General features: G+C 72.6%; 46 protein-coding genes and 2 pseudogenes (2 of these 48 only partly in view). 26 read left to right on the top strand and 22 right to left on the bottom strand.

Going from position 1 to position 57,671, the window contains the following annotated elements:
- The 4 genes from AC1Z4A_RS31940 to ftsH all read right to left on the bottom strand — a co-directional run.
- Positions 1 to 1,258 carry the 5' portion of a glycoside hydrolase family 65 protein gene (locus AC1Z4A_RS31940; RefSeq protein ID WP_483683373.1) on the bottom strand. The gene continues 1,145 nt to the left of window position 1, outside the view, so 1,258 of the gene's 2,403 nt are visible here — the first part of the coding sequence; it begins with the start codon at positions 1,256 to 1,258; the stop codon falls past the left edge of the window.
- A gap of 19 nt (positions 1,259 to 1,277) precedes the next feature.
- The gene (locus AC1Z4A_RS31935; protein ID WP_483683372.1) at positions 1,278 to 2,156 is read right to left on the bottom strand and encodes a universal stress protein; all 879 of its coding nucleotides are present in this window, start codon (positions 2,154 to 2,156) and stop codon (positions 1,278 to 1,280) included.
- A gap of 116 nt (positions 2,157 to 2,272) precedes the next feature.
- Complete coding sequence (locus AC1Z4A_RS31930) at positions 2,273 to 3,271, bottom strand: Acg family FMN-binding oxidoreductase (RefSeq protein WP_483683371.1); 999 nt, start codon at positions 3,269 to 3,271, stop codon at positions 2,273 to 2,275.
- A 169-nt stretch (positions 3,272 to 3,440) separates the two neighbouring features.
- Positions 3,441 to 5,381, bottom strand: a complete 1,941-nt coding sequence (gene ftsH / locus AC1Z4A_RS31925) for an ATP-dependent zinc metalloprotease FtsH (RefSeq protein WP_483683370.1) — start codon at positions 5,379 to 5,381, stop codon at positions 3,441 to 3,443.
- 258 nt (positions 5,382 to 5,639) lie between these two features.
- On the opposite strand from ftsH, the pseudogene AC1Z4A_RS31920 reads away from it, so the two are divergent.
- Positions 5,640 to 6,197, top strand: a pseudogene (locus AC1Z4A_RS31920) (FAD-binding oxidoreductase); the annotation flags it as partial.
- A gap of 95 nt (positions 6,198 to 6,292) precedes the next feature.
- Here AC1Z4A_RS31920 and AC1Z4A_RS31915 read toward each other — a convergent pair.
- Entirely contained in the window at positions 6,293 to 7,999 is a 1,707-nt protein-coding gene (locus AC1Z4A_RS31915) for a GAF domain-containing sensor histidine kinase (protein ID WP_483683789.1), read from the bottom strand.
- A gap of 387 nt (positions 8,000 to 8,386) precedes the next feature.
- On the opposite strand from AC1Z4A_RS31915, the gene ctaD reads away from it, so the two are divergent.
- From ctaD to AC1Z4A_RS31815, 20 genes are all read left to right on the top strand, one after another.
- Positions 8,387 to 10,081 (top strand): aa3-type cytochrome oxidase subunit I, encoded by a 1,695-nt coding sequence (gene ctaD / locus AC1Z4A_RS31910; RefSeq protein WP_483683788.1) that lies wholly within the window; start codon positions 8,387 to 8,389, stop codon positions 10,079 to 10,081.
- 27 nt (positions 10,082 to 10,108) lie between these two features.
- Entirely contained in the window at positions 10,109 to 10,561 is a 453-nt protein-coding gene (locus AC1Z4A_RS31905) for a hypothetical protein (RefSeq protein WP_483683369.1), read from the top strand.
- A gap of 85 nt (positions 10,562 to 10,646) precedes the next feature.
- Complete coding sequence (locus AC1Z4A_RS31900) at positions 10,647 to 11,456, top strand: SAM-dependent methyltransferase (protein ID WP_483683368.1); 810 nt, start codon at positions 10,647 to 10,649, stop codon at positions 11,454 to 11,456.
- A gap of 113 nt (positions 11,457 to 11,569) precedes the next feature.
- On the top strand, positions 11,570 to 13,045 hold the full coding sequence (locus AC1Z4A_RS31895) for an eCIS core domain-containing protein (RefSeq protein WP_483683367.1): 1,476 nt from the start codon (positions 11,570 to 11,572) through the stop codon (positions 13,043 to 13,045).
- A gap of 449 nt (positions 13,046 to 13,494) precedes the next feature.
- A complete protein-coding gene (locus AC1Z4A_RS31890) occupies positions 13,495 to 14,814 on the top strand; it encodes an NHL repeat-containing protein (protein WP_483683366.1) in 1,320 nt (439 codons plus the stop codon).
- A gap of 49 nt (positions 14,815 to 14,863) precedes the next feature.
- On the top strand, positions 14,864 to 16,420 hold the full coding sequence (locus AC1Z4A_RS31885) for a hypothetical protein (RefSeq protein WP_483683365.1): 1,557 nt from the start codon (positions 14,864 to 14,866) through the stop codon (positions 16,418 to 16,420).
- Between the two features lie 99 nt (positions 16,421 to 16,519).
- Positions 16,520 to 16,915 carry a hypothetical protein gene (locus AC1Z4A_RS31880; RefSeq protein ID WP_483683364.1) on the top strand — a complete coding sequence of 132 codons (396 nt, stop codon included), beginning with the start codon at positions 16,520 to 16,522 and terminating at the stop codon, positions 16,913 to 16,915.
- Positions 16,912 to 17,070 (top strand): DUF6760 family protein, encoded by a 159-nt coding sequence (locus AC1Z4A_RS31875; protein ID WP_483683363.1) that lies wholly within the window; start codon positions 16,912 to 16,914, stop codon positions 17,068 to 17,070. The genes AC1Z4A_RS31880 and AC1Z4A_RS31875 overlap by 4 nt, the downstream gene beginning before the upstream one ends.
- Entirely contained in the window at positions 17,067 to 18,872 is a 1,806-nt protein-coding gene (locus tag AC1Z4A_RS31870; protein ID WP_483683362.1) for a hypothetical protein, read from the top strand. The genes AC1Z4A_RS31875 and AC1Z4A_RS31870 overlap by 4 nt, the downstream gene beginning before the upstream one ends.
- Positions 18,873 to 18,916: 44 nt before the next feature.
- Entirely contained in the window at positions 18,917 to 19,348 is a 432-nt protein-coding gene (locus tag AC1Z4A_RS31865; RefSeq protein WP_483683361.1) for a phage tail protein, read from the top strand.
- A gap of 32 nt (positions 19,349 to 19,380) precedes the next feature.
- Positions 19,381 to 20,103, top strand: coding sequence for a CIS tube protein (locus AC1Z4A_RS31860; RefSeq protein WP_483683360.1), 723 nt, complete (start codon positions 19,381 to 19,383; stop codon positions 20,101 to 20,103).
- The gene (locus tag AC1Z4A_RS31855; protein ID WP_483683359.1) at positions 20,100 to 21,899 is read left to right on the top strand and encodes a VgrG-related protein; all 1,800 of its coding nucleotides are present in this window, start codon (positions 20,100 to 20,102) and stop codon (positions 21,897 to 21,899) included. Before AC1Z4A_RS31860 ends, AC1Z4A_RS31855 begins: the two co-directional genes overlap by 4 nt.
- A 45-nt stretch (positions 21,900 to 21,944) precedes the next feature.
- On the top strand, positions 21,945 to 22,346 hold the full coding sequence (locus tag AC1Z4A_RS31850; RefSeq protein ID WP_483683358.1) for a GPW/gp25 family protein: 402 nt from the start codon (positions 21,945 to 21,947) through the stop codon (positions 22,344 to 22,346).
- 7 nt (positions 22,347 to 22,353) lie between these two features.
- Entirely contained in the window at positions 22,354 to 24,465 is a 2,112-nt protein-coding gene (locus AC1Z4A_RS31845; protein ID WP_483683357.1) for a baseplate J/gp47 family protein, read from the top strand.
- Positions 24,466 to 24,537: 72 nt separating this feature from the next.
- Entirely contained in the window at positions 24,538 to 25,074 is a 537-nt protein-coding gene (locus AC1Z4A_RS31840; protein ID WP_483683356.1) for a phage tail protein, read from the top strand.
- A gap of 18 nt (positions 25,075 to 25,092) precedes the next feature.
- A complete protein-coding gene (locus AC1Z4A_RS31835) occupies positions 25,093 to 28,353 on the top strand; it encodes a putative baseplate assembly protein (protein ID WP_483683355.1) in 3,261 nt (1,086 codons plus the stop codon).
- Positions 28,350 to 31,313 carry a beta-propeller fold lactonase family protein gene (locus AC1Z4A_RS31830; RefSeq protein ID WP_483683354.1) on the top strand — a complete coding sequence of 988 codons (2,964 nt, stop codon included), beginning with the start codon at positions 28,350 to 28,352 and terminating at the stop codon, positions 31,311 to 31,313. The genes AC1Z4A_RS31835 and AC1Z4A_RS31830 overlap by 4 nt, the downstream gene beginning before the upstream one ends.
- Entirely contained in the window at positions 31,310 to 31,987 is a 678-nt protein-coding gene (locus tag AC1Z4A_RS31825; protein WP_483683353.1) for a Pvc16 family protein, read from the top strand. The genes AC1Z4A_RS31830 and AC1Z4A_RS31825 overlap by 4 nt, the downstream gene beginning before the upstream one ends.
- Complete coding sequence (locus AC1Z4A_RS31820; RefSeq protein ID WP_483683352.1) at positions 31,984 to 34,200, top strand: ATP-binding protein; 2,217 nt, start codon at positions 31,984 to 31,986, stop codon at positions 34,198 to 34,200. Before AC1Z4A_RS31825 ends, AC1Z4A_RS31820 begins: the two co-directional genes overlap by 4 nt.
- Complete coding sequence (locus AC1Z4A_RS31815) at positions 34,197 to 36,533, top strand: ADP-ribosyltransferase family protein (protein WP_483683351.1); 2,337 nt, start codon at positions 34,197 to 34,199, stop codon at positions 36,531 to 36,533. The genes AC1Z4A_RS31820 and AC1Z4A_RS31815 overlap by 4 nt, the downstream gene beginning before the upstream one ends.
- 80 nt (positions 36,534 to 36,613) lie before the next feature.
- On the opposite strand, the gene AC1Z4A_RS31810 is transcribed toward AC1Z4A_RS31815, so the two are convergent.
- From AC1Z4A_RS31810 to AC1Z4A_RS31785, 6 genes are all read right to left on the bottom strand, one after another.
- On the bottom strand, positions 36,614 to 37,048 hold the full coding sequence (locus AC1Z4A_RS31810; protein WP_483683350.1) for a hypothetical protein: 435 nt from the start codon (positions 37,046 to 37,048) through the stop codon (positions 36,614 to 36,616).
- Positions 37,049 to 37,055: 7 nt separating this feature from the next.
- Entirely contained in the window at positions 37,056 to 38,393 is a 1,338-nt protein-coding gene (locus AC1Z4A_RS31805; protein ID WP_483683349.1) for a phage tail sheath family protein, read from the bottom strand.
- A gap of 17 nt (positions 38,394 to 38,410) precedes the next feature.
- A complete protein-coding gene (locus tag AC1Z4A_RS31800; protein ID WP_483683348.1) occupies positions 38,411 to 38,851 on the bottom strand; it encodes a phage tail protein in 441 nt (146 codons plus the stop codon).
- A 17-nt stretch (positions 38,852 to 38,868) separates the two neighbouring features.
- Entirely contained in the window at positions 38,869 to 40,392 is a 1,524-nt protein-coding gene (locus AC1Z4A_RS31795) for a phage tail sheath family protein (RefSeq protein WP_483683347.1), read from the bottom strand.
- 135 nt (positions 40,393 to 40,527) lie between these two features.
- Entirely contained in the window at positions 40,528 to 41,919 is a 1,392-nt protein-coding gene (locus AC1Z4A_RS31790) for an MFS transporter (protein ID WP_483683346.1), read from the bottom strand.
- The gene (locus tag AC1Z4A_RS31785) at positions 41,916 to 43,316 is read right to left on the bottom strand and encodes an FAD-dependent monooxygenase (RefSeq protein WP_483683345.1); all 1,401 of its coding nucleotides are present in this window, start codon (positions 43,314 to 43,316) and stop codon (positions 41,916 to 41,918) included. The genes AC1Z4A_RS31790 and AC1Z4A_RS31785 overlap by 4 nt, the downstream gene beginning before the upstream one ends.
- 220 nt (positions 43,317 to 43,536) lie before the next feature.
- On the opposite strand from AC1Z4A_RS31785, the gene AC1Z4A_RS31780 reads away from it, so the two are divergent.
- Positions 43,537 to 44,388: a tunnelling fold family protein gene (locus tag AC1Z4A_RS31780; RefSeq protein ID WP_483683344.1), complete on the top strand. Its 852-nt coding sequence runs from the start codon at positions 43,537 to 43,539 to the stop codon at positions 44,386 to 44,388.
- A gap of 40 nt (positions 44,389 to 44,428) precedes the next feature.
- Positions 44,429 to 45,082, top strand: a complete 654-nt coding sequence (locus AC1Z4A_RS31775; RefSeq protein ID WP_483683343.1) for a hypothetical protein — start codon at positions 44,429 to 44,431, stop codon at positions 45,080 to 45,082.
- A gap of 87 nt (positions 45,083 to 45,169) precedes the next feature.
- Here the strand turns inward: AC1Z4A_RS31775 and AC1Z4A_RS31770 are convergent.
- Together AC1Z4A_RS31770 and AC1Z4A_RS31765 are read right to left on the bottom strand one after the other, a co-directional pair.
- Positions 45,170 to 45,439: pseudogene (locus tag AC1Z4A_RS31770) on the bottom strand (macro domain-containing protein); the annotation flags it as partial.
- 290 nt (positions 45,440 to 45,729) lie between these two features.
- Positions 45,730 to 45,858 (bottom strand): hypothetical protein, encoded by a 129-nt coding sequence (locus AC1Z4A_RS31765; protein WP_483683342.1) that lies wholly within the window; start codon positions 45,856 to 45,858, stop codon positions 45,730 to 45,732.
- 171 nt (positions 45,859 to 46,029) lie between these two features.
- Here AC1Z4A_RS31765 and AC1Z4A_RS31760 point away from each other — a divergent pair, with 171 nt between their 5' ends.
- Complete coding sequence (locus AC1Z4A_RS31760; RefSeq protein ID WP_483683341.1) at positions 46,030 to 46,527, top strand: hypothetical protein; 498 nt, start codon at positions 46,030 to 46,032, stop codon at positions 46,525 to 46,527.
- Between the two features lie 172 nt (positions 46,528 to 46,699).
- Complete coding sequence (locus AC1Z4A_RS31755) at positions 46,700 to 47,956, top strand: protein-glutamine gamma-glutamyltransferase (protein ID WP_483683340.1); 1,257 nt, start codon at positions 46,700 to 46,702, stop codon at positions 47,954 to 47,956.
- 227 nt (positions 47,957 to 48,183) lie between these two features.
- On the opposite strand, the gene AC1Z4A_RS31750 is transcribed toward AC1Z4A_RS31755, so the two are convergent.
- Positions 48,184 to 48,696 carry an O-acetyl-ADP-ribose deacetylase gene (locus tag AC1Z4A_RS31750; RefSeq protein WP_483683339.1) on the bottom strand — a complete coding sequence of 171 codons (513 nt, stop codon included), beginning with the start codon at positions 48,694 to 48,696 and terminating at the stop codon, positions 48,184 to 48,186.
- 213 nt (positions 48,697 to 48,909) lie between these two features.
- Between AC1Z4A_RS31750 and AC1Z4A_RS31745 the strand changes: the two genes are divergently transcribed.
- A complete protein-coding gene (locus AC1Z4A_RS31745) occupies positions 48,910 to 50,310 on the top strand; it encodes an FtsW/RodA/SpoVE family cell cycle protein (protein WP_483683338.1) in 1,401 nt (466 codons plus the stop codon).
- A 56-nt stretch (positions 50,311 to 50,366) separates the two neighbouring features.
- On the opposite strand, the gene AC1Z4A_RS31740 is transcribed toward AC1Z4A_RS31745, so the two are convergent.
- The 8 genes from AC1Z4A_RS31740 to AC1Z4A_RS31705 all read right to left on the bottom strand — a co-directional run.
- Complete coding sequence (locus AC1Z4A_RS31740) at positions 50,367 to 51,092, bottom strand: GntR family transcriptional regulator (RefSeq protein WP_483683337.1); 726 nt, start codon at positions 51,090 to 51,092, stop codon at positions 50,367 to 50,369.
- Between the two features lie 56 nt (positions 51,093 to 51,148).
- On the bottom strand, positions 51,149 to 52,555 hold the full coding sequence (locus AC1Z4A_RS31735; protein WP_483683336.1) for an aldehyde dehydrogenase family protein: 1,407 nt from the start codon (positions 52,553 to 52,555) through the stop codon (positions 51,149 to 51,151).
- Entirely contained in the window at positions 52,552 to 53,556 is a 1,005-nt protein-coding gene (locus AC1Z4A_RS31730) for a proline racemase family protein (protein WP_483683335.1), read from the bottom strand. Before AC1Z4A_RS31730 ends, AC1Z4A_RS31735 begins: the two co-directional genes overlap by 4 nt.
- A 41-nt stretch (positions 53,557 to 53,597) precedes the next feature.
- A complete protein-coding gene (locus AC1Z4A_RS31725; protein ID WP_483683334.1) occupies positions 53,598 to 54,506 on the bottom strand; it encodes a dihydrodipicolinate synthase family protein in 909 nt (302 codons plus the stop codon).
- A gap of 28 nt (positions 54,507 to 54,534) precedes the next feature.
- Positions 54,535 to 55,980 carry an FAD-dependent oxidoreductase gene (locus AC1Z4A_RS31720; RefSeq protein ID WP_483683333.1) on the bottom strand — a complete coding sequence of 482 codons (1,446 nt, stop codon included), beginning with the start codon at positions 55,978 to 55,980 and terminating at the stop codon, positions 54,535 to 54,537.
- On the bottom strand, positions 55,961 to 56,275 hold the full coding sequence (locus AC1Z4A_RS31715; protein ID WP_483683332.1) for a (2Fe-2S)-binding protein: 315 nt from the start codon (positions 56,273 to 56,275) through the stop codon (positions 55,961 to 55,963). The genes AC1Z4A_RS31720 and AC1Z4A_RS31715 overlap by 20 nt, the downstream gene beginning before the upstream one ends.
- A gap of 56 nt (positions 56,276 to 56,331) precedes the next feature.
- Positions 56,332 to 57,480, bottom strand: coding sequence for an NAD(P)/FAD-dependent oxidoreductase (locus tag AC1Z4A_RS31710; protein WP_483683331.1), 1,149 nt, complete (start codon positions 57,478 to 57,480; stop codon positions 56,332 to 56,334).
- Between the two features lie 93 nt (positions 57,481 to 57,573).
- On the bottom strand, positions 57,574 to 57,671 hold the 3' portion of the coding sequence (locus AC1Z4A_RS31705; protein ID WP_483683330.1) for an aminopeptidase P family protein. The gene runs 1,273 nt beyond the window's last position; only the last 98 of its 1,371 coding nucleotides appear in the window; the start codon falls outside the window, past its right edge; it ends in the stop codon at positions 57,574 to 57,576.

Below are 57,671 nucleotides of genomic sequence, written 5' to 3'. Positions count from 1 at the left end.
AGCGCGGGTTCAGGTGGAGCCTCTGGCTCTCCTCCCGGCCGTCGCTGCCGCTCTGCCACGGATACATCGCGCCGGACCGGCCCTCCTGCCGCGCCGCCCACAGGGCCTGCGGAAGCCGCCGGTGACGGTAGTTCAGCAGGGCACGCGACACTTCGGGGAAGTGCAGATCAAGGTACGGCAGCACGAACAGCTCGTCCCAGAAGACGTGCCCCCGGTACGCCTCCCCGTGCAGCCCCCGCGCCGGCACTCCCACGTCGAGGCCCGCGGTGTGCGGGGAGAGCGTCTGCAGGACGTGGAAGAGGTGCAGGCGCAGCACATGGCCCGCCTCGCCCGGCACCTCCAGCTCCGCCCGCCTCCACAGCTGCTTCCAGGCGACGGCATGCGAGCGCAGAAGCCCGGCGAAGTCCGGTGCGCGGGACGCCCGTTCGACAGCCGCTTCGAGAGGGTTGCCGATGGCTCGATCGCGGGACGTGTGCAGTGCCACGGTCTTCACCAGCGTGGCGGGCCGCCCCTCGGACAGGGCGAGTTCGAACCGGTGGACCGCCAGATGCCCCGCCGCGCTCAGCGAGGCCGACACCGGCGGCGGCCCGATGACCTCGGCCCGCTGGGCCATGCCGATGCCGATCTCCGACGTCCTGGTACGGCAGCGGAGCCAGACGGTGTCCGGCTCCGCCACCCCGGCGTGTACCCCGGTGAGGTGACGGCGGTCCAGAGCGCCGTAGCGGTGGACGTTGGCGTTGAGGACGTTCCCGTCCAGCCCGGCCTCCACCTCGATCCGCCCGTCCCATCCTTCGGCCACGAAGGCCGTCCGCAGGGCTCCGATGTGCGGGTCGCCCATGTGGACCAGCCGGCACTGCTCCACCCGCAACGCCCGGCCGTCGGACAGCGGACAGCGGAAGGCCCGGGTCAGCGTGCCCTCTCGCAGATCGAGTACCTGCCGGTAGTCCGTGACCTCGCAGGTGTCCGGCGTCAGCCACGGCCCGGGCGAGCCGTCGGAGGACAGCAGCCGGAAGCGGAGGAGCAGCCAGTTCGGAAGGTTGACCAGGTCCTCGTTCTGGGCCTCACGGCCCGCCACCGACGACACGAGGCGGTCGTAGCAGCCGGCCACGTACGTGCCCGGGCAGTGCACCGGCCCGCCCCGGCACTCGGGGGCTGCTCCCCGTGTGGCGAAGTAGCCGTTCCCGAGCGTGTGGAGCGCCTCGCGCAAGCGCTCGGTGGCGGGGTCGTAGCCCTCGTACTCCCAGGTCCACTCCCCCATGACCGGATTCGGACCCGCCTCAGTCGTGGGGCACCACGGCGACCGGGCACCGGGCGTGGTGTACGCACGCCTGCGCGACATTCCCCAGGCGTGGCGTCACGGGCGGGTGGTGCCTGCGTCTGCCGATCACCAGCAGGTCGGCGCCCTCGGCTGCCGCGAGGGCGGCGCGGGCCGGGCTTCCCAGCCGGACGGTGCTGGTCACCGTGACGCCCGGGCTGCGCTCGCGCCACGGCTTCACGGCCCGGGAGAGTCTCTCCTCGGCCTCCTTGCCGATCTCGCCCGCCACGTCGGGGTCGACGCCCCAGGGCGCGTAGGCATGCACCGGCAACGGACAGCCGTGTACGACACGCAAGGGCACACCGCGGGCCGCAGCCGTGTCGAAGGCGAACTCCAGCACGCTGTCGCACGGTCCGTGCAGACTGACGCCTGCGACCACGCCCCCCTCGCCGGTACCGGCGGGCGGTCGCGCCCCGCCTGCTGCGGTCCGTACGAGTACCACCGGCCGCTCGGCTCTGCCTGCCACCTGGAGGCTGATGTCGCCCAGGAAGAAGCTCTCCACGCGCTCCAGGCCTCGTGAACCCAGCACGACCATCGTGGCGTCCTGGGCCGCCCGCAGCAGCGCAGTCTCGGGATCTTCGGCCACGAGGTCCTCGGTGACGGAGAGATCGGGGTGCCGCTCGTGCACCGCTGCCGCAGCCGCCCGCACGATGCGCTTCGCCCAGTAGTTCTGGTCCTTGTCGGCCGGGACTCCGGCGGCAGGCTCGTCGGCCAGCAGGATCCACGCGTGCAGGAGACGCAGGCCCAGCCCGCGAAGGTCCGCCTCGTCCGCCGCCCACAGAGCGGCCGCAAGACTCTCCGGGGAACCGTCGAGCCCGACGGTGACGGGTGCCGACTCCATGGCGTTCACCTCCGAGCGGTCGTCGTGCCGCCTGTGCGGGCCCGTTGTGCGACGTGCCTCTTCCAGCCTGAGTGCAGCCGGGCGGAACGGCCACCGGAGCGGGCCGGGGCCGGGAGTCAGTCCTCGAAGGCGAGGACGTCCGGCACCGGGCGACGCGGCGTAGCGGGGCCCTGCGGTCCGTAGCCGAGACGCAGGATCATCTGTACCCTGCCGGTGCCGGTGAGGGGGTCGCGCAGGGGCCAGCGCAGGTCGGGCCACTCCAGTGCCTGGGTGGAGAACGAGGTGGCCAGCCCTTTCAGGGTGGCGAGGAGCAGGACGCGCTGCATGGCCTGGCCCGCGCGCAGCCAGTGCAGCGGCTCGTCGCCGTCCGTGCTGAGGACGGCGAGGTGCGGAGTTTCCTCGAAGGGCGTCGTTCCGCGATCGGCCACCGGCTGCCCGCCCGAGAAGTCGCGCATCGGTGCCCTGCCGCCGTGCTTGCGCGGGCCGAAGGCGTACTCCGGGACCCCGTCCGTCGCCGTGTCCGCTTCGCCGGCGCCGATCCGCGTCCATCGGGCGAGATCCTGCTCGCTGCCCCGGTCGGTGAGGTTGCGTGCTTCGGCTTCCTCGGCCAGTTCCTCCACCCAGCGCGACTGCCAGGACTCGGGGAAGGAGAGCGCGGCTCCCTCCCGCTGCGCGGCGTCGGCCAGATCGGTGCGTACGTCTTCCGGAATCGCCCTTTCGGCGAACGGGTACCGGCTTGTGTGCCGCTGCCGGATCGCGGGCTGGAGGAGCCCGAGCCCGGCGTCCTCGGCGTCATCGGACGGTGCCGTGCGGACAAGGGCCAGCAAGGCGGTGTCCTGAGGGGCGGGCAACAGCACGGTGTGCGCGTGGAAACCGGCCTTCGCGAGGGCGACGCGAAGGTTGAACAGGGCGGCTCCGCATCCGAGGTGCAGGGCCCGGCCGTCGGGGTCGGAGTGCGGCATGACCCGCTCCGGGTCCGCGTACAGGCGGAACGTGCCGCTTCCCCGCGCGTACCGGAAACGCCAGGGCTGTGCGTTGTGCATGGAGGGGGCGGTCACCGCCTCACCGACCAGCTCCGACACCCGTGCATCGTCCAGGGTGGGTGATGCTGTCACCGGGATCTCCCTTCCGGCAGGGTCCGGCGGCGACACCGGCTCCCTCCCATCGTCTCTCTTCCCGACCGGATACGTGATGGGCCGGGTTTCCCCCGGGGCGTGGGCCGGGTTTCCCCTTCTACGGGAAGACCGCCTCGATCGCGCCCCGGCTCGGCACGACCACTGCCGCTCACCCGCTCACCCCCTCGTCCGGGGGAGGGCCCTCCTCCCGGAGTACGTCCATCACCACGGATCCGTCGACCGTCTCATGCGTGACGAGCAGCGAGGCCAGCCGGTCCAGGGCGGCCCGGTGGTCGCGCAGCAGGGTCAGTGCCCGGTCCTCGGAGCGCCGGATCATCCGGGCCACCTCCTCGTCGACGATCCGCTGTGTCTGCTCGGAGTAGGGCCGTCGCAGAAGGTCCTCCGGCGGGGCCTCGCCGAGGAACTGCGGCGATTCCGAGGCGTAGCCGACCGGCCCGAGGGCCGGGGAGAGACCGAATTCCCTGACCATGCGGGTGGCGATCTGGGTGGCGCCCGCCAGATCGTTCGCCGCGCCCGTGGAGCCCTCGCCGAAGACGACCAGTTCCGCGGCCCGTCCGCCGAGCCGGACGGCCAGGAGGTCGGTGAGGTAGCTCTCGCTGTAGAGGTGCCGCTCGGCCTCGGGGAGCTGCTCGGTGACGCCGAGTGTCACGCCGGCGGGCAGGATGGTCACCTTGGCGACCGGGTCGGCGTGTTCGCACAGGGCGGCGACGAGGGCGTGCCCGGACTCGTGGACCGCGACCGAGTGCCGCTCCTCGGGGAGCAGGGCGTTGGACGTCTCGCGGCGCCCCAGCAGCACCCGGTCCCGCGCGGTGTCGAGGTCGTGGGCCGTGATGACGGCGCGGTCCGCGCGCACGGCGTTGATGGCCGCCTCGTTGACGAGGTTGGCCAGGTCCGCCCCGGAGAACCCCGGTGTGGCACGGGCGACGGTGTCCAGGTCGACGTCCTGGGAGAGCGTCTTGCCCCGGGCGTGGACCGTGAGGATCGCCGCCCGTTCGCTCTGGTTGGGCAGGGGGACGGTCACCTGCCGGTCGAAGCGGCCGGGCCGCAGCAGGGCGGGGTCGAGGGCGTCGGGGCGGTTGGTCGCGGCCAGGACGACGATGCCGCTGCTCTGGTCGAAGCCGTCCATCTCGGCGAGCAGCTGGTTGAGGGTCTGTTCCCGCTCGTCGTTGCCCCCGAGCCGGGTGCCCCCGCCGCGGCGCCCGCCCACGGCATCGATCTCGTCGATGAAGACGATCGACGGCCCGCGCTTGCGGGCCTCGTCGAAGAGGTCGCGCACGCGTGAGGCGCCGACGCCGACGAACATCTCGACGAAGGCCGAGCCGGTCACCGAGAGGAACGGCACGTCCGCCTCTCCCGCCACGGCACGTGCGAACAGCGTCTTGCCGGTGCCCGGCGGCCCGACCATGATGACGCCGCGCGGCCCCTTGGCCCCGGCGGCCGAGTAGCGGCCGGGATTGCGCAGGAAGTCCACGACCTCGCCGATCTCCTGCTTCACGCCGTCGTACCCGGCGACGTCGTCGAAACCCGTGGTCGGCCGCTCGGCCTCGATGATCTTCGCCCGCGAGCGGCCGATGGCACTGATCCCTCCGGTGAGGGAACCCGCGGTCCTGCGGATGCTCCACAGGAGGAAGCCCATCAGGAGGAGGAAGGGCAGCACCCCCACCAGCACGGACGTCCACACGCTGCCGCCGCTCCGCGTGGCCGAGATCGTCACGTGCTGCGTCTGGAGCCGCTGTTCGAGGCCGCCGGTGCCCAGGGCCGTGGGAAGTTGCGTGGTGAACTTCTTTCCGTCCTTGAGCGTGCCCTCGACGGTTCCCTTGTCCCCGATGTCCACCGTCCGCACCTGACCGGCGTCCACCTTGCCGACGAAGTCGCTGTACGAGAGCTGGGGGGTGGCCGGCCCGGACAGCCCTCGGGCCAGCAGGAGCACCACGAAGAAGTTCAGCAGGATCATGGGCAGCAGCCAGCGCCGCCACGGAGAGGCGGGAGGCGTCGGAGGCTCGGGCCGCTGCTTCGGCGGCTCCCCCGGCGGCCGGGGCCGTGCCGGCGGCGCCCGGTGCCGGTGCGGCATCCGTACTCGAGTGATCACCGTCGGCTCCTCCCCCGCGAGGGGTTTCCTTCCACGGTAGTCAAACTCGCCGCGATGCCTCGGCGACCGGGGCCGGATGGTCCCGGCCGGGGACCTTCGGGCCGCCTGCCGGTGCGGCCCGGCGCCGCAGGATGGGCGAGTCACCCCGTTTCCGTGGTGCCCGACCTGCCGGCTCCCCAGGGACCGGCGCTTCTCAGGAGTCAGACATGCTTTCTGCCGAGTCGGCCTCGGTGATCCGTGCCACCCTGCCCGTCGTGGGTCGAACGCCGCGAGGAGACCGCGGACGTCGCGTCGTTCCTCCTGCGCCCCTCCGACGGCAGCCCCCTGCCCCCGGCACGTCCGGGCCAGTACGTGAGTGTGCGCGTGCGCATGCCCGACGGGGTGCATCAGCTGCGCCAGTACAGCCTTTCCTCCGCCCCGGGGGACGGTCTGCGGCGCATCACCGTCAAGCGGGTGCACGACGGCAGCGCGCCGGACGGAGGAGGTCTCCACCCTGCTGCACCGCACCGTCCGGCCGGGCGACGTCCTCTCCCTGTCCGCGTCCTTCGGTGACGTCGTCCTGGACGAGGGTGAGCGGCCCCTGGTACTGGTCTCGGCCGGCATCGGCTGCACACCCATGACCGGCATGCTCGCGCACCTGGCGGAGCCGGGCGCGCCGGACGGGATGCCGGACGCGGACGTCCACCTGTGCGGCCCCGTGCCATGCCCTTCATGCGTTCCGTGTGCGAGCAGCTGCTGCGCCGCGGAGTGCCTGCCCGGAGCATCCGCTACGAGGTCTTCGGCCCCGACCTGTGGCTGGCCGACGCCACGGACTGAGGTCGCCGGTGCACAGCCCGTACCGGGCGCAGCGCCCGCCGGGTCCCGTCAGGGGCTTCGGCGGGCGCTGTGCTGTGCTGTGCTGTGCGCTCCCCCTATTCCGGGGCGGCGGCCCCGTCCCGTTGGAGGGGAGCCGTCCACTGCAGCCGGGTGCCGCCCCCGGGCGGGGTGGCCAGGTCCAGGGTGCCGCCGAGTTCCTCGGCGCGCTTGGCCAGGTTGCGCAGGCCACTGCGGCGGCCCTCGGCGGGGATGCCCACGCCGTCGTCGGTGACGGTGAGCACGACGTGCGTACCGGTAGCCTTCAGCGTCACCTGGACGCGGGAGGCCTGGGCGTGCCGGGCGGCGTTGCTCAGTGCCTCGCCGAGCACGGCCACCACGTGGCCGGCCGTCTCCGGGGGCACGTCCGTGTCCAGCAGGCCCTCCATGGTCAGTTGCGGGGCGAAGCCCAGCAGCGGCTGGGCTTCGCCCACGGCGCGCACCGCGCGGGCGCGCAGGCCCTGCCCGGCGTCCTGCCCGCGGTCCCGGAGCCCGAAGATGGACGTGCGGATGATCTTGATGGTCTCGTCGAGGTCGCCCACCGCGCGTGTCACGCGTTCCTCCGCGCCCGGGTGCTCGATGAAGCGGGCGGCGCTCTGCAGGGTCATGCCGGTGGCGAACAGCCGCTGGATGGCGAGGTCGTGGAGGTCGCGGGCGATGCGGTCGCGGTCCTCCAGCAGCGCGAGCTGCTCGGCGTCGCGCCGCCGCTCGGCCAGCTCCAGAGCCAGTGCCGCCTGGTCGGCGAAGCCCAGCAGCGCGCCGATCTCGTCGGGGCCGAACTCCGGCTTCCCGCGGCGGCGCGCCAGCAGCAGCACGCCCTCGGCCTTGCCCTTGGGGGTTCCCAGCGGCACGGCGACGGCGGGTCCCAGGCCGTCGAACCAGCGCGGCCCCGCGGCAAAGCGCGGATCGGCGGTCAGGTCGGGCGTGGTCACCGGCGAGCCCTCCGCGAAGGCGGCACCGGACAGGGTTCCCTCGGCAGGCACGGTCAGGCCCCGCCGCGCGGCCGCGTCGCCGCCCAGCGCGAGTTCCACGGTGAGCCGGCGGGTGTCGGCCACGAGCCCGCAGACGTCCGCGAGTGCGGCCCCGGTGATCTCCTGGGCCCGCCGTGCGATCAGCTCCAGCACGTCGCCGCGGGAGCTGCCGGACAGCAGGCTGCGCGTGATCTCCGCGTTCGCCCGCAGCCACGCCTGCTGCCGGCGCGCCTCCTCGAACAGCCGCGCGTTGTCGATGGCCACGCCCGCGGCGACCGCCAGCGTGGAGAGAACCGCCTCGTCCTCGGCGTCGAAGTCCTCGCCGCCGCGCTTGTCGGTCAGGTACAGGTTCCCGAACACCTCGTCCCGCACCCGCAACGGCACCCCGAGGAACGTCCGCATCGGCGGGTGGTTCGCCGGGAAACCGTACGAGGCGTGGTGCATCGACAGGTCCGGCAGGGGCAGAGGCTCCGGGTGCCGGATCAGCTCCCCCAGAATGCCCCTGCCTGTCGGATAGGGGCCGATCGCGGCGATCTCCTCCTCCGACATCCCCACCGTCAGGAACTGCGCCAGCGTCTGCCCGTCCGGCCCGATCACGCCCAGGGCCGCGTACCGCGCGTCGACGAGCGCGGCGGCCGCCTCGACGATGCGCTGCAGTACCTGCGTCAGGTCCAGTTCCCGGCCCACGGAGAGAACGGCCTCCAGCAGGCGGTGCACCCGGTCGCGGGTGCCCCGGGCCGCGTCGATGCGTGCCTGGAGTTCCTCCAGGAGTTCGTCCAGCCGCAAGCGCGGCATCCGCGGCGACGAATCCGCTGCGTCCACGTACCTTCTCCTTCCGGCGCCCGGCGGGTCACGGGCTGCCGGACCCGTCCCTCACCGTAGCGGCCGGGATTTCCGCACGGTGACCGGGCCGCAGGACATGTGCACCAGGGCGGTCGTGGGACGGGCTCGTCCGGGTGCGGCCCTCGAAGCGAGCGAGCGCTGCCCGGCCCGGGGGCTTACGGGCCCGGGACCATCGGCCCCGTCGAGGCCGGGAGCGATGGGGCCCATGGGGCAGGTGATGGGGACCCACGGCCCCTGCCGACCGCCGGGCCGCTCCTCCGATCATGAACCGCTGTTTGTTTTCACTGCTTTTGTTTTCCCTGCTTTTGATGGAGTTGGTGGCCCGTGGACGGCACCGGTATGGCCTCGGACGAGAGAACCGCGAGGCGGCAGCCTCTCCCCGCCGATGCGGGCGGAGCCCGTGGCCCGAGAAGCACGGTCGTGGACTGGCTGACCACCACCGACCACAAGAAGATCGGGACGCTCTATCTGGTGTCGGCCTTCGCGTTCTTCGTGATCGGCGGTCTGATGGCCCTGCTGATGCGTGCCGAACTCGCCCGGCCCGGCCTGCAGATCCTATCGAACGAGCAGTTCAACCAGGCATTCACGATGCACGGCTCGGTGATGCTGCTGTTGTTCGCGATGCCGCTGTTCACGGGATTCGCCAACTGGCTCATGCCGCTGCAGATCGGCGCACCCGATGTCGCCTTCCCGCGGCTGAACATGCTCGCCTTCTGGCTCTTCCTGTTCGGCTCCCTGATAGCCGCGGCCGGATTCCTCACCCCGCAGGGTGCGGCGGACTTCGGCTGGTTCGCGTACGCGCCGCTGTCGGACGCCACCCACTCCCCCGGCGTCGGCGCCGACATGTGGATCATGGGGGTGGCGCTGTCGGGGTTCGGCAGCATCCTGGGAGCGGTCAATTTCATCACCACGATCATCGGCATGCGTGCTCCGGGCATGACGATGTTCCGCATGCCGATCTTCACGTGGAACGTGCTGCTGACGGCCGTGCTCATCCTGCTGGTCTTCCCCGTGCTGGCGGCGGCGCTGTTCGCGCTGGAGATGGACCGCAAGTTCGGGTCGCACGTCTTCGACGCGGCCAACGGCGGTGCGCTGCTGTGGCAGCACCTGTTCTGGTTCTTCGGCCACCCCGAGGTCTACGTCCTGGCGCTGCCGTTCTTCGGCATCATCTCGGAGGTCATCCCGGTCTTCTCCCGCAAGCCGATGTTCGGTTACATCAGCCTCATTGCGGCGACGATCTCGATCGCGGGTCTGTCGGTGACGGTGTGGGCGCACCACATGTACGTCACGGGCGGTGTGCTGCTGCCGTTCTTCTCCTTCATGACGTTCCTCATCGCCGTCCCGACCGGTGTGAAGTTCTTCAACTGGATCGGCACCATGTGGAGAGGCTCGCTGTCCTTCGAAACACCCATGCTCTGGGCCACCGGTTTTCTCGTCACGTTCGTCTTCGGCGGCCTCACGGGAGTGATCCTCGCGGCGCCCCCGCTGGACTTCCACGTCTCGGACTCGTACTTCGTCGTCGCGCACTTCCACTACACGCTCTTCGGCACCGTGGTCTACGCGATGTTCGCCGGATTCCACTTCTGGTGGCCGAAGTTCACCGGCAGGATGCTCGACGAACGGCTGGGGAAGATCACGTTCTGGACGCTGACCATCGGCTTCCACACCACCTTCCTCGTCCAGCACTGGCTCGGTGCCGAGGGCATGCCCCGCCGCTACGCCGACTATCTCGCCTCGGACGGCTTCACCGCGCTCAACACCATCTCGACCCTGGGCTCCTTCCTGCTGGGCCTGTCCCTCCTGCCGTTCTTCTACAACATCTGGAAGACCGCCAAGTACGGCAAGAAGGTCGAGGTCGACGACCCGTGGGGCTACGGCCGCTCGCTGGAATGGGCGACCTCCTGCCCGCCGCCGCGCCACAACTTCAGCAGTCTCCCGCGCATCCGCTCCGAATCCCCTGCCCTGGACCTGCACCGTCCGGACATCGCCGCGGCCGAGGTCGCGGCAGCGGACGCCCCGGCCGCCGTGCTCTGAACCGCACTCGAGAGGAGGAGGATTCGCATGTCCGGTGTGCTCCCGGCCCTGGGAACGGCGTTGTTGGTCGCCGCGGGATCCGCCTGGTACGTACCCGCCCTCACCGACCTGCGGGCCGGTGCCGACCGGCCGCTCTCCCATCGGACGGCGGCTGCCGCATGCGTGACGTGGTGGGCCACGGCGGCCGGCGCGGCCGTCCTGCTCCTCGCGGGGCTGCCATGGCCGGTTGCCGCCGCGGCCGGCTGCACCGGGACGGCTGCCGCGGTGTGGCTGCGCGTCCGCGCCGCGAAGCAGCACGGACGGGAACGGCGGCAGACCGCACGGGACTGGGCGGCGCTCACCCACGGGGCGCCGCCGGATGCGCGGGAGGTGCCCGGGCGAAGGCTGCGCGCAGTCGCTCTGGCCTGGGCCCTGTCCGCCCTGGTCCTCGTGGGCACCACCGCCGCGGTCGCGGTGATGGCTTCGGCCGGCAACGCGTGAGGCAGCGGGGTCCCTCGTCCCTCGGCACGGTCGGGGTCCGCGACGGCTCTGGCGCGCGAAGCCCGTGCGCGCCACGATCTCCGTCATGACGACCTCGCAACCGCTGAGCGCCGTGTCGAAGACGGCGCTCGCCGTGGCCCGGGTCCGCGCCCACGAAAGCGCAGCCGGGAACGCCCTGTTCAAGGACCCTTATGCCGCAGCCTTCCTGACCGCCTCGGAGGAGCCGATACGGCCGGCGCGAAACCCGGGCCCGCTGGCCACCGCCCTGAGGCACCAGACGGTCATCCGGACCCGCTTCTACGACGACCGGCTCCTCGAGTCCGGCTGCGAGCAGGTGGTCCTGCTGGCGGCCGGGCTGGACACCCGCGCCTACCGGCTCCCCTGGCCGGCCGGGACTCACCTCTACGAACTCGACCTGCCGCCGGTCCTCGAGTTCAAGCACCGGGTGCTTGCGGCAGAGTGCGCCGCGCCACGCTGCGACCGCACCGCCGTGCCCGCGGATCTGCTGAGCCCCGACTGGGCAGACCGCCTGGCCGGCGCCGGCTTCGACGCCACGCGGCCGACCGCCTGGCTCGTCGAGGGCCTGCTGGTCTACCTCACCGCGGAGGAGGCGGCCACTGTGCTGTCCACCGTCGGCGAACTGTCCGCCCCGGCCAGCCTGCTGGCCCTGGAGCGGGGACGCAGCGGACGAACCGCTCTCGACGACCCGTCCGTCGCCCACATCACCTCCCTGTGGAAGGGCGGCCTGGGCACCGGCACCGCCGACTGGCTCGCCGACCACGGCTGGCAGACCGAGAACCACCCCCTCGACGCGGTCGCGGCCCACTACGGGCGGCCCACCGCCAACCCGTCCGGCACCGGCTTCGTCACGGCCCTGCGTACCACGCCCCAGTAGCGCTTCGCCGGTTCTGGTTCCGGTGAGGGAGCGGCCGGAGAGCCGCCCTTTCCCGGCCGGAGTACGGCACTGTAGGCATGGGCTGTCCGTTCGCCGCTCCGGAAGGGGACCGTATGCGCGCGCACGTTCCGGGCCACAAGCCCGGCACCGCGAGGAAACCCGCTGTCGTGAAGGGCGCGAAGCCCACCGGGGCCGCCCCGGAGCCGTCACCGGTCCGAACCCGCGCCCTGTCGGCGGCGTCCCTGCTGGACCTGCAGCGCAGGGCGGGAAACGCCGCCGCGACCCGGATGCTGCTGCAGGGCGGCGCCCGGGGCGCCGCCGTCCACGACGTCCTGCGCGCCCCGGGCCGGCCGCTGCCCACGCCGCTCAGGGAGGAGATGGAGGCCCGGCTGGGCGCCGACTTCTCCGACGTACGGCTGCACACGGGCGCGGCGGCACGGCGGTCGGCGGCCGGACTCGGCGCCCGTGCCTACACCGCCGGCCACCACGTCGTCCTCGGCGACGGCGGCTCCGGCCGGCACACCCTCGCCCATGAGCTGATCCATGTGCTGCAGCAGCGGTCCGGGCCCGTGGCCGGCACGGACCGGGGCGACGGCACGAGGGTCAGCGACCCCGGGGACCGCTTCGAGCGTGCGGCGGAGTCCGGCGCGCTCCGTGCGCTGTCCGGGCACGTCCGGCCCGCGCAGGCTTCCGTGCCGGTGGCCGTGCCGTCCCCGGCCGGGGGTGTGCAGGAGGCCGTGACGATCCAGCGGATGAAGTTCCACCGCGGGCTGTCCGACGCCGATGCCGACGCCCTGGTGGCGCGGAGGGGCAGCACGAGGGCCGGGCAGGCCCCGCCGGAGCAGCGGCCGGTGTACACCGGGCGTCTGGAACCCACGGGGAGCGGCGAGTTCGGCAAGGGGGTCTACTTCTGGGAGGAGGATCGTGAGGCCGCGCTGTTGACGGCCCTCAAGTACCAGGCTCCGTTCCGGCAATGGGCGGTCGTCGAGTACGACGTCCCCGACGATCTCGTCCGCCGGACGGCGACGGAGGCTCACGCCGCCGGAAAGGAGTGGGTGAGCTTCCCGGACGACGCGGAGACCCGGGCCACGGAGTACGTCGCGATGCGGACCGACGAGCCACGGCCGTACGAGACGTTCAGCGAGAAGGACCTCGCGGACCGGCGCCATCGGCATCCCTCCGTCCAGCACCCGGTGGCGGGAGACGTGTGGAAGAAGAAGGACGGCACCCCGTTCAAGCCGTCCGTGCCCATGAACGTCAAGAACTTCTACGACGTCAACAAGGACCCGGACGCATACGGGCTGACGGGGATGCCGTCACGCGACATCGAGTGGACGAAGTACCCCTTCGTCGCAGGCATGTCCGCCGCCGACTACTCCTCCGGCGCGCCCCGGCAGGCACGTTTCCTGGGCTCGGGGATCGACATGCTCAACGGCGGGGAAGGCATCAGGATCACCAAGGTTCTCCACGGGAAACAGGTCGGGAAACAGGTCGGGAACCACGCGGACGAGACCTGGGTCGGGGGCCTCGCCATGACGGATCGCGCATCCGTGGAGAAGGAGGCCAGGCGCAGGAAGCTCATCCTCTGAGCCGCCGCATCGGACACCTTCGGGTCCGGACGGATTTCCGGGTGACGATTTCCCGCCATCAGCGCTTTCTCCACCGGGCAGAAAAACGGTTCTTGAGGGGAAACCGGCCATTCCGCGTTGTCGGCTCCGCAGTGCACAGGCGCCCTTGACATTCCGCGCGACCGAAGCAGCCACCAGACGGCCTGCACGGAATGATGTGTGCCGCATGACGTTGTTTGCAGCTGAGACGCCCTCTGCGGCCCGGAGCCGGAGTCACGACGTCCGGAAGGCCGGGCCGCACCTCCCCCGTGGCCGGTTCGGCAGGGTGCAGCGAGGGTGCTCACGGCATAGTCTCGACCGGTCGAACGTCGTCCCCGCGTGAGCCGTCAGCCTGCAACACCCTGTACGGGTGTTTGCTCCTGTGCGCCCTGATGAGTTCGCGCATCAACCACAGGCCGGAGGGGAACACCGTGGCGAACATCCCCAACATCGATGAGTTCGGCATCAACAAGACGCCGCATTCGGTTGCCGTGGGAAATTTTCGGTACTTGTGGATCACCACCAGCAACACGGCCGTCGTGAAGGTCAACCCCAACAACCCCAACAGCATTCAGACGATCTCGAGTCCAGGATTGCCCGAACTCACCGCCGGGGTCATGAAGGATCCGGTGTCGGAGAACCAGCGGATCTGGTTCGCGGCACCCGTCAGGCAGGACCCCATCCTGTCCATGGAGACCTACGGCAACTACCCGGTGTCCGTGTACCCCTTGGAGCCGGACGCCCAGGCGGAGAGCATCAAGCTCCGGACGACCAACAGGGGCACCATCGGCCAGCCCGTCTACGAGTACAGCCTGCTGTTCGCCGAGCCGCAGCACAGCTACGTCGGCATCCTCCCCATCCCCGCCGGCGGCGGCGGATACGACAAGATGCCCATCGGCCGGAGCACCTGGCTCTGGGACGTGGCCGTCACGACGGATCCGGACGGGAAGAGGCACACCTACTGGGCCACAGGCCAGAAGAGGGCCAGCAACCCCGTCAGGAACGAGAACGGCCTGTACAGGCGCTCACCCGGACAGACGGTATGGGAGAGGGTCGAAATCCTCGACAACCCGGACCAGAAGCCCTTCTACATCATCGCGGACACCGAGGCCATCTGGCTCACGGCCACCGGTCCGAACCAGGTGATCCGCTATGACATCAACGAAGGCACCACCCGTACCGTGCCCCTGGACGACGCGGTGCCGCAGCAGCTGGTGTTCTACACCAACGACAAGGTGTGGGTGGCCTCCAGCAAGGGCCTGCACGAAATCGACCGGCACCAGCCGGGACCGGGTTTCATGGTCGGTTTCCCCGACGGCGGCGGCGCGAAGGGCCTGTGCGTCGGTACCAACGGGGAGCTCTGGTACACGAATCCCACGAAGAAGACACTGGGTCGCTACCTCGTCCCGCCGCCTCCGTTCGGCGGGGCCTCCCTCGTCGGCCGGACCCAGGTGGTGTCCCAGGGCCGGTCCGTGGTGCACATGAAGGAGTACGTCGAGCAGCCGCTCATCGCCGAGTACGTGGCCAATGGTCACCCCGTACCGGGAATTCCGCTCACGTGCCGCATCGAGGCGGACGGGACGACCTTCGAGGACGGGTCCCGGGAACGTGTGATCCTGACCGACCAGCGGGGCCGGGTCGCCCTGCCGCCGGTGACGGCCGGGCTGATCGAGGAAGTGGCCGTCCTGAGCGTCGGCCTGGGCGACACCGAGCCGCACGCGACCACCACGCTGAGCATCACTCAGCCCTAGCCCGGCGTCACCTGTGCAGCTTCGTCCCGCCTCTCGGGAAGGAACAGCAATGACAGCCACAGCGATCCCCACCCAGAGCACCGACAAGTTCCCCATCGGCGCGGCCGCCGTGGACCTGGCCTGGCAGAGCGACGACCAGAACCTGTGGTTCGTGACGGCGGAGGGCACCGTCGGCTGCTTCGAACCCCGCGCGCCCTGGAGCAACACCGTCTTCACCCCGGGACCGACGTTCACGGGCACCGCGAACTCCCTGATCGCCTGGCCCGGCCACGGCGTGTGGACCTTCATCGCAGGGCAGAGCAGCTCCGCCTTCGTCAAGTGCGACAACAACGGCCACTACCAGGTCCACGCGCTGGACAGCGGGCGGGACTGCCGGTCCATGGCGCTCGCCAGGAGCCGCGAGGGCTGGGACCGCATCGTCGCGGTGCTCACCGACCGGAACCGGCTGGCCTTCATCGACTCCGCAGGCGTCGTCTCGAATTCGCTGGCCTACCCAGACGGCCTGTACGGGGTCGCCGTCGCGGAGCGGGAGCCGACCCGCTACTGGCTCAGCTCTCCCGGAGGCAGGTCGCTGGTCAGCTACGACGCCCACACCGGCGCCTTCTCCCCCGCCGTCAACATCGGGGTCGAGGCACGGGACGTGGCGGTCACACCGGCGGGCGACACCGTATGGGTGGCCACCCCCGACAACGCGGTCTTCAAGTACAGCGTCGAGGACGGTCTGATCACCCGCGTCGACAGCCCCTTCCCGGCCCGCCGTCTGAAGGTGGTCGCGGACGGCACCCTGTGGTTCGCCAGTCCCGAGGGCGACGCCATCGGCTATGTGCTGCCGGGGCAGAGCAGGGCGGCCACGATTCCCACGGGTGACGGCTCGCGGCCCTCGGGGCTGGCGGTGTCCGCCGACAGCCAGTTGTGGGGCGCGCTCTCCGGTGAGAATGCCCTGCGGCGCGTGTCCCGGTACCGGCTGGCCGTCGTGTCCGGGGACGCACAGTCGGCCGTCGTCGGACAGCGCTTCCCCGAACCCCTCGTGGTCAAGGCCACCCAGCTGGACGGCACACCGGTGGCCGGGCAGCGGATCGAGTTCTCCGTCGAGGGCGGCTCGGCCGTCTTCGAGAACGACAGGCCGACGGAGATCCAGTACACCGGCAACGACGGCGACCAGCTGGGCATCGCGACGAGCAGCCTGCTCAAGGCGCTCAAGGAAGGCCCCTGCGTCGTCACCGCGCGCTGGGTGGAGACCGAGGCCGTCGCCTCCTTCTCCCGCCTGACCGTCACCCCGCCGGTGGGGGCCGCGCACCATGTCCGCTATGTCTCCGGGGCCGGGCAGACCGTTCCTCCGGGGAAGTCCTTCGACGAGCCGATGAAGGTCGTCGCGGAGGACAAGAACGGAAACCCCGTCGCCGGCGCCGAGGTCACCTTCAAGATCCGCGACGAGGGCGCGGCGACGTTCCCCGGCGGGGTGGACACCGTCAAGGTGACCAGCGAAGCCGACGGTTCGGCCACCTCGCCGGTTCTGACGGCCGGTGACAAGGCCGACGTCTTCGCCGTACGGGTCTGGGTCGCGAAGACCCCGGTGAGCCTGCTGCTCGACCAGTACATCCAGTGACCGCCACCCGCTGACCGACCCTCCCGGCTCCCGCTCCCAGGGCGGGAGCCGGGCCCGGCGGCCGGCACCCGGACGACCGATGGAGGAAACCACCCCGCCATGCCCAAGAACGGATCGCCGCTGCGCACGGAGTACGACTTCGAACTCCCCAACGGCTACGTGGACGACGCAGGCACCGTCCACCGCCGGGGCTCCATGCGGCTCGCCACCGCCCGCGACGAGCTGTCGCCGCTGATCGACCAGCGCGTCCGGGAGAACCCCGCCTACCTGGGGGTCGTCCTCCTCAGCCTGGTCGTCACCCGGCTCGGCACCCTGACCGACATCCACGCGGGCGTGGTGGAGCGGCTCTTCGCCCAGGACCTCGCCTACCTCCAGGACTTCTACCGGCGCATCAACGGCCTGGACTCCGGCCACGGCGCCGTCGCCTGCCCCTCCTGCGGCACCAGCTTCGCGCTGCCCGCGCCGGCGCCCGGCGGCCGCCTGGGGGAAGCATGACGCACCCGGCGCGCCGGCTCCGTGAGGAAACCGCCTGGATCGCCTACCACTTCCACTGGGCGTACGACGACATCCTCTCCCTGCCGCATGACGAACGGCGCGCATGGGTGCGTGAGATCGCCAGGATCAACGGCACGGTGGGGGAAGGACGGTGAGCCTCGCGGGCGCGCTCGGCGCGCTGGCCGCGCGGCGGCAGCGGAGACGGCCGCGCCGCCGGGACGGCCGGCGCGACGTGCCGGTCCCCGCCGTCCCGGCAGCCCCGGAGTCCGGCCCTGCGACTGCCGGTTGGCGCGAGGTGCCGCCCGACGGGCTGCTGCGCCTGCCCGTGCCGCCCTCCAGCGGGTTCACGGCCTTCCGGCAGGACCTCGCGGCCTGGCGCCCGGCGCCGCTGGTCACGGCCGGCGGGCGGCTGCTGCCGCGGGCGGTGCCACGGGCGCTGGGCGCGGGGGTCCTCCAGGTCTCCCCCACGCCGCCGCTTCCCGTCGCCGTGGACCCGGCCCCCGGGCCCGCAGCGGGGGTGGCGTACGACGTGCCGCGCCCGCCGGGCGTCCCGGTGAACCAGGGACCCACGGCAGGCGTACGGTCCTCCGGCGACGCGCCCAAGACCCTGCCCCCGCAGGGCCGGGTGCGGGTCCTCGCCACACGGGACGAGGGCACAGTCCGTCACCCCAACCCCCGTTTCGACCCCGGCCTGCCGGACGACACGAGGACGCGTGGGGGCCGACCGGCGCCCGGCCCGGCGTATGACGCCGGGCGCCCGAAGAGCCCGGGGCACAGCGGGGAGAACCCGCGTCCTGAGGGGGGCGGTCTCGCGCCGGCAACCTCCGGCCACCAGGGCCAGGACGTGAGCGAGGCCCACCGCAGCAGCGAAAGCCCCGAGCACGGCACCGTGCTCCCCCACGGTCCGGGCCACGTCAGAGCCGAGGGGCCCGTGGCAACCGCGGGCGACCGGCCGGACCGCCCCGCTCAGTCCCCCGGCCTCCCGGACCGTGCCGAAGGCCGGCAGCCCCCGCCCGGCTCACGCCTGACAACCCCGGACAGCAGGCCGGCACGCCGCACCCGAACCCCTGACGGCCCGGACAACGCCGGGGAACGGCGGGTCCCGGGCGGCCTGCCCGTGGCAGCCGTAGCGCCGGTGGACCGGGAGCCCGACCGTGGCCGGCCGGCCTTCCGGGAGGCCGGCGGCCTCGTGGGCAACCCAGCTGCCATGCCCCTCGGCGATCCGGCACGCTCCCCCGACCGGCCGGACCGGGTTCAGGCCCCCGTGCCCCGCCCGCCCGCGGCCCCCCGGCCACCCGGCGACAGCGGCCCGGAGCCGCCGCCTGCAGACCTGCCCGCCGGCGAGCGCAAGGGCCCCCGTCCCGCACCTCCACGGAGCACGGAACGCGCCCTCGACCTCATGGACACGCCCGTGCCGGACAGCCGGGAGCAACCCGGCCTCCGTCCGGGACCGGCCGGAGCCCCCGGCCCCGCGGCACCGCCGCACATCCCCCTGCCCGCGAGGGAGCAGTGCCAGGACGCTCCCCCGCCCGCCGCCGGTGCGGCGCCGCAACCCGCCCGGCGCCCGCGGCCGGAACCGCCGCCGCGCCGCCTCCGCATCGGGCAGCCGATCACGCGGGTGCCCGACACCGCCATGCCCTTCGCACCCCCGCAGCCCGCCCCGCCCGCACCACCCGGCGGAGCCACCGGCAGCACGGCCGACGGGCCCCGGGCGCCCCGGCAACCGGCCGCGCCGGTCTCGGTGCCGTCCCCGGCACCGCTCCCGCCCCCGGCACCCCCCGCGTCCATCGCCCCGGACGCCTCCGCCGTCGCTCGCGAAGTCGCCCGGCAGCACGCCGGGCTGCTGGCCGAAGCCGTGCTCCCGGCTCTCGGGCCGGCGCTGCGGATGCGCCGGGCGGCGGCGCGGCCGCAGTGGCCGCCGGAAGGCGGCGCCTGGGGAACCTCCGCACCCCGGTGACACCCCTTGCCGAGACCGACGACCGACCCACGGAGTGCTCGCCCATGCCGGACCAGCCGTTCGCCGTCAGTTCCCACTTCCAGCTGTCCATAGGCATCCACGCCCTCGGCTCCTTCACGGCGTGCGACGGCCTCGGCTGTGCCATGGAGGTCGAGGAGCGGGTGGAGGGCGGGACGAACGGGCACGTGTGGCAGTTGCCGACGCGGCTGCGCTACACCAACGTCGTGCTCAGCAGACCGCTGTCGCAGGAGACCGTGCTCGTCTGGGCCTGGCTGCAGCAGCAGGTGATCGAACCCGTGCGGCTCCCCGGGCAGCTCGTCGCGCTCGGCCCGGACCGGCGGCCGCTGGTGCGGTGGCTGCTCGACGGGGTGCTGCCGGTGCGCTGGAGCGGTCCCACGTTCGACGTCGAGCAGTCACAGCCGGCCCGCGAGACCTTGGAGATCGCCCACAGCGGCTTCCTGGGGATCACCGTCTGACCCCCGCCCCCGAACCCGCCGGAGAGGACCACATGCTGTCCGAACTCCTGGGTGGCGCACCGGTGCGCGCCGCCCTCGTGATCCACGATCCGCCGACCGGCACGGGCACCACTCCGGGGCCCGAACGCGACCGGGTCCGGCTGCAGTTCAACCCGGAACGGGTCCAGGTCGGCAAGCAGGCCCGCTGGGACCGCAGCCGGGCGCCGTCCAACGGGGAGGCGGCGCGGGCCCAGTTCGTGGGCGCGCAGCCGCGGACGATGACGCTGGAGGTGTTCCTGGACGCCGCCGGTTCGGGGCCGGATGTGCAGAAGCAGGTGGAAAAGCTGCTCGACTGCTGTGCCCCGACGGCGCGGAGCACCACCGCGAAGCCCGCGTCCGCGCCCTGGGTGCGGCTGGAGTGGGGGCATGCCCGGACGACCGCGTTCCTGGCCCTGGTGACGCAGGTCGACGCGGCGTACACCCGGTTCGGGCACGACGGGACGCCGCTGCGCGCCACCTGCACCGTCTCCCTGGAGGAGGTGGGCGGTTCGGTGCCCCGGCAGAACCCGACGTCGGGCGGCGACGGGCCGGTGGACACGCATCTCGTGGTCGCCGGCGACAGCCTGGCCGGGCTGGCCTGGCAGGCGTACGGCGATCCGGCGAGGTGGCGGGAGATCGCCCGGGCGAACGACGTCGACGACCCGGCCCGGGTGCCGGTGGGCACCGTGCTCGTCCTGCCGGTGCTCCAGGAGCGTGTCGTGGGAGGTGCCGGGTGACGGAGAGGCTGTACGCGGCGGAACCGGTCGTCGCCTTCGGCTCCCCCCTGCGGGAGGAGTGGGCCGACCAGCTCGTCGAAGCGAGCGTGGACACGGCGGTGGGCCTGCCGGCCCGCGCCACCTTGCGGTTCCGGGACCCCGCGCACCGGTTGCTCGCCGCGGCCGGAATCGCCGTGGGGGCGCCGCTGACCGTGTCGGTGGCCGCGGCGCGCCGCCGGACCAGGGTGGGGATCTTCGACGGTGAGGTCACGGCGCTGGAGACCGAGGTGGACCCGGACGGGACGTTCACGACCGTACGGGCCATGGACCGGGGGCACCGGCTGACGCGGGGGCGGCGGGTGGCCGCCTACGTCGACACCACCGTGGCCGAGGTCGCAGGCCGAGCGGCCGCCCGGCACGGGCTGGAGGCCGGCCGGATCGACGCGGAACGCACCCGCATCCAGCACCTGGCCCAGCCCAACCTGACCGACTGGGAGTTGCTGAACCACCTCGCCGACCAGCGCGGGCTGCGCCTGTCGGTCGAGGGCAGCACCGTCCACATGAGCCGCCCGGCTGCGGCGGGCGGGGCGCCCGCGCCCGGTACGGGGGCGGATCGCAGCCCGTTCGTCCTGGAGTACGGGGAGAACCTGCTGGCGCTGCGCGCCTCGGTGTCCTCCGAGGGCCTGGTGGCCGGGGTGGAGGTGCGCGGCTGGGACCCGGCCGGCAAGGCCGCGTTGTCGGTGCGGGCCGGTGCCGGGGACAGCACGCGGCTGCGCCTGGGCGTCACGCCCGGGCGGCTCGGCGCGGCGTTCCCCGGCCCGGCACCGGACCTGCTCGTCGGCGGCCGGGGGTACGCCACCGCCCAGCAGGTGGACGCGGCGGCCCACGCGCTGGCGGAGGAGTCGGCCGCGGCGATGGCGCACCTGTCCGCCGAGGTCGCGGGGACCCCGGAACTCGCCGCGGGACTGCCGGTGACCCTGGCCGGGGTCGGCGAGCCCTTCGCCGGCAAGTACACGGTCACCGCCTGCAGTCACACCTTCGACGGCGACCACGGCTACCGGACCGCCGTCCGGGTCGGCCCGCTGCCGCCGCCCGTCGTGCCGTACCCGCCGCCGCTGTGCGCACTGGGCGTCGCGGTGGGGATCGTCACGGACATCAAGGAGCCGGGGCAGGGCGAGCGCGGGGCCGTACGGCTGCGCCTGCCGTGGCTGTCGCAGGACTACGTGACCGACTGGGTCCGTACCGTCCAGTGGGGCGGGACGGGCGGTGGCGGGGTCTTCGCCCCGGAGGCCGGGGACGAGGTCCTCGTCGGCTTCGAGCACGGGCGCCTGGACCGGCCGTACGTCCTCGGCGGCCTCTACAACGGCCTCGACTCCCCCACCGACCACGGTCTGCCGCTGGTCGACAAGGACACCGGACGCACCAACCGGCGTTCCCTGGCGTCCCGTTCGGGCGACCGGCTCGAACTGCTCAGCGCCACCGACGGCCCCCAGGGCGTCCGGCTGCGCACGGGTGACGGGAAGCTCGCCACCCACCTCGACCGCAAGGACAGCACCATCGCGCTCACGGCCGGGGAGGGCGGGACGACCCTGCGGGTCTCGCTCGACGCCCGTGGCGACGGCACCCTCACCGTCGACGCGGGCACGGCGGGCAGCCTGGTCCTCAAGGCCGGCACCGTCACCGTCACGGCCGACGACGGCAAGGGCGGGGGCGAACTCACCTTCACGGGCGCCACCGTGACCGTTGAGGGCACCCGGGAGCTCAAGCTCCATGGCGGAAAGACCAGCATCACCGGCAACACCGTCGACATCAACTGACACTCAACTGACGTCGCGCAGGCGCATGAGGACGGGAGGACGGCCGTGGACATCATCGGCGCGGGGTGGGCGTTCCCCGCGGTCATCACCGGCACCGGGCGAGTGGGCCTCGCGAGCGGCGGCGAGGACGTGGAGCAGGCCGTGCGCATCATCCTGTCGACCGCGCCCGGCGAGCGGCCCATGCGACCGGAGTTCGGCTGCGGCATCCACGGCCTGGTCTTCGACTCGCTCGACGCCACGACCGTCGCCCGCGCCGACGCCGAGGTACGCCGGGCGCTCGACCGGTGGGAGCCGCGGATCGAGGTGGACGACCTGGTGTTCAGCACGGACTCGGCGGACACCGGAGTGCTCTACATCGACGTCCGCTACCGGCTGCGCGCCACCAACGAACCCCGCAACCTCGTCTTCCCCTTCTACACCCTGCCCGGCGACTCCCCGAGTGAGTGACCTGCCCATGGCCGACGTTCCCGTTCCCGACCTGGACGACCTGCGGTTCCAGCCGCTCGTGGATGCCGCCAAGCGCGCCCTGCCGCAGCGTGTGCCCGAGTGGACCGACCACAACGTCTCCGACCCCGGCATCACCCTCGTCGAGGCCTGCGCCGAGCGGACGGACCAGCTGCTCTACCGCGTCAACCGCATGACCGGCCGGCAACGGTCCGCCCTGCTGCGCCTCATGGGCATCACGCCTCTTCCCGCCTCGCCCTCGCGCATCGAGGTCGCCTTCACCCGGACCGGCGGTACGACCGGGCGGCGGGAGATCCCGGCGGGCACCGTGGTCCGGACCGAGGGCGGGGAACCGGTCCTCCTGGCGACCACCGGGCGGCTGGTGCTCGAGGACGGGCAGTCCACCGGGACGGTGGCGGCCGTCGAGCAACTCGTCGAGGTCACCGAGGTGCTCGGCGTCGCCGACGGTCTCCCGGCCGGCCGTTTCCCGACGGGCCACCGCCCCTGGGGGCCGGCCGCCCCGGTCGCGGACCCGCCGTTCGGCCCGCCGGTCACCGTCCTGGTCGACGGCGTCGAGTGGCCGGCCGTGGCCACGTTCGCCGAGGCGGGGCCCGGCGACCGGGTCCACTGGTGGGACGACGCCTCCTGCGAGGTCGTCCTCGGGCCGCTCGTCCCCACCGGGGACGGGCCCGAGCAGCACGGCGAAGTGCCGCCCGAGGGCGCGCGGATCGGCGCGAAGTACGCCGTCCACCGGGGCCGGAAGGGCGGTTTCCCGGCCGGTACGCCCCTGACGGTGGTCGGCGAGCCGGGGCTGACCGCCACCGCGCACCGTGTGGTCGCGCCCGCCGAGGACGCGGAGGACTGGCGGCAGGCGCTGGACCGCGCCGGGCTGGGCCTGGCACCGCTGCGCCGCGCGGTCACCGCCGCCGACCACGAGCAGCTCATCGAGGAGCACGTGCCGGGGCTGGCCCGGGTCCGGGTCACGGCGCTCACCCGCCCCACCGACTCGCGCGTGCCCGCCGCCCTCCAGGCACCGCCCCGCCCGCCGGCCGTCCTCGCCTGCGCCGTCGCCGCCCGGAACCCCCGACGGGCCGTGCACTACTACGACGGCGGCGGAACCATCACCCCGCGCTCCCTGCCCCTGCACGAGCCGGGCCGGGCCACCGACGCCGTCGGCGACGACGCGGTGCCGCCGGCCGTGGCGGAGGCCGGGTGCCTCGACGCCGTGATCCGCACCGAGGCGTCCGCGCCCAGGCTCTGGTTCTACCGGGACAAGTGCCTCTGGGACGGCGGGCAGTCGCCGCAGCCCGTCGCGGACGCGTTCCCCGGCCTGCCCACGGCGTTCTCGTCGGACCTCGACGAGGTCGCCGTGCTCGCCGCGGACCAGGCGGCCGACGCGTACGAGCTGTTCTTCTTCAAGGGCGAGACGTTCCACCACCGCGCCTACACCTACTCCGACCGGGCGTTCGTGCCCCGGGCGGACAGCCGTGGCGTGACGTCCCTGATCTCCGAGGCCTTCCCCGGGCTCTCCCCGCAGTGCCAGGAGTCCCCGGACGCCGTGGTGGCCGTCAACGGTGTCTTCTTCTTCATGAAGGGGTCCCGGACCGAGCCCGCACTGTGGCGCCGCGAGGACGACCCGCTCCACGTCGTCCTGGTGCCCTGCGTCGACGGGGACCCCGCGCAGCGCCCGCCCGACGGCGCGTTCGGCATTCCCCCGGACACCCTGGCCGCCGTGAAGCAGGTCGTCGACGCCTCCCGTCTGCTGGGCGAACGGCTGCACATCGCAGAACCCCGCTACCACCCCTTCCGCATCGCCGCGACCGTACGCCCCTGGAGCAGCACGGCGGCGGACGTCGACCGGGCCCGGGAAGGGGCGGAGAAGGCCCTGCGCCGCTGGTTCCACCCCACCGCCGGCGGGCCGGACGGGCGGGGGTGGCCCTGGGGCCGGAGGGTCCACGCCGGCGACGTCTTCACCGTGCTGGAGACGGTGCCGGAACTCCGGGGCACGAACGACGTGGCCCTGACCGACGCGGCCGGGACCGTGCCGTCCGTCGAGGTCTCGGACAGCGGCCTGGTCCTCCTGGGCGACGTGGACATCGACGTCGACACCACCGACGGCTGAAGCGAGAACCCCCGGAGACGACCCCGGAGACCGCCCTGGAGACGGCCCTGGAGACGACCGAGAGGACCCCACGTGACGACTTCCTCCGCACGCCCGCTCCCGCTGCCCGCCGTCTACCGCCGCGACACGGTGGCGCAGGCGTTCGCGGCCGCGATCGGCGAGGCCCTGGCCCCCGTCGAGGAACGGACCGACGGCCTCGATGCGGTGCTCGACCCCTGGCGCGCGCCCCCCGCCTTCCTCGACTGGCTGATCCGGATCACCGGCGCCCGCGTCGAGCCCGGCTGGACCGAGGTCCAGCGGCGCAAGGCGGTCGACCTCGCGCCCCGGCTGGCCGCGTACCGCGGAACGCCGTACGGGCTGCAGCTCGAGGCGCGGGAGATCCACCGCTGGTCGCCGCCGGACTTCACGCTCGTCGTCGACGACCCGGGCCTCGTCTTCACCGAAGCCGACCCCGCGCCCGGCGCCGGGCGCATGCTCACCGTCACCCTGACCGCCCCCGCCGGGGAGGACCAACGGGCGCTCGAGAGCCGCCTCACGCGCCTGGTGCGGGCACACTGCCCGGCCCACCTCCCCTTCAAGGTCGTCGTCAACACCGCCCACGGCTCCTGACGAGAGGTCATCGCAGGGATGAGTCTGCCGACGCCCGAGTACGACGGGCGCACCCGCGACGAGGTCGTCGCCACCGCCGTCGCCGCCGTGCACCGGCGGTTGCGGACCTGGACCGGGCAGGACCCGACCGACCCCGGCCGGGGCCTGATCGAGACGTGCACCGACATGGTCATGGCCCTGCGCGACCGGCTCGATCTGGCCGCGGACCAGCGCCGATTACAGATGCTGCGCCTCCTGGGCGTACGACCGTACCGGCCCGCGCCCGCCCAGACCGAGGCCGTCTTCCAACTCGCCGCGCCCTCGCCCGAACCGGTGGTCGTGCCCGCCGGCCAGGAGGTGGCCACGCGGCCTGTGGGGGACGGGGAGCCGGTCGTCTTCAGCACGCTGACGGACGCGGTGATCAACCCGTGTGTCCTCGTCGCGGCTGGCGACTTCGCGGAGTCGCGGACGGCCGACGGCTCGCTGGAGGGACGGCTGACCGCGTTCGGCTCGGGGGCGAGCCGGACCGTCGAGCCCGGCGACCTCGCCTTCGCCGGGCCGGCCTTCCACCTCAACCTGCCCTACCTCGGCGACTTCACCCTGCCCGGGGACGCCCCGGCGGACACCGGCCCGGTGGCCGGCACGGCCGGCGCCGGGGACACCTCCTACGCCCTGGCCGTCCTCTCGGTGCCGGTCCCGGGCACACGGGTGACGCTGGACGTCCGGCTGGGCGCGGCGGCACCGGGCCGCGTCGTCCGGGGCCAATGGGAGGCATGGCAGGGCACGCACTGGACCGACTGCCGGGTCGTCACGGACACCGTGACCGCCCCGGACAGCCCGGGCAGGGTCACCCTCGACCTTCCCCCCACCCATGCCCCGGCCCAGCTCCTGCTCCAGCGGCCGGACGACCAGGGCGGCCTCTTCCGGCAACGGCTGCGGGACGTCGGCCTGATCCGCTACCGCACGGACGCCGGCCGGAGCCCGCTGACGCACATCGCGCTCCACCCCGTCCTCGCCGTCACCGTCCCGGTCGTCCAGGCACGGCTGGTGCGCAACGAGACCCTGGGGACCGCGACCGGCACCCCCGGCGAACGGCTCCGCTTCGACCGTGCGCCGCTGCCCCGCAGCACCGACCCGCTCGTGGTCGAAGCCGTTCTCGACGACCGGGCGGCCCAGTGGACGTACGTCGCCTCCCTCGCCGGATCGGGGCCCGACGACCGGCACTTCACCCTGGACCCGCGCACCGGGGAGGCCGTCTTCGCCCCCGTCGTGGCCGGCGCCCGGGGGCCGCGCCGGCACGGGGCGCCGCTGCCGGCGGGAGCGGTCGTCCGGATCCGGCGCTATCTGACCGGTGGCGGCGCCCGGGGCAATGTGCCCGCCCGCACCCTCACGGTGCTCCGCACTCCCCTGCCGTACGTCTCCTCCGTGACCAACCCCGCGCCGGCCGTGGGCGGTACGGAGGGCGAAACTCCGGCCGCCTGCGCGAAGCGCCTGCCCCTGGGCTCCCCGGTGCCGGAACGGGCGGTCGTCCCCGGCGACTACGAACAGCTGGCGCTGGCCGCGTCGGCGGGCATGGCCCGCATCCACCACGTCCGCGACATACCCCACGACGCACTCGACCCGGCCCGCAACTACCTGCCGTGGGAGCCGTCGAAGACCGACGTCCGCTTCACCCTGGCAGCCGGCGTCCGGACGGTCCCCGCGGGGACCGCGGTCACGACGAACGACGGGAAGACGGTCTTCACCACCACGCGGGACGCCGGACGCGTGCCGCCGGAAGCCGCCGGCGCGGCACGGCTCCGCCTCACCGAAGGCGTCACCGCCGCCATCGGCATGTTCACCGCCGACGACTACCAGGAGGGCGGGGCGTTCTCCGGGCCCTTCAAGGAGGGTGGCGGCCTGATCCTCGCCCTGGTGAGGATCGGGAAGGCGCACGATCCGCGTCACCTCACGCTCTGGGTGGCGGCGGACGGTGACCGGAAGGCCGAGGAGCGCGTCGCGGTGTCGGTGTTCGGGCCGCGGAAGGAGACGGCGTGGTGGGACACCGCCGCCCCGCTCGCGTACGCCGCCGCGCCCGCGCAGAAGGTCATGGTGGCGGGCGGCACGGAGATATCGGCCCACCCCGTCCCCCTGAGCGAGTCCGCACGGTGGCGGTCCGCCGTCGAGAACGGTGAACTCGCCACGAGGGCGCAGGACGCCGTCGAGGGGACCGGCCTGCCGACGGACGAGGCCTCGTGCTGGATCGCCGTCCAGATCCTCGACCCCGAGGGCACGCCCAAGACGACGTACACGGTCTACGCCGACTCCGGAAGCACGGCCGAGGTTCCCGCCGAGCAGTACGAGCAACGCAGCGAGGGCACGGGGACGTTCACGTCCACGGGCAAGCCGGGGCAGGTCTTCCCACTGCTGTACTCCCCGGTGCACGGGCAACTCCCCAGGATCTGCATCGACTTGGAGGACTGGGACACCGTCACATCCTTCGAGGCGTCCGGGGAACACGACAAGCACGTGGTCGTCAACGCCAGCACGGGGCAGGTCCACTTCGGCCCGAAGGTGACGGGCGGCCCCTCGGGCACCCGGCAGTACGGCGAAATCCCGCCCGAACACGCGGCCGTCTCCGTGCACGGCTCGTACCGGACCACCCTCGGCGCGGCCGCCGACGGCATCGGCGTCGGCATGATCTGCCGACTGAGGACGCCGGACGGGGGCATCGTCGGCGTGCACAACACCTCCGTCTCGCACGGCGGCAGGAACGGCTACACCGACACCAGCGGCGGCAGCACCCGGGCCGGCGTCACGCTGATGGTCGTCCCCTTCGTCACCACGGACGAACGGGGCTGGTTCCCCTACCACATGCTCACGCCCACCCGCGACGCCTGCGACACCCTGCGCCGCGCCCTGCGGGCCTGCCAGCCGGAAGGGGTCCCGGTGTGGCTGGTGAAGCCCGGCTACCACGGCGTCCGCTTCGACGCCCGCATCGTGCCCGCCGACTACCGCACCGCCGACGAACGTGCGGAACTCCGCGCCGCCGCCGAACGCGCCCTCTACCGCTACTTCAGCCCGGTCGGCGGCGGCCCCGACGGCACCGGATGGCCGCTGGGGCGACCGGTGTACGCGGGCGAGGCGTTCCGCGTCCTGGAAGGCGTGCCGGGCGTGGGCCGGGTCGCCACCGTCGAAATGGTCCCGGTCGACCCGGAGACCGGTACGCCGTCGGCTCCCGTCACCCGGATCGACTGCGGGCCGGGCGAGACCGTCTACTCCGTCGAACACCGCATCACCGTCGCGGAGGTGCCCTCATGAGCGGCCGGAACGACATCGGCAGCGACAACGGGCCTGCGGTGCCCCGGCTGGTTGCCCCGGGCTGGGGCGCGGACGTCCTGGTCGTGGCCGGCCTCGCCGAGCCGGACCGTCCCGAGGTCCGTACCGCGCCGGTGGGGAGCAATCCGCGCGCCGTCGCCGTCAGTACGGACGGCACCCGCGCCTACGCCGCGAACCACGGCGCCGGGACGCTGTCCGTCGTGGACCTCGGCTCACCGGACACTGCGGTGTTGCGTGCCGTGGCCGCCGGGGAGAATCCGTGCGCCGTGGTCGCCGGGCTGTCCGGCGACCAGGTCTGCGTGGCCGACCGGGCGGGCGACCAGGTCCTGGTGTTCGACAAAGAAGGGCAGGTGCCCGTCCCGCTCCCCGTCGGAGCCGGCCCCGGTGCACTGGCGACGGCCCCGGGCGGGCAGGCGCGACGGGTCTGCGTCGTCAACGAGGCGGACGCCACGGTGTCCGTGGTCGACGTGGGTTCGGCAGGCTCGCCGTCGGTGACGGCGACCGTCCCGGTGCCCGGGGCCACCCGGGCGATCGCAGTGGCGAAGGGAGGACGGTTCGCGTACGTCGCGAGCCGGGGGGATGGTCCGGCCGACGGATGGGTGACGGTGCTGGACCTCGACGCGGGCGGCGAGACGGTCGGTGCGCCCGTGCCCGTGGGGGCGGAGCCGCGCGCCCTGGCTCTCGGCCCCGAGGGGAACCGCCTCTGCGTGGCGAACTACGGTTCCGCTTCGGTGTCCGTCGCCGCCGTGCACCCGGTCACCGGGCTCGTCGGCACCCCGGTGTCCGTACCGGTCGGCCCGCACCCGGTCGACGCGGCCTTCACACCGGACGGAGGCCTGATCCTCGTCGTGGGCCAGACCTCGGGTACGCTCACCGCCGTCCGGCCGGACACCCGCATGACCATGCGCCTGGACGGGGTGGGGGCGGTCCCCGCAGGAGTCGTTCCCAGCCCGGATGGCCGCTTCGCGTACGTCAGCGACCTGGCCACCGGACAGCTCGTCACCGTGCGCACGGCTCCCCGAAAGACGGGCGAGGTCACGACCGGAGCCGGGTCGACGCCGGTCAATGTGGCCGTGTCCCCGGACGGCACATGGGCGTACGCCGCCGACCCGGCCTCGGAGAGGCTGGCGGTGCTCACGCTCGACCCCCTGTCCCCCGGCACTGCCGTCGACCTGGGCACCGGTCATCAGCCGTGGGACGTCGCCATCGCGCCCGACCGGCGTTTCGCCTGCGCGACCAGCCCCGGCTCGTCGTCCGTCCTCGTCCTCGCCCCGGCCCGCGACGAGACGCTCACAGCCGGCGGCGAGGTCACGGTGACTCCCGTCGCGCTGGCGCCCGGAGCGGACCCGCACGGCGTCGCCGTCACCCCGGACGGCCACTACGCGGTGACAGCCGACTCCGGTACGGCCACGGTCTCCCTCGTCGACCCCAGGGGCGGCCGGTACACGATCGACACCGGTGTCGTGGACTGCGAGCAGCCCACCGGAGCTGCACTGTCCCAGGACGGCACGACCCTGTACGTGGCCGACTTCGCCCGCACCGACCCAGGTCAGCAGGGCGGCCGGATCGCGGTGCTGACCCGCACCGGCCCGGGACAATGGCAGCGGCAGGGAGTCGTCGACGCAAGTACGGGGCAGCTCTCGGGCCCGCACGAGCTGGCCCTGTCGGCCGACGGACTGCGGCTCTGCGTCGCCAACTACCAGAACGGGACGGTCTCCGTCCTCCAGCGCGCGACGGTGAACGGCCAGTGGACTCTCCACATGACCGTGGCCAAGACGCCGACGCCCATGAGGTATCCCAACGGGCTCGCCCTCACGCCCGACGGCAGCACCCTCTACGTCTCCAGCGCCGCCGGGCAGAATGCCACGGTGGAGGTCTTCGACATCTCCGTGCAGCCCGCGACGCACCAGCGGACGATCGCGGTCGAGAACGGCCTCCAGACCCCTCCCGGGCTCGCGCTCTCCCCGGACGGACGGTACCTGTACGCGGCCGTGTCGAAGGCATGGCTCGGCGACGACGCGCCCTTGGGCACGGTGTACGGCATCGATCTGGCCGGGGGCAGCGACTCGATGACCGTCGTCGCGACGGCCCCCGCCGCGAGCACCGACAGGCCCAACGCGCTCTCCTGCCGTGACGACCGGACCCTGTATGTCGTCAACCAGGGGCGCAAGGACGCTCCCGTGCGCGAGGCGTGCCTGGCCGTGCTCACCCTCGACACGACGCGCCTCGCAGTGGAGAAGACCGAGACGCTGCCCCTCGACAGGAACGACCTGCCGTACGCGATCGCCGGTCTCGGGGACGGCACCTGCTGCGTCGCCAACTTCGCGAGCGGGACGGTCACCGTCCTCACCTCCAAGGTGACCCCGATTCCGGTGGGTCTGCCGGAAGCCTCCCGGCCGTGGGACGTCGCCGTCACCGACGACGGCGTCCACGCCTGCGCCACCGACCGCACCGCCGCGTCCGTCCACTGCGTGCGCCTGGCCGACCACCACGTGACCTCGCTCGGTCTGGGCGGGGAGCCCATGGGTGTGGCCTGCGCCCCGGGCGGTGCCCGTGCCTATGTCGCCAACCACGGGGACGACAGCATCGCGGTCGTCGGCCTGTCCGGACAGCGGGGCGTGCCCGAGGTCGTCGCCACGTGGCGGCACCCACTGATCGTCAAGCCCGAGTCGGTGTCGGTGTCGGCGGACGGCGCCTGGCTCTTCGTGACCACCGAGGACAACGGAGCACTCCTGATGCTCGACACCACGACCGGAAACCCTAGCTTCACCGTGCCGGCCGGCCGGGGACTCGCCGGAAGCGCGCCGGACCCGCGCTCCGCGGTGCACGTGGTGTACCTCGCCGACGCGGCGGGCGCGGTCGTGGCCGCGGTCGACACCACGGCGCTCGCCCTTGTCGGTGCGACGGAGGCGGCACTCGACCTGAGGCAGGCACAGCGATGATCCAACTGGTCGACATCGCGCTGGAGTCCCGCGTGCGGGACGACGTGACCTGTCTGCCACCCGAGTTCACAGTCACCTTCCAGCCTCCCGGACGCGAGGCCGGGCTCGGCGAGACAGCCGGCTCCGAGGCGGTCGGCATCTATCTGTACGACATCCGCGAGGACCTGGACCGCCGGCAGACCGGCACCGTCTATCAGTACTCCGTGCCGCCCGTCCGTATCGCCGGGCTGCCGCCCAAAAAGAGGGCGCAGTTCGACCCGCCCCGGTACGCGCGGCTGTCGTACCTCGTCACCGCCTGGGCACCGGACGCCCTCATCGCCCACCGGATGCTCGGGGACCTCCTGGTCGGCTTCGCCAGGAGCCGGGAGCTTCCCGTGCCCCTGCCCCCGGAGCTGGCGGAGATGGAACTGTCGGCACTGCTGGATGTGGGCCATCCCCCGACCGAGGACCGTGCCCTGACCGAGCTGTGGAGCGCGGTCGGCCACACTCTCGTCCCCACCCTGAACGTGACGGTGACCCTTCCCCTGGTCTCGTTCGTCCCGAAGGAGTACACCCACTGGGTGGCCGAGCCGCCGGTCGTCAACGACGGCATCATGCCGGGCCCGGTGGACGGGGGCGGGGACGGGTCCGGAGACGGGTTCGGAGACGGGTCCGGAGACAGGGAGGCGCCGTGACCGCTTCCGCCATGGGGCGCGCCCGGACGTCCGTGCCCACGGCGGCGGACTGGCTCCTCACCCGGCTGGCCGTCGTCGAGGCCACAGTGCGGCGGGCCATCGCCCTGCGCACCGGTGAGGATCCCGAGGCCGCCGGCGGCCTGCCGGATCTCCAGGAGGCGCCTTTCGACCCGTTCCAGGGGCTCTACGTCTCCGACGACATGGCCCCGCACCTCCTGGACGCGCCCTCCGGCCCGCTGTCCCCCGCGTCCTTCGAGGAGGCGCTCGCCGCCACCGTCCGTACCCGGGAGGACGAGGCCGCGGCGGCCGGCGACGCGCCGCCCGTGCGCCGCCTCGCCGAGGAGTTCGGCCTGGACGAACTCGCTCTCGGCGTGCTGGTGATCGCGCTCGCCCCCGACCTCGACGCCCGGTTCGAGCGCTGCTACGGCTACCTCAACGACGACGTCACGTGCCGCCACGCCACCGTCGGCCTCGCCCTCGCCCTCTGCGGCGTGCCGACCGCTTCCGCGACCGCCCGCAGGCTCTTCTCCGCCGACGCGCCCCTGCGCGCCGGTGGTCTTCTGGACCTCCTCGACTCCGCACGCCCGTATCCGACACGCGGGCTGCGCGTCCCCGACCGGGTCACCGCCCATCTGCTGGGCGACGACACCCTGCCGTCCCCGCTCCGTCACGTGCTGGCCCTGCCGGGACCCGGCCGACCCCTCGGCGAGGGCCCGTTGGCCGGGACCGTACGGCAGGTCGGCCGGCTGCTCGCACACCCCTGGCCCGTCTACCTGCGCGACAGCGGCGACGGCACCGCGGAGGCAGTCGCCGAGGCGGCGCTGGCGGCGTCGGGGCGGGCCGCGCTCCGCCTGGACCTCCCGGCCCTCGGCCACGACGCGCAGCCGTCCGAGTCCGTCCGTGCGGCGCTGCTGGAGGCACGGCTGCGCGGCTGCGGGCTGATCGCCGGGCCCGTCGGCTCCCCCGACGACCGGCACGTTCGCACCCTGCTGAATCCGCTCGCCGACGCGCCACTTCCCCTGGTCCTCACCGGCAGCCGGCCGTGGGACGCGCGCTGGACCGCCATACCCCCGGTGGCGGCCGACTGCCCGCCCCTGACGTACCCCGAACGCGCCGCGCTGTGGCGGTACGAACTCCACGCCCGGGCCGTGCCGGACCGGAGCCCGGAGACCGCCGGCGCCACGAGCGACGAGACCGACGCGGAAGCCGTGGCCGCCGGCGCCCGGTACCGGGCCGGCCCCGGCCGGATCCGGGCCATGGCCACGGCGGCCTGCCGGCAGGCCGCCGCACAGGGCGTCCCGGTGGATGCCGTCACCGTCCGGAACACGGCCCGCTCCTGGAACGGCAGCGCGCTCGGCCATCTCGCCCGGGCCGTACGGCCCGCCGTGACCTGGGACGACCTGGTGCTGCCCGACCGGACACACGAGCAGCTGCGCGACCTCACCCGGCGTGTGCGCCACCGCGACCGCGTCCTGGGAGAGTGGCGGATGCGGCCGGGCGGGGGGCGCGGACGCGGCGTCACCGCCCTGTTCAGCGGCGGATCCGGGACCGGCAAGACCCTGGCCGCCGAGGTCGTGGCCGCCGGCCTCGGCCTCGACCTGTATGCCGTCGACCTCGCCACCGTCGTCGACAAGTACATCGGGGAGACCGAGAAACACCTCGAGCAGATCTTCGCCGCGGCGGACGCGGCCGACGCGGTCCTCCTCTTCGACGAGGCCGACGCCGTCTTCGGCAAGCGCACGGCCACCCAGGACGCCCACGACCGCTACGCCAACACCGGTACCTCGTACCTCCTGCAGCGCCTGGAGTCCTTCGACGGCCTGGCCCTTCTCACCACCAACATGCACGCCAACATCGACCCGGCCTTCCTGCGCCGCCTCGACCTCGTCATCCACTTCCCCGCACCCGACGAAGCCCTGCGCCGGGCCCTGTGGGACCGCTGCCTGGGCCCTGCCGTGCCCCGGGCCGGCGATGTCGACCAGCCGGGTCTCGCGGCCCTCGCCGGGGCCTTCGACCTGTCCGGCGGCGCCATCCGCTGCTGCGTCGTCACCGCCGCCTACCGCGCGGCCGACGACGGCCGCCCGCTCGCCATGGCCGACCTGCTGGCGGCCGTCCGCGAGGAGTACGCCAAACTCGGCCGCTACGTGGACGAGTCCGCCTTCCCGTCGGAGGTGCGGACGGCGGAGGTACGGACGGCGGAGGTACGGCCATGAGCCCCGGCCCGTCACCGGCACCGGCTCCCGGCATCCACCCGGAAGCGGCGGCCCAGGCCCCCGCTCCGGCCCCTCCGCAGCCGGCCGAGGACACGGCCGCGACGCTGACCGGACGGCTGCGGGCCCTGCAGCAGGAGGCCGGCAACGCCGCGGCCGCCCGGGCCGTCGCCGGCCCGGCCGGGCAGCGCCCCGCCGGCGCGCCGTTCGGTCACCGCCGCCTCCTGGCGTCACCCGGCTGGCACCAGGCGGCCGAGCTGTACGAGCAGCGGCTCGGTGCGGCGCTGGCCGCCGCCCCCGAGGTCGGCCGCGCCGCCCGCACCGCCGTGCTGCGGCTGTACGAGGTGCTGAGCCGGGGGTTCACCCCGGAAGCGGCGGCGGGCGCGTTCCTCAAGGACGACCCGGAGAGTGCCGGCCAGGTGGGCACCGAGGGCGATGCCGGGGCCAGGCTCCTCGAGTGGACGGCACCGGGCTCGTCCGCCACCGTCCGTGAACTGGTCACCGCCTTCTACAACGCCGCGTACTACAAGTACGGTCCCCAGCCGCGGCCGCACGCCGACGAGCGGCAGGTGTCGCTGAAGACCCTCGTGCACCGCGTCGTCCTCGACGGGGACCTGCGCCTGGCCCGCGAACTGGGGCTGGACGCCGAAGCCCTGGGCGCCCAGCGTGCGTTCCTGACCGGGACCGCCCGAGGCGTCCTCGGCCGTCTTCCGCACGACATACGGCGGTTGTTCGCCGCGGACGTCTTCGCGCTGGGAAACCTGACCCTCCAGCACGGTCCGGGGACGACGCTGTCGATGGGCCGCAGCCAGCGCGGCCGCTCGGAGCGCCCGGAGCCGGAGACCGGACCCGGTAAACGCACGCTGCGCGACTACCGCGACCTGGGCGTGCCCCTCAGCGAGGCCGAGACGGCCCACGCCCGGCGCAGCACCGCGCCCCTGTCCGTCGAGGGCCTCGGCGACGACCTCGCGCCCGCCCGGCACACGGTCACCCCGGACGAACTCTGGGCAGCGCTGACCGGGCCGGGCGAGGAGGGGCCGGAGTTCCCCCTGCCCTGGGCCTCGGGGCAGGCCGCCTTCGCCATGGACACCACGGACAGCTGGTACCGCAAGCATCACGGGCGCGGCGCGCCCCTGGTGGCGGGCATCTCGGGGACGACCACGCGCATGCTCAGTGCGTTCCGCTGGCTGCGGGCCGTACCGGGCGGCGCGAACAGGGGCGTGCCGGAGCGCCTGGAACGCGAGTTCTTCCTCGCCGTCGCCGCGTGGATGCTCCCGGGCCGCGACCATTCCCTGTACGAGATCCTGCGCGGCGCCAAGGCCGCCGGCCTGGCGGGCCTCACGGCCTCCTCCAAGGACATGGCCCGGATGTACCGGGACTTCGACGCGTTCGTCAGGGGCACGCTGCCGACGGCCGCGCTGCCCGAACTGCCGTACGCCGCGCTGTACGAGGAGAAGGCGCGGGCCGAGCCCGGGCACGGAGGCATGGTCACCGTGGACGACCGTACGGTGCGCCGGGCGCGCCGCACCCAACGGTCCCTGCTCAGGGAGCCCCCGCGGGCCGACCTCACCGCCTGGCTGGGCGGACAGGGCCTCACCGGCGCGGACGCCGACGCGGAACGCGCCCGGTTGGGGGCAGAACTCCGCTTTCCGTACCTGCTCGCGCTGGCGGAGTACACCGGGAGCAACCACCAGCTCGTCAACCGCGTCCTCGCCGCCCCCGGAGCCCTGGGCACGGTGGGCGTGCAGCGGCTGGTGGACGAGATGGTCTCCCTGTTCGTCCAGGGCGAGACGGTCGAAGTGCCGTACGCCACCTGGCGCGACCCGGAACTGCAGCGGCTGATCGACGCCTACCGGGCGCCGGGCCTCGACGACGCGGAGCGCCGGGTGCTTCTGGAGCCCGTCCGGAGGCGTATGCACGCGCTCGCGGACACCCTGCGGGCCGAGGGCAAGACCCATGCCGACATGCTCACCGAGGCGCTCGGCAAGCTGCCGCCGGTGAGGGGCGTGGTGTACCGGGCGGGCTGGGAGCTGGTGCCCCGGGAGCGGATGACGTTCAGCGGCTTCACCAGCACCAGCCGGGACCGGGGGGAGGCCGAGAAGTTCCTGCCCCTGCAGCATCCGCCCGCCGGGGGCCGCCGGGTGCTGTACTGCCTGGAGCTGACCGGGCACGGCGGGCGGGACATCGCCTACTTCTCCCGGGAGCCGGACGAGCAGGAGGTGCTGCTCCTGCCGGGTGCGGTCTTCACGGTGAACATGCGCAACCGCGGCGAGAGCACGGAGGTCAGCGGCCGTGAGTGGCGCTACGACTTCGTGTGGGCCACGGAGGTGTCGTAGGCCGCGTGTGCGCCCGTGTGCCCTGCCCGCGTTGTCGCGTCGGGCGGGGCACACGCGGTTCCGATGGCTTGTCCGGCCGCCTATCCGGCCGTGACGGGGTGTGTGCGGGGACAGGTGAGGGTCGCGGTGCCGCGGTACTCGGTCACCGTGTCGGTGGCTCCGGAGAGGTTGCTCGCCGGAGCCATCACACTGAAGACCAGCTCGAGCGGGCCGCCGTTGACGACGACTTCCGTCGTGCCGTGGCCGGTCCGGGCGTACTTGGCGCGGTCCTGGGCCGGAACCTTCAGCTGGACACGGCCGGAGCCGGGCGTCGGGAAGGCCGGAGTCGTGTACGGGACGGGAGGGACGGCCATGGACTCGATGTCGTCCGGTACACAGGCGGGAAGCCCTTCGATCCGGAACCCCGCTGTGCCCTGTGGGATGGGTATCGGAGGTGGCGGGACGAGCGTCGCGGGGGGCGTCAGGGCCGGCACGAGGGTGATGGTGTCGCCCTGTCTGACCACGATCTTCTGCATGGGCGTCTCAGCTGCTCTGACCGGGTTGGCCGGCGATCTGGGTGATGGTGAACTGCACGAACTCGGCAGGACGCACCGGCGCGACACCGATGTCACAGATCACCTGACCGGCATCGATCGTCGCCGAGGTGTTGTTCGACCGGTCGCAGATCACATAGAACGCCTCGTCCGGTGTACGACCCAGCAACGCGCCCTGACGCCACTGATCGGTGAGGAAACTGACGACCGAATGCCGCAACGTCGCCCACAAACGATCGTCATTGGGCTCGAACACCGCCCACGTCGTCGACTGACGGATCGAGTCCGAGAGGAACGACACCAGGCGCCGCACATTCAGGTACCGCCAGTCCCGGCTGGTGGACCGCGTCCGCGCACCCCACACCAGCAGTCCCCGGCCGGGGAAGACACGGAGGCAGTTGACGCCCTTGTCGTTCAGCTCCCCGTTCTGGTCGTCGGTCAGCAGGGTGGGGATGCTGAGCACGCCGCGGAGGTTCTGGTTGGCGGGGGCCTTGAACACACCACGCTCGGCATCCGTACGGGCCCACACACCGGCCAGATGACCCGACGGCGGCACTGTACGCCGCACCCCGTCCACACCCGGAACCTCCACCCACGGGTAGTACAACGCCGTGAACGCCGCGTCGTCCGAATCCGGTGAGGCGAGAGTGCCGACGAAGTTCTTCAACGGCTCGACGAGCTGACCGGGCGGCGCGTCGACCACTGCGAGCCTATTGCGCAGCTGGGTGCAGTGCGCGAGCACCTTGTCGATGAGCGCCTTGCCGGTCGTCAGTACCGGGTCCGGCGGGGTCGCGCTCTCGGTGGCGGCGACGGTCATGTCCCAGAGGCTGGGCACGGCGACCATGGTGACCTCGGGCACGGTCTCCAGCCCGCCCAGGCCCGTACGCGCCTCTGCGTTCCCTGCGAGTACCGAGTCGGTCACCGGGGTGGCCGGGTCCAGGAATCCGACGATGTAGCAGGACGTCCCGCCGTTGGCGAAGAACCCGTACACCGCCTCGGCCAGGGTGAAGCACCTCTGGAGCACCTGGATCTTCTTGAGCTCCGCCGGTGTCAGTGTCTCCTGGTTCTGCTGTTTCTCCAGGAGGGGGGCCAGTTCGTCGCCCAGCTCCTTGATGGTGTAGCGGTCGACGAACTCCTGCCATCCGCGGATGGGCTGGGGGATCTTGCGCTGGTCGGCGGTGAAGGGCGGGGTCGACCGTTCCGGAGGGGTCACGCCGGGGAGTTCGGTATATCCGAGGAACGCGGGCGTCGAGGTGCCCGCTCCCACGATCATGCGGACGCCGCTGGACTTCTCGGTGACGTAGACGCCCGGGGGCTTGCTGGCCATCGTCTCGCTCCTCTCGGTCAGTCGACGGTGATGTCCTCATAGGTGATGGTCACCTGTTCCGTCGCGGTGCCGGAGTTGGCCGCCCCGAGCTGCGGTCCTTCCCAGCGGGACGCCCAGGCGTTGGTGAGGTGGATGCGGCGGACCGTCTGCTTCTGGGCGTCTTTCAGGGCGATGGTGATGTTCTGGCGGGCGCTGTCGAGATCGGCGTCGACCAATGTGGCCTTGATCCAGTCGGTGAACGCGGTGCTCTTGTCCATGCCCCGGGTGATCGTGATCTCGCCGGTTTTGCGTGCACCCGGCTGTTTGCGCACGATGAGCTCGCCGGTCGCGGATACCTGCCGGGTCTCGACCACGTCCTGCTCCAGGGTCAGTCCGGAGACGTCCTGGACGGTCTCGACCTGGAACTTGCCGAGTTCGATGGCGAAGGTATTGCTGCTGAAGGTGTCACCGGTCAACACGTGCGTATGCCTCCCTGTCAGGCGCCGGGTTGGCCGGCGATCTGGGTGATGGTGAACTGCACGAACTCGGCAGGACGCACCGGCGCGACACCGATGTCACAGATCACCTGACCGGCATCGATCGTCGCCGACGTGTTGTTCGACCGGTCGCAAATCACATAGAACGCCTCATCGGGCGTCCGCCCCAGCAGCGCACCCTGACGCCACTGATCCGTGAGAAAACTGACGACCGAATGCCGCAACGCCGCCCACAAACGATCGTCATTGGGCTCGAACACCGCCCACGTGGAGGACTGACGAATCGAATCGGACAGGAACGACACCAGACGCCGCACATTCAGATACCGCCAGTCCCGGCTACCGGACCGCGTCCGCGCACCCCACACCAGCAGTCCCCGGCCGGGAAAGACACGGAGGCAGTTGACACCCAAGTCGTTCAGCTCACCGTGGCGCTGATCGGTGAGCCGGACAGGCAGGGACAGCACGCCGCGCAGGTTCTGATTAGCGGGTGCCTTGAACACACCGCGCTCGGCATCCGTACGGGCCCACACACCGGCCAGATGACCCGACGGCGGCACCGTACGCCGCACCCCGTCCACACCCGGAACCTCCACCCACGGGTAGTACAACGCCGTGAACGCCGCATCGTCCGAATCCGGCGTGGCGAGCCCGGTCAGGAATTGCGGTACGCCGGCCGCCGTGGTGCCGGGCGGCGGCTCGCACAGGGTGAGCCGGTTGCGCATGGTCACGCAGTGGCCGATCACCTTGCCCAGGATCTCCGCGCCCGTGTCGGGCGCCGTGTCCCGGCTCCACAGGTCCGGTACGGCGACCATGGTCACGTCCGGAACGCTCTTCAGGCCGGCCAGGCCGGTGCGTTCGTCGGCGTTGCCGTCGACTTCGCTCGCGAGGGTCTTGGTGGGGTCGAGCCGGAGGACGTAGCAGGAACTCCCGCCGTTGGCGAAAAAGCCGTACACCGCTTCGTGCAGGTGTATACGCCCGGCCTGCTCGAAGCATTCGGCCGGGAAGGTCAGTTCCTTCTGGCGTCGGCGAAGGGGAACCAGCTTCTCGCCCGCCGCGAGCCACAGGCCGTAGGCCTCGGGAAAGGCCGCTCCGACCTTCTCCGCCGCGTCTTTCGCCGCTTCTCTGTCGGCGTCGCTGACGCCCTCCCCTGCCCAGTCGGCCGTCTGCACGGCGACGAGCTTGCCGAATTCCTCCTCGGTGACGACCGCCGGGGTTCCGGTGGTGGAGAGTTCCAGAAGCTCCCCTTCCCGGACACCGAGATCCGTGGTGGCCTCCTCGATGGCCTCCCGCAGGTCGCCCAGCGCCCGATCGAGCTCCTCCTTCCCCATTGGGGAGCGGAAGTGGAACGTGTCCACGAACTCGGACCAGCTGCTGACGAGTGTCGGCGGTGTGGACGCCGCGGGGCCGCCCACGGTGTAGCCGAGGAAGGCGGGGGTGGACGTACCCGCTCCAGTGATCGTCCGGACTCCGCTCGACCGCTCCGTGACGAACACTCCGGGTGCCAAGGGACGAGCAACCATGCCCTGTTTGCCCCTCTCTTCGGGAATGCGTGCCAGCAGCGAATCACTCCCCCGGGGGATCGCGCATGCAAAGGAGGGAAGCTACGCCAGACGACGTAGTGAGATGACATGATCACACAGCGTCAACAAGCCATTTCAGGTCAGCCGGCCGAGGAAGCGCCGACCCCCGCCACGGCGGGTGAGGGCGACGGCGGTCAGGGCGAGGGCCGGGGCCGCCGAGCAGAGTGCCAGGTGCGGGGGTGTGCCCGGGGCGGTGGCGGGCAGGTGGGCGGCTGCGGTGGTCGCCGCTCCGGCGAGGGCGGGGCCGCAGGCGCCGCCGAGCATGGCGAACGTGGTGGCCGTCGCGGTGGCGGTCGTGGTGCCCGTGGTGCCCGATGTGCCCTCGGCCACGGTCGCCATCGCGGCACCGTTGGCCAGGCCCAGGCCGCAGCCGATCAGGGCGCAGGAGCCGGCGATCAGCCACAGGGGTGTGGGCCTGCCGCCGCCGAGGCCGCCCGTGAGGAGGCCGGCGGCGATGCAGAGGAGGCCGGTGCGCATCAGGCGGGCACCGCCGCCGGGGGCTTCGGTGCGCCGGGCCGCCCAGCGGCCCGTGAGCGCCGCGGGCGTCACGGCCGGCAGGGTGACCAGCGCCGCCCGGAAAGGGCTGAGGCCGTGCGCCCGGGTGAGTTCGAAGTACGTCAGGAACGTGAACAGCGAGTTCGCGCAGAAGAGCACCAGCAGCACCAGCAGGGCGAGGCGCGCCGCCGGGCGGCGAAGGAGCCCGCTGTCGAGGACGAAGTCCTGGTGGCGCCGGGCCCGGTGCAGGAGGGCGGCGAGCAGGCTTCCCGTCGCCGCAACTGCCGTGATTACCGCGATCGGTGGGGCACCGGCCGCCGGGGCGGTCAGGGTGATGAGTGCCGCCGATGCCGTCGCGGTGCACAGGGTGATGCCCGCGCCGTCGAGCCGCCCTTCGCCTGCGGGGCGGGGGCGGTGCGGCGTCCGGCCGGGGAGCAGGGCCAGGGCGCAGGCCGCCGTGACCGCGGCCAGGAGGGCGAGGGCGCCGAACACCGCGCGCCACCCCAGCGCGCTCGTGAGCAGTCCGCCGAGCAGCGGCCCCAGGCCGGAGGCCGTGGCCGCGGTGGCCACCCACCCGCCGACGGCACGCCGTTCCGCGTCCTCGCCCGGGCTCAGCCCGATCAGCAGCGAGAGGCTGACGGGCGAGAGGACGGAGCCGCCGGCTCCCTGGGCCAGACGGGCGGCGAGGAGGCCGGGGCCGTGGCCCGCGGTGGCCGCCAGCAGGCTCGCGGCGGCGAACACGGCCAGCGCGGCCAGCAGGGCGCGGCGCGCCCCGTACCGGTCGGCGAGGTGTCCTGCGCCGAGTTGCAGGGGCCCGCTGGTGAGTTGATAGCCGGAGGCGTACCACTGGGTGAGGGCCGGGCCCGTGCCCAGGGCGTCCGCGACGGCGGGTACGGCTGCGGTGGGGGCCGCGATGGCCAGGGCGCTGCACAGCAGGGCGAGGTGACACGTCCGCAGGGGTCCGGACGTCACAGGAAGTACCCGTCGGGACGGACGATGTGTGCCTGCCGGTAGGCGTCGGTGCGCACCGTCAGCAGGGGCAGCGTCATGGCTGCCGCCCGGGGATCCGGGGTGCCGCAGGCCGGTAGGAGGTGCACGTGGGCGCCGGTGCGGAGGGCCTCGAACAGCCGCCGGTGAGGGCTCGTGGCAGTGTCGGTGAGCGGTACGTCGGGGGCCGGCGCCCCGCTCCGTACCCGTCCGCCGGGGCCCCCGGCCCTGCCCGGCAGCCCGGCCAGGACGGTGGCGAGCCGGCGGCGTACGGGGGGCAGCCGCGCGACCCCCAGAGCGGCGGCACGCAGGGCGTGGCCCCAGAGCGCGGGGGTCGCATTGACGTGCAACAGGGCGCCGGTGAGCCGCATGACGCGGGCGGCGGCCTGTCGGCGTTCCCGGGCATAGGCGTCGAGGAGCGCGTCGTACCGGGGGTCGGCGACCGCCGCGGCCAGGCGCCACCCCAGGGTCATGGCGTCGGCGATTCCCGTGTTGAGGCCCTGGCCCCCGGTGGGCGGGTGGACGTGGGCGGCGTCGCCGGCGAGCAGCACGCGGTGGTGGCGGTACCGGGCGGCGTGGCGGTGCTCGCACCGGTACCGGCTGATCCACTCCGCTTCGCGCAGTGCCAGGTCCTGCCCTGTGATGCGGCGCAGCAGTGTCCGGGCCAGGGCGGTGTCAGCAGGGCCGTCGGGCGGCCGGTAGGGGTAGAGGACCACGCGCCAGCGCCCGTCCCCGAACGGCAGGAACAGCGCCATGCCGTCGCGTCCCGAACGGCTCCAGGGCTGCTGCGGGCCGTGCACATCGAGCCGTGCGTCGACCGATACGACGTCGTAGGGGTGGACGGTGCGGTGCGCGGGTATCCCCGCGAGCCTGCGGACGGTGCTGTGCGCCCCGTCGCATCCGGCGATATAGGCGGCGCGTATCCGGCGCGTCCGTCCCGAGTGCCGAACAGTCAGCTCGACGCCTGTGTCGTCCGGGTGTACGCCGGTGACCTCCGCCCCGCGGACGACGAGTGCGCCGTTCTTGAGGGCGCATCGCTCCAGGAGTCGTGTCGTCCGGTGCTGGGCGAGGGCGAGTGCGCAGGGAAAGGGGCTGTCGAGCCCGGCGAAGGGGACCGTCGCCCTTGCGGAACCCAAGGGATAGTGATGGTACCGATGGCCGTGGGCGAGGAAGGATTCGACCATTCCGCGCATGTCGAGGAATTCGAGCGTGCGGGAATGCAGCACCAGCGCCCGAGTGACGCGGGGTATGCACGTATCCCGTTCCAGGACGAGGCATTCGGTTCCTTGCAAGGACAGTTCCGCTGCCAGTCGCAGGCCCACGGGGCCGCCGCCGACCACTGCCACCTGGACTGCATCGGGAAGAAGCGAGGCACCCACCATACGGCTGATTCCTTCACGGTACCCACCGCCGACGTCCCACAGGCTGGCACCGGTCAATCGCCGTGTCCAGACGGCCTCTTCGTGATTCCCTGAGCGAGTCCCACCCCATGCCGTCCATACGATTTTCGTACTTACATAAGGCCCGTTGACCGGGCTCTCCGGCAGCTGGGAAGGTGTCCGGGCAAACGGGCACCCGCACCGCACGGCGGAACGGAGAGCGATGGGCCATACCATCGGCGATCACGTCTACGGAGAATCAGGAATCGAATTCCTGCTCGTGGATCGATCCCTTTCCCGGCACCGAGTCCGCTCATTCCGCGTCGACGTCCGGCTGGGAATGGACCACCCCGAGGTCTACCGCGACGGCGACAATACCCGCCTGATCCCGGTCAGTTCGATCGCCAATGCCGTACTGGCCCTCGGCGCACGGCACACCGGCGCCGATCCGGAGACCTTCGCCCTGGCCCTGGCCGGGCATTTTCGCAACGCCGACCCCCCTCCCAGGACTGCCGACGTCCTCGTCTCCTGTACGGACCTCGCCCCCCTGGCAACCGGCGCACCACAGTCCGGCGTACGCCACTTCGGGCCCGGCGCCCGGCCCCGCGACCACGCCCACGTCACCCTCCCGCACGACGGCGAACCCTCCGTTCGCGGCGGTCTGCGGGACGTCGAACTCTTCGTGACCGGCGGCGCCACCTTCACCGGCTTCGCCCGCGACGCCTACACCACGACCCGGGTCGCCACCGACCGCGTCTTCGGGGCCCGTCTGGACGTGACCTGGCACCACACCGGCAGGGACGCGGACTTCCACGACTGCCGGCTCCGAGCCGGCAGGGCCGTCACCGAAGCGTTCGCCGGGCACACCAGCCGCTCCAGCCAGCACACCTTCTACCGATTGGGCGCCGCGGTCCTGGACGCCTGCCCCGAGATCGCGCACGTCCGCGTCGAAGGCGCCCATCTCACCCGCACACCGGTCGACCTTGCCGCCTTCGGCATCGACAACGACGGCCGCGTGTACACGGCGTCGGACGACCAGCAGAGCACCGTCTCGGTCGACGTGCACCGCACCTGACAAACGGCAGCAGCACACCACCAGCACGGGAAGGGACTTCGTGAACCCCACTCGACTGCGCAGGACCCGCACGGCGGCCGTGGCGGCCGCGCTCGGCGCCGCCGCCCTCGTCCCGGCGGCGCCCCCGGCACAGGCCCACGATCACGACCACGACACCGGCCACGACAGGGGCGCGGTGCTCCTGGAGTGTGCGGGCACCGTCGCCGCCACCTACTCGCCGGGGCTGACCCTCCTTCCCAGAGCGGTCTCCATCACCTCGCAGGCCGTCGTGGGATGCCCCGTCTCCACGGACCCCGCCTTCACGTCGGCCACCTTCGGCGGCAACTCCTCCGGCACGCTCTCCTGCCTGCTCGGCCCGGCCGACGGGACGCTCACGTTCCACTGGGGGAAGAAGAAAGAGGAGGAGGAGGACACGGACACCAAGAAGTCCGTTCTCCACGGGGAGGGCGGGAACGGCGGGAAGGACGGGACGCACGACCGCACGTCCACCGCCGCCATCCGCAGCGTCGCAGCGGTACGCCCCAACGGCAATATCGTCACCGTCAGCACGGGGAAGATCACCGACGGCGCGTTCGAGGGCGCGACCGTGGTCACCGAGGTGACCCTGCTCGCCTCCCAGCAGACCGCCTGCACCACCCCTCAGGGCCTCACCTCGGCTTCCGGCCCGACCACCGTGACCATCACTCGGCTCTGACCGCCGAGCACGCCCATGCGCGTACGGCCCTGCCGCGGCCGCTGGTCGCGGCAGGGTTGTTTACTTGCTTCTCGAAAAGGAGCCAAGTCAGCTCGCCTGCGCAGCGAAGGCCTCGTACGCCCGCTCGTCGAAGAGCACGAAGCGGACCTCTTCCACCGCCGTCTCCGTCTGCCGCACCGCCTCCACCACGATGCGGGCACCGTCGTCCATCGGCCAGCCGTAGCTCCCGGTCCAGATCGCCGGGAACGCCACTGTCTTTGCGCCCAGCTCGTCCGCAACCCGCAGGGACTCCCGGTAGCAGGATGCCGGCGGCCCGGACCGGTCCTCCGATACCGACCACACCGGGCCCACGGCGTTGGGCGTTCACCCACCGATCAGCGGACTCGGTCCGTGCGCGCGGACGGTGCCCCTGCCCGCAGTAGGCTCAGATCGCGATCACATCGGCCCGGCCAACGACGGCGGCAAGGTCTTCAGGCAGTGATGCCGGTCCCGCGCCGCGCACCGGGTATGGAGGGCCACCAGACGTCCCACCTCGCCCGTTAGGCATCTCCTGGCTGTGCCCGGGCTGCGCCGGAGACACTTGCGGTATGGCCTGACTACCACCGACGTGCTGCCCTGCCGGGTTGACCGGCCCGCGATGCCGAGACTCATTGCGTCAGGAGGGCGCGCCAGTGGTCAGCTGACTCCTGCATGTCCAGGGCCAGTCGCTGTCCTACGGGCGTGTCGAGCCCGAGCGTCTCCGCCGTGGTCATCGCGGCCTGTGCCGATAGCTCCACCGCGGCGAGTGGAAGGATCGCATCCCCCACGCTGGGCCGGACCGGATGCGTGGCTGGATACGTCCTATGTGACAGCTTGGCCGGTTTTAAAGCCGTGATGTTGCCGGGAAGTTAACACGGGGACATGATCACTGCTCGTATCGACCTGATCACTCATCCAGGAGCCGAGAAGTGATACGCCGAACCGCTCTCCGCGCCCTCGCCGGCGTCGCCGCGACCGCGACCCTCGCCCTGCCCCTCGCCCAAGGAGCCCAGGCGGCCACCCCGAACACGACCGCCCCGGCGACCGCCGTCACCGCTGCCGCCGCTGCCGCGATCAGCCCGGACGACGACAACCCCTTCCGTTGGATGGAACTGGACGGCCTGCGGGCCGACTTCCAGTTCATGTGTCCCGCGGGCCACTGTGCGGGTTTCTGGTCCCTGGTCCTGACCGACGCCGCGCAGCAGAAGTTCGAGGGCGGCAAGTTCTTCGTCTACGCCCCGGCCACGGGCGAGTTCAGCTTCTTCCTCGGCACGGACATCGCCGAACGCACGGTCGACCGCCCCAGCCAGGTACGCCTGGCCGACACCGGGTTCATGCGCTCCCACCCGCGCGTCGAGGTCCGCTACGGCGACCCCGGCCACCCGGACCGGGCCCGCATCGTCGCCTCGGCGACGACCCTGATGTAGCGAGCCACAAGCCCCGGCGGCCAGCACGGTCATGACCGGAGACGACCGCGCCGCCACCGCCGTCACGGCGCGGTCAAGGCCCTGAGCGGCACATCGCCGCCCCCCTCGTTTTCGTCGTGCTCTCGCATGCCCTCGTTTCACGAGATCTCACACAAGGGAGTTGTCAATTCTCATGGAAAAACGTCGGAGATTTCTCACCTTCACCGCCGTGGGTGCGGTCATATGCACCGCTGGATTCATGCCGTCGGTCAGCCAGGCCGCCAGCAGCGGCAATGGGGAGAAGAAGGGGGGCTACGCCGAAACGCACGGCCTGACGCCGGATGACGTCAAGAACATCAACGCACTGAACGAAAGAGCCCTGGTTCTGGGCCAGCCTGGCAAGCCTCTCACGGAATTATCTCCGAGTGCCGGCTCGTCCTTCCGGGGCCCCGGCTCTGTCGATGACAGAGAGACTCCTCCCGCCGAGCCGCTCGACAGGATGCCGGAGGCGTACCACGCCTACGGAGGCAGGGCGACTACGGTCGTCAACAACTACATACGCAAGTGGCAGCAGGTCTACAGTCAGCGCGACGGCGTGAAACAGCAGATGACCGAAGAGCAGCGAGAAAAACTGTCCTACGGTTGCGTCGGCGTCACCTGGGCCAATTCGGGTCCCTACCCGGCGAACAAATTGGCGTTCGCGTTCTTCGACGAGAACAAGTACAAGAACGACCTCAAAAACACCAGCCCCAGACCCGATGAAACGCGGGCGGAGTTCGAGGGTCGCATCGCCAAGGACAGTTTCGACGAGGGGAAGGGCTTCAAGCGGGCGCGTGATGTGGCGGCCATCATGAACAAGGCCCTGGAGAACGCCCACGACGAGGGGACCTACATCGACAGCCTCAAGACAGCGCTCACGAACAACAACGACGCCCTGCTCCACGAGGACAGCCGCTCGAACTTCTACTCTGCACTGAGGAACACGCCGTCCTTCAAGGAAAGAGACGGAGGCAACTACGACCCGTCCAAGATGAAGGCGGTGATCTACTCGAAGCACTTCTGGAGCGGGCAGGATCAGCGGGGACCCTCTGACAAGAGGAAGTACGGCGACCCGGAGGCCTTCCGTCCCGACCAGGGTACCGGCCTGGTCGACATGTCGAAGGACAGAAGCATCCCGCGCAGTCCCGCCAACCCCGGCGAAAGTTGGGTCAATTTCGACTACGGCTGGTTCGGGGCCCAAACAGAAGCGGATGCCGATAAAACCATATGGACCCACGGCGACCACTATCACGCGCCCAATAGCGGCCTGGGCCCCATGCACGTATACGAGAGCAAGTTCCCGAACTGGTCTGCCGGGTACGCGGACTTCGACCGCGGAACCTACATGGTCACGTTCATACCCAAGAGCTGGAACACCGCCCCTGCCAAGGTGAAGCAAGGCTGGCCGTGACAGAATCGGGCAGAAGGGCCCGGCCCCCAACCGACACCCCAGCAGACCTCCCCGGATACGAACGACCACTGGCCCTCGGAGTTGGCACCAGCTCCTCCCCCAGATGATTTTCACCCGTCACCGAAACGCAAAGCCGCTGGGGTGCCGCAGCCTGATGGCGTGGCGGCATCCCAGCGATTCTGAAGGGGGTCGGGCCGGGCAGATGCTCTCGGCGGAGAGGCAGGCGGTCAGTCCCTCACCTGTGCGGCGAACGCCTCGTACGCACGCTCGTCGAAGAGGACGAAGCGGACCTCCTCCACCTCCGTCGGCGTCTGCCGCACCGCCTCGCCCGCGATGCGGGCCGCGTCCTCCATGGGCCACCGGTAGACACCCGTGGAGATGGCCGGGAACGCCACCGTCCGCGCCCCCAGCTCGTCCGCGACCCGCAGGGACTCCCGGTAGCAGGACGCCAGCAGCTCCGACCGGTCCTCCGACGCCGACCACACCGGCCCCACCGTGTGGATGACCCATCCGGCCGGCAGTCTCCCCGCGGTCGTGGCCACGGCCTGGCCGGTGGAGAGGCCCTTGCCGTAGTGCGAGGCGCGGAGGGCGCGGCAGGCGGAGAGGATCTCGGGGCCGCCCGCGCGGTGGATGGCGCCGTCGACGCCGCCACCCCCGAGGAGGGAGGAGTTCGCCGCGTTGACGATGGCGTCCACGTGCTGTTCGGTGATGTCGCCACGGACACAGGTGAGGGTGGTCATGCCTCCATGTTCGGTGACATTCGGCCGGTATGGGGCACGCTGCCTGCGGTTTTCCTCGAAAGATCACCAAGGTCTGCCCGTTCGGGAAGCAGAAGTCACGCAACCTTTTCCCGGTTCCGTACCTCCTTCAGGTGTGTGCGGCTGCACTGCCGCGCACGAGGCGCACGAGGCGCAGACTTCATCGCTGACAGGTCGCGGGAAAACGAGGGATTCATGGGCGTGGGGGGAAGGGCTGCACCCCGGACTGACGTGGGGCGGGGCCGCAATGCCGAGCTGATGATGCTGGGCTTCGCGGTGCTGCTCACGCTGTTCGGCTACGCCTCCGTGGGCCTGGCCACCGACGGCAAGCTGCCCGGATCGCTGCTGGGGTACGCCCTCGGGCTGTCCGCGGTCGCCGCGGTCGCGCACCTGGTGGTGCGCAGGTTCGCACCGTATGCCGATCCGCTGATCCTGCCGATCGCCATCGGGCTGAGCGGGCTGGGGCTGGTGCTGATCCACCGGCTGGACATCTCGTACGCGATCCGCTGGCACTCCGCGCCGTTCGAGCAGAACCAGCTGATGTGGAGCGGTATCGGCCTGGCCGTCTGCCTGGGCATCGTGGCTCTTCTGAAGGACCACCGGCTGCTGCAGCGGTACACCTACGTCATGGTGTTCACGGCGCTGGTGCTGCTGATGGCGCCGGCGTTCTTCGGTGCGGACGCCTACGGCGCCAAGCGGTGGATCAAGCTGGGTGCGCTGTCGTTCCAGCCCGGCGAGTTCGTCAAGATCGCCATCGCGGTGTTCTTCGCGGGGTACCTGACTGTGCACAAGGACGCGCTCGCGCTGGCCAGCCGGCGGGTGCTGGGCTTCCATCTGCCGCGCGGGCGCCAGTTCGGGCCTATCGCCGCGGTGTGGGTGCTGAGCCTGCTGGTCCTGATCTTCGAGCGGGACCTCGGCACGTCGCTGATCTTCTTCGGTCTCTTCGTGATCATGCTCTACGTGGCCACCGAGCGCACCAGCTGGGTGGTGACGGGGCTGCTGATGTTCGCCGTGGGAGCGGTCGTGGTGGCCTCCTTCGAGCCGCACGTGCACGGACGTGTCGCCGCCTGGCTGCACCCGATGGACTACTACAAGGTGCCCCGGCCGCCCGAGATCGTCTCGGACCAGGCGGCGCAGGCGCTGTTCAGCTTCGGCAGCGGCGGTGTCCTGGGCACCGGCCTCGGGCAGGGGCACTCCGATCTGATCAAGTTCGCCGGGCGCAGCGACTTCATCCTGACCACGGTCGGCGAGGAGCTGGGGCTCACCGGCACGATGGCCGTCTTCACGCTGTTCGCGCTGCTCATCGGGCGGGGGCTGCGCGCCGCGCTCGATGCCCGGGACCCGTTCGGGAAGCTGCTGGCCACGGGCCTGTCGGGGGCTCTGGCCCTTCAGGTGTTCGTGGTCTCCGGAGGCGTCATGGGCCTCATTCCGCTGACGGGCAAGGCGCTTCCGTTCCTCGCCTCCGGCGGTTCCTCCCAGGTGGCCACCTGGGTTCTCATCGCGCTGCTGGTCAAGATCAGTGATTCCGCGCGCAGGCCGGATCCGGTACCGGAGGAGTCGGTGGACGAGCAGGCGACTCAGATGATCCGGCATTGAGCGGGGTGGGGTGGGGCCGGACGTCCGGCCCCACCCCACCCACCCCGTCTCCCGGCTCAGCGGCCGGCGCGCGGCTTCCGCACGGTCGCCGCAGTGCGCTTGGCGGGCTGCTCGTCGGCTCCGCCCTTCGCCCACAGGGAGCGCACGTGCCCGAGGTGGCGCGTCATGCACTTCTCGGCGCCCTTGGCGTCGCCCGCCAGCATCAGGTCGAGGAGTTCCAGGTGCTCCTCGGCGGAGTGGATCAGCTCGCCGCGCTCGTCCAGGGCGTCCAGGCCGTAGAGGCGCGAGCGCTTGCGGAGGTCGCTGACGGTCTCGACGAGGCGTTCGTTGCCGGAGAGGGCCAGCAGCGAGAGGTGGAACTGCCGGTCGGCCTCCAGGTAGCCGATGAGGTCGTGGTCGCGCGCGGCGCGCACGATCTCCTCGGCGACCGGGCGGAGCACCTCGAGGTCCTCGCGGGAGGCGGTGCGCGTGATCCGGCCGACCATGGGGACCTCGATCAGCGTGCGGATCTCGGTGTACTGGTCCAGGTCGCGCTCGTTGACCTCGGTCACCCGGAAGCCCTTGTTGCGGACCGGCTCGACCAGGCCCTCACGGGCCAGGTCGAGCATGGCCTCCCGCACGGGTGTGGCGGAGATACCGAAGTCCTCCGCGAGCCCCGGCGCCGAATAGACCTGGCCGGGGCGGAGTTCACCGGAGATCAGCGCGGCCCGCAGGGCATGGGCCACCTGATCGCGCAGCCGCTCGGTGGCGGTGATGAGATTGCGCTGCTTGAGGTGCCCCATGGTGTCCCGACTCCCTTTGGTACACGGACGCGGTCTGGACCATCCAGCGTACAATGTCACATTGCGTCACCGGGCGCCAGGGTGTACGTGCGGCTCGAAGTGTAGAACTCCAGCGCCGCACGGCCCTGTTCGCGCGGCCCGTGGCCGGATGCCTTCGCCCCGCCGAAGGGCAGGTGGAAGTCGACCCCGGTGGACGGGGCATTGACCCGGATCATGCCGGTGTCCAGGCGGTCCAGGCTGTGCAGCACCGCGGTGAGGTCCGCGGTGTGGACCGAGGTGACCAGCCCGTGGGGGACGGAGTTGGCGATCCGTACGGCCTCGGCCGTGTCGTCCGCGGGGAGCAGGACGGCGATCGGGCCGAAGACCTCCTCGCTCAGCAGCCGGTGACCCTGCGGCACCTTCTCGGCCAGCGTGGGGGCCGCGTACCAGCCGGGGCCGTCGGGGGCGGTGCCGCCGGTGAGCGCGCACAGGCCGTCCCGGGCCTGCTCGAAGCGGTCGCGCGCCTGCTCCGAGACGAGCGGTCCGCACACGGTGGCCGGGTCCGCCGGATCGCCCACGGGAAGCGTGCGCAGCGCCTCGGCCAAGGCCTCGCGCAGCGGGCCCCGGGCGGCGCCGACGGCGATCACCCTGCTGGTGGCGGTGCACTTCTGGCCCGCGTACCCGGCGATCGCGGCGGCGATGTGGGCGGCGGCCCGGCCGATGTCGGCGTCGGGCAGGACGATCGCCGCGTTGAGGCCGCCCATCTCGGCCTGGACCGGGATGCCCCGGGCAGTGGCGGCGCGCACGACCGCGTTGCCGACGGCGGTGGAGCCGGTGAAGGAGACGGCGTCGGCGGTGGCGACGAGCGCGCCGCCCTCGTCGGCGCCGCCGGGGACGAGGGCGAACACCCCGTCCGGCAGCGCCTCCTGGACAATGCCGGCCAGGCGCCGGGCGCACGCGGTGGCCTCGGGGGCGGGCTTGAGGACGACGGCGTTGCCCGTCGCCAGGGCCGGGGCGGCCTTCCAGCTCGGGATGGCGAGGGGGAAGTTCCAGGGGGTGATGAGGCCGGCTACGCCGTGCGGTCGGCGGCGGGTGAGCAGCAGCCCGGGGCCGGCGGCCGTCTCGTGGACGGCTCCCGTGGGCTCGTAGGGCGCCTGGGCGTAGTACCGCCAGATCGCGGCGGTGCGGGCCACCTCGGCCCGTGCCTCGGCGATCGGCTTGCCCACTTCCCGCACCGCGAGCGCGGCCAGTTCGCCGGCTGCGGCCTCGATAGCGGCGGCGACGGCGGTGAGCGCCGAGGAGCGGGCGGCCGCGCCGCCGAGCAGCCATTCCGGCTGAGCAGCGCGCGCCCGTTCGACGGCGGCGGCCACGGCGGGGGCGCCGGCCGCCGGGAACTCGGCGACGGCGTCGGAGGGGTCGGCCGGGTTGCGGGAGACGAAGGACGTCATGGAGCCGGGGGACGTCGTGGAGACGAGGGACGTCATAGGAGGAAGCCTCCGGGGAAGGGGTCGTCCGGGTCGAGGAAGTACTGGGCGGTGCCGGTGATCCAGGCGCGGCCGGTGATGGTGGGGACGACCGCCGGCAGCCCGCCGACCTCGGTCTCCCCGACCAGACGGCCGGTGAAGCGCGTGCCGATGAAGGACTCGTTGACGAAGTCCCGGCCGAGGGGCAGCGCCCCGCGGGCGTGCAGCTGCGCCATCCGGGCGGAGGTTCCGGTGCCGCAGGGGGAACGGTCGAACCATCCCGGGTGGATGGCCATCGCGTGCCGGGAGTGGTGGGCGTCGGATCCCGGGGCGGCGAGGTAGACGTGTTTGAGGCCGCTGATGCCGGGGTCCTCGGGGTGGACCGGCCGGTCCGGGGAGGCGTTGACGGCCTCCATGACGGCGAGGCCGGCGGCGAGCAGGTCGTCCTTGCGCGACCGGTCGAAGGGCAGCCCGAGCGCATCCAGTCCGACGAAGGCGTAGAAGTTGCCCCCGAAGGCGAGGTCGTACGTCACCGTGCCGTATCCGGGCACGTCGGCCTTGCGGTCGAGGCCGACGGCGAAGGCGGGCACGTTGGTGATCGTGGCGGACTTCGCCGCGCCGTCCTCGACCCGTACGTCGACGGTGACCAGGCCGGCCGGGGCGTCGAGGCGCACGGTGGTGACCGGCTCGGTGACGGGCACCATGCCGGTCTCGACTAGGACGGTGGCGACGCCGATGGTGCCGTGTCCGCACATGGGCAGCACGCCGGACACCTCGATGAAGAGGACCCCGTAGTCGGCGTCGGAGCGGGTGGGTGGCTGGAGAATGGCACCGCTCATCGAGGCGTGTCCGCGCGGCTCGGTCATCAGGAGCGTCCGGAGGTGGTCCAGGTGCTCGATGAAGTGGAGCCGGCGTTCGGCCATGGTGGCGCCGGGTATCACCCCGACGCCGCCGGTGACGACGCGGGTGGGCATGCCCTCGGTGTGCGAGTCGACGGCGTGGAAGACGTGGCGCGTGCGCACGGGGCTCCTTTCGGCGTGCGGATCTGCGGGGAGTCGGGCGGTCAGCGGTGGCCGTCGGCGACGGCCTTCTCGGTGGCCGAGCGCACGGCGGCCAGGGCCTCTCCGGTGAGCGGGGTGCGGGGCGGCCGGGTGGGGCCGCCGTGCCGGCCGGCGATGTCCATGGAGACCTTGATGGCCTGGACGAACTCGGTCCTGGAGTCCCAGCGCAGCAGCGGGTGGAGCGAGGTGTACAGGGGCAGTGCGGTCTCCAGGTCCTTGGCGACGGCGGCCCGGTAGAGCCGGGCGCAGGTGGCGGGGAAGGCGTTCGGGTAGCCGGCGATCCAGCCGACGGCGCCCGCGACGGCGAGTTCCAGCAGGACGTCGTCGGCGCCGACGAGCAGGTCGAGGTCCGGGGCGAGTTCGGCGATCTCGTAGGCGCGCCGGACGTCGCCGCTGAACTCCTTGACCGCCACGATGCTGCCGTCGCGGTGCAGCCGGGACAGGAGGGCGGGGGTCAGGTCGGCCTTGGTGTCGATGGGGTTGTTGTAGGCCACGACCGGTATCCCGGCGGCCGCGACCTCGGCGTAGTGGTCGCGTACGGCCCGTTCGTCGGCGCGGTAGGCGTTCGGCGGGAGCAGCAGGACGGAGCCGCAGCCCGCCTCGGCCGCCTGCTCGGCCCAGCGGCGCGCCTCGGCGCTGCCGTAGGCGGCGACGCCGGGCATCACGCGGGCGCCGTCGCCGGCCGCTTCGACGGCGGTGCGCACCACGCGGGCGCGCTCCTCGGCGCTGAGGGTCTGGTACTCGCCGAGGGAGCCGTTGGGGACGACGCCGTCGCAGCCGTTGTCGAGGAGCCAGCGCACGTGCTCGGCGTAGGCGTCGTGGTCGACGGAGAGGTCGTCGCGCAGCGGGAGCGCGGTGGCGACCATGATGCCGCGCCAGGGGCGGGCGGTGTCCCAGGTGGTGGCGGTCATGCCGGTGAGCCTTTCTGTTGTCCGTGTGTCAGTTGTGTGTCATTGGGGGTCGTCGGGCCAGTGCTCCGAGGGGGACGGGCACGGCGAGCGGGCGGCGCTCGGCGGGCGGTTCCGTCTCCTCCCCCGTGCCCGTCCGCGCGAGGCAGGTCACGGCCGCCCCGCACATGCGGCCCTGGCACCAGCCCATGCCGGCCCGGGTGAGGAGCTTGACGGTGCGGGCGTCGCGGGCGCCGAGGTCGGTGACGGCCTCGCGGATGCGGCCGGCGGTCACCTCCTCGCAGCGGCAGACGTCGGTGTCGTCGGCGAGCCACTCGGTCCAGCCGGGGCCGGGGGCGTGTGCGGCGGCCATGGCGTCGGCGAAGGCCCGCATGCGGTCGCGGCGCCGGCGGAGCGTCCGGGCGCGCCGGTGGCCGGTGGGCGCGGGCAGGCCGCGCAGCCGTGCGGCCACCGCGACGGCTGCGAGTTCGCCTTCGGCGCGGGCCAGTTCCCAGCCCCCGACGCCGCCGGTCTCGCCCGCGGCCCAGAGACCGGGGAGGGTGGTCTGCTGGTGGTCGTCCAGGACGAGGGCGTGGGTGCCGTCCGGGGTGCGCCGGTTGGCGCAGCCCAGTGCGGTGGCGAGTTCGATCTGGGGGGCCAGGCCGTGCCCGACGGCCAGGGCGTCGCAGGCGATGCGGCGGCCGGTGCCCGGTACGGGCCGCCAGTTGCGGTCGACCCGGGAGACCGTGACGGCCTCGACCCGGTCGGTGCCGTGCACCTGGGTGACGGCGCTGCGGGTGTGCAGCGGCACCCGGTGGCGCAGCAGTGCCGAGCCGTGGACCACGGCCTCCAGGAGTTTGTGCGGGTTGGTGGCGAGGGCGCGCGGGTGGCGGGCGTAGCCGAGGTAGCCGGACGCCTCGACCACGGCGGGGACGTCCGCGCCGGCGGCGGCGAGGGAGGAGGCGACGGCGAGCAGCAGTGGTCCGCTGCCCGCGACGACGATCCGCTTGCCGGGGAGGACGAGCCCGGACTTGAGCATGGCCTGGGCGCCCCCGGCGCCCACGACGCCGGGCAGGGTCCAGCCGGGGAAGGGCAGTTGGCGCTCGCCGGCGCCCGTGGCGAGCAGGACCGCGCGGGCCCGGACGGTCACCGGGTGCTCGCCCTCGCCGTCGGGGCCGGTGAGGGCGTGCACCGTCCACAGGTCGGCGTCGTGGCGTTCCACGGTCCAGACGTGGTGGCCGGCGAGGTGGGTGACGTCGCTCGCCCCGAGTCGCGTCCGCAGCCGGGCGAAGGCAGGCCAGTGGTGGTGCAGGGCCTGGGGTCGCCGGGCGCCCAGCGGCGGGGCGGGGTGCCGGAAGAACTGGCCGCCGGTCTGCGCGGCGGCGTCGAGGAGGGCCACCGTGAGGCCGAGCCCGGATGCGGTGACGGCGCCCGCGACCCCGGCGGGGCCGGCGCCGATCACGGCGAGGTCGTACGGTTCAGCTGCCGGTCCCGGCATGGCCGTGTCCCTCCTGGGTGGTGATGGTGTCTCCGGGGCGGGCGGGGAGCAGGCAGGCTCTTCTGTTGGGCTGCCCGTTGACGGTGGCGAGGCAGTCGTAGCACTGTCCGATGCCGCAGAAGGCGCCGCGCGGGCGCCCGCCGTTGCGGGTGGTGCGCCAGGCGAGGATGCCCGCCGCCCACAGCGCGGCGGCGACGGTCTGTCCGGGCAGGGCGGTGATCGTGCGGCCGTCGAAGGTGATGGCGAACGGCGGGTCGGGTTCCGCCCTGACCAGGTCGGCGGGGGTACGGGCCACTGCGGGCCTCCTCTCGGGGTCGGGCACGGGGGGTGGGGCGGAGGTCCGGGCGGGTGTCAGGGGGCGGGCGTGAAGCGGCCGGGGCTGAACGGACGGGTGTCGAGCGGTGGTTCACCGTCCGTCAGGAGGCGGGCGACGATCAGGCCGGTGGCCGGGGCGAGTCCGATGCCAGCGCCTTCGTGGCCGCAGGCGTGCAGCAGTCCGGGCACGTGGGGGTCGGCTCCGATCGCGGGCAGGTGGTCGGGCAGGTACGGGCGGAATCCGGCGTACGTCCGCATGGCCCGTACCCCGGCCAGCACCGGGAACAGGGCGGTGGCCTGTGCGGCGAGGCGGCGGAGCGCCTCGACGGACAGCGTGCGGTCGAAGCCGACCCGTTCGCGGCTGGCGCCGATGAGGACCGGGCCCGCGGGGGTGCCCTCGACGACGGCCGAGGTCTGCAGGGCCGCCGAGTCGCTCGCCACGTCGGCGACGTAGTCCGCCGCGTACACCTTGTGCCGCACCAGGCGCGGCAGCGGTTCGGTGACGAGCACGAAGCCGCGGCGGGGCAGGACGGGCAGGTGGGTGCGGACGAGGCGGGCGAGTTCGCCGCTCCAGGTGCCGGCGGCGTTCACCACGCGGGGGGCGTGCACGGTGCCGGCCGGGGTGCGGACGCCGCGCACCGCGCCGTCGGGGCCGGTGAGGATCCCGGTGACCTCCTCGCCGGTGCGCACCCGGGCGCCCGAGGCGCGCAGCAGGTGGGCGGCGGCGAGGGCGGGCTGGACCTGGGCGTCCTGGGGGTAGTGGAAGCCTCCGGCGAGCCCGGGGGCCAGGTGGGGCTCCAGATCGTGCAGCCGGTCCGCCGGTATCTCCCGGGCGGTGACGCCGGCCGTCGCCTGCGCGGCGGCGAAGTCCCGCAGCGCCTTCATGCCGGCGTCGGCGGAGGCGACGACCAGGCCGCCCTTGGGCTCGTACTCGATCCGGTCCGGGAGCCGTTCGGCCAGCTCCCGCCACAAGAGGGCGGAGAGCAGGGCGAGTTCGAGTTCGGGGCCGGGTTCCTTGTCGGAGACCAGCAGGTTGCCCTCGCCGGCCCCCGTGGTCCCGCCCGCGACGGGACCACGGTCGATCACGGTGACGGAGAGGCCGCAGCGGGCGGCGTAGTAGGCGCAGGCGGCGCCGACCACCCCCGCTCCGACGATGATGACGTCCGGGGAGTCGCTCTTGAGCACGGCAGTAATATTTCACATTGCACTACTGCTGCCAAGAGTCTTTCCCGGTTCGGCCTCGGTTCGGACGCGGATCACCCTTGGGCCAGCCCTGGGTCAGCCTTGCATCAACTCCCCCATCCACGCCTCGATCCCGTCCGGCGTGCGCGGCAGCGCCCCCGACAGCAGCCGCGCCCCCTCGGCGGTGATCACCA

This window comes from Streptomyces sp. 17_S59 (assembly GCF_056930295.1).
Note: the sequence above shows the minus strand (reverse complement) of the source record. Positions and strands in the feature narration are given on the sequence as shown.

Excerpts from the sequence above, each read along its gene's own strand:
- AC1Z4A_RS31935 (WP_483683372.1), bottom strand. The coding sequence starts at position 2,156 with ATGGAGTCGGCACCCGTCACCGTCGGGCTCGACGGTTCCCCGGAGAGT.
- AC1Z4A_RS31915 (WP_483683789.1), bottom strand. The coding sequence starts at position 7,999 with ATGCCGCGCTTGCGGCTGGACGAACTCCTGGAGGAACTCCAGGCACGC.
- ctaD (WP_483683788.1), top strand. The coding sequence starts at position 8,387 with ATGGCCTCGGACGAGAGAACCGCGAGGCGGCAGCCTCTCCCCGCCGAT.
- AC1Z4A_RS31905 (WP_483683369.1), top strand. The coding sequence starts at position 10,109 with ATGTCCGGTGTGCTCCCGGCCCTGGGAACGGCGTTGTTGGTCGCCGCG.
- AC1Z4A_RS31900 (WP_483683368.1), top strand. The coding sequence starts at position 10,647 with ATGACGACCTCGCAACCGCTGAGCGCCGTGTCGAAGACGGCGCTCGCC.
- AC1Z4A_RS31895 (WP_483683367.1), top strand. The coding sequence starts at position 11,570 with ATGCGCGCGCACGTTCCGGGCCACAAGCCCGGCACCGCGAGGAAACCC.
- AC1Z4A_RS31885 (WP_483683365.1), top strand. The coding sequence starts at position 14,864 with ATGACAGCCACAGCGATCCCCACCCAGAGCACCGACAAGTTCCCCATC.
- AC1Z4A_RS31880 (WP_483683364.1), top strand. The coding sequence starts at position 16,520 with ATGCCCAAGAACGGATCGCCGCTGCGCACGGAGTACGACTTCGAACTC.
- AC1Z4A_RS31875 (WP_483683363.1), top strand. The coding sequence starts at position 16,912 with ATGACGCACCCGGCGCGCCGGCTCCGTGAGGAAACCGCCTGGATCGCC.
- AC1Z4A_RS31865 (WP_483683361.1), top strand. The coding sequence starts at position 18,917 with ATGCCGGACCAGCCGTTCGCCGTCAGTTCCCACTTCCAGCTGTCCATA.
- AC1Z4A_RS31860 (WP_483683360.1), top strand. The coding sequence starts at position 19,381 with ATGCTGTCCGAACTCCTGGGTGGCGCACCGGTGCGCGCCGCCCTCGTG.
- AC1Z4A_RS31845 (WP_483683357.1), top strand. The coding sequence starts at position 22,354 with ATGGCCGACGTTCCCGTTCCCGACCTGGACGACCTGCGGTTCCAGCCG.
- AC1Z4A_RS31835 (WP_483683355.1), top strand. The coding sequence starts at position 25,093 with ATGAGTCTGCCGACGCCCGAGTACGACGGGCGCACCCGCGACGAGGTC.
- AC1Z4A_RS31830 (WP_483683354.1), top strand. The coding sequence starts at position 28,350 with ATGAGCGGCCGGAACGACATCGGCAGCGACAACGGGCCTGCGGTGCCC.
- AC1Z4A_RS31825 (WP_483683353.1), top strand. The coding sequence starts at position 31,310 with ATGATCCAACTGGTCGACATCGCGCTGGAGTCCCGCGTGCGGGACGAC.
- AC1Z4A_RS31815 (WP_483683351.1), top strand. The coding sequence starts at position 34,197 with ATGAGCCCCGGCCCGTCACCGGCACCGGCTCCCGGCATCCACCCGGAA.
- AC1Z4A_RS31810 (WP_483683350.1), bottom strand. The coding sequence starts at position 37,048 with ATGCAGAAGATCGTGGTCAGACAGGGCGACACCATCACCCTCGTGCCG.
- AC1Z4A_RS31805 (WP_483683349.1), bottom strand. The coding sequence starts at position 38,393 with ATGGCCAGCAAGCCCCCGGGCGTCTACGTCACCGAGAAGTCCAGCGGC.
- AC1Z4A_RS31795 (WP_483683347.1), bottom strand. The coding sequence starts at position 40,392 with ATGGTTGCTCGTCCCTTGGCACCCGGAGTGTTCGTCACGGAGCGGTCG.
- AC1Z4A_RS31785 (WP_483683345.1), bottom strand. The coding sequence starts at position 43,316 with ATGGTGGGTGCCTCGCTTCTTCCCGATGCAGTCCAGGTGGCAGTGGTC.
- AC1Z4A_RS31780 (WP_483683344.1), top strand. The coding sequence starts at position 43,537 with ATGGGCCATACCATCGGCGATCACGTCTACGGAGAATCAGGAATCGAA.
- AC1Z4A_RS31755 (WP_483683340.1), top strand. The coding sequence starts at position 46,700 with ATGGAAAAACGTCGGAGATTTCTCACCTTCACCGCCGTGGGTGCGGTC.
- AC1Z4A_RS31750 (WP_483683339.1), bottom strand. The coding sequence starts at position 48,696 with ATGACCACCCTCACCTGTGTCCGTGGCGACATCACCGAACAGCACGTG.
- AC1Z4A_RS31745 (WP_483683338.1), top strand. The coding sequence starts at position 48,910 with ATGGGCGTGGGGGGAAGGGCTGCACCCCGGACTGACGTGGGGCGGGGC.
- AC1Z4A_RS31740 (WP_483683337.1), bottom strand. The coding sequence starts at position 51,092 with ATGGGGCACCTCAAGCAGCGCAATCTCATCACCGCCACCGAGCGGCTG.
- AC1Z4A_RS31735 (WP_483683336.1), bottom strand. The coding sequence starts at position 52,555 with ATGACGTCCCTCGTCTCCACGACGTCCCCCGGCTCCATGACGTCCTTC.
- AC1Z4A_RS31725 (WP_483683334.1), bottom strand. The coding sequence starts at position 54,506 with ATGACCGCCACCACCTGGGACACCGCCCGCCCCTGGCGCGGCATCATG.
- AC1Z4A_RS31720 (WP_483683333.1), bottom strand. The coding sequence starts at position 55,980 with ATGCCGGGACCGGCAGCTGAACCGTACGACCTCGCCGTGATCGGCGCC.